Annotated in this window: 71 protein-coding genes, 1 tRNA gene and 2 riboswitches (2 of these 74 only partly in view); of the genes, 14 read left to right on the top strand and 58 right to left on the bottom strand. The window is 40.3% G+C overall.

All coding sequences use genetic code 11. From position 1 onward, the window contains the following. The 24 genes from LZD48_RS03385 to LZD48_RS03270 all read right to left on the bottom strand — a co-directional run. Positions 1–229: the 5' end (the start) of a hypothetical protein gene (locus LZD48_RS03385; RefSeq protein WP_235761326.1), read on the bottom strand. 341 nt of this gene lie to the left of the window's left edge; 229 of the gene's 570 nt are visible here — the first part of the coding sequence; its start codon is at positions 227–229; its stop codon lies beyond the left edge, outside the window. 3 nt (positions 230–232) lie between these two features. Next, positions 233–424, bottom strand: a complete 192-nt coding sequence (locus LZD48_RS03380; RefSeq protein ID WP_235761325.1) for a hypothetical protein — start codon at positions 422–424, stop codon at positions 233–235. A 12-nt stretch (positions 425–436) separates the two neighbouring features. Then, a complete protein-coding gene (locus LZD48_RS03375) occupies positions 437–673 on the bottom strand; it encodes a hypothetical protein (RefSeq protein ID WP_235761324.1) in 237 nt (78 codons plus the stop codon). A gap of 114 nt (positions 674–787) precedes the next feature. Then, the gene (locus LZD48_RS03370) at positions 788–1,189 is read right to left on the bottom strand and encodes a YopX family protein (protein WP_235761323.1); all 402 of its coding nucleotides are present in this window, start codon (positions 1,187–1,189) and stop codon (positions 788–790) included. Beyond that, positions 1,186–1,494 carry a hypothetical protein gene (locus LZD48_RS03365; RefSeq protein ID WP_235761322.1) on the bottom strand — a complete coding sequence of 103 codons (309 nt, stop codon included), beginning with the start codon at positions 1,492–1,494 and terminating at the stop codon, positions 1,186–1,188. Before LZD48_RS03365 ends, LZD48_RS03370 begins: the two co-directional genes overlap by 4 nt. Beyond that, positions 1,491–1,667: a hypothetical protein gene (locus LZD48_RS03360; protein WP_235761321.1), complete on the bottom strand. Its 177-nt coding sequence runs from the start codon at positions 1,665–1,667 to the stop codon at positions 1,491–1,493. Before LZD48_RS03360 ends, LZD48_RS03365 begins: the two co-directional genes overlap by 4 nt. Next, complete coding sequence (locus tag LZD48_RS03355; RefSeq protein ID WP_235761320.1) at positions 1,664–2,014, bottom strand: hypothetical protein; 351 nt, start codon at positions 2,012–2,014, stop codon at positions 1,664–1,666. The genes LZD48_RS03360 and LZD48_RS03355 overlap by 4 nt, the downstream gene beginning before the upstream one ends. Continuing rightward, positions 2,014–2,280: a hypothetical protein gene (locus tag LZD48_RS03350; RefSeq protein WP_235761319.1), complete on the bottom strand. Its 267-nt coding sequence runs from the start codon at positions 2,278–2,280 to the stop codon at positions 2,014–2,016. Before LZD48_RS03350 ends, LZD48_RS03355 begins: the two co-directional genes overlap by 1 nt. Further along, the gene (locus LZD48_RS03345) at positions 2,277–2,429 is read right to left on the bottom strand and encodes a DUF6011 domain-containing protein (RefSeq protein ID WP_235761318.1); all 153 of its coding nucleotides are present in this window, start codon (positions 2,427–2,429) and stop codon (positions 2,277–2,279) included. Before LZD48_RS03345 ends, LZD48_RS03350 begins: the two co-directional genes overlap by 4 nt. A 15-nt stretch (positions 2,430–2,444) precedes the next feature. Beyond that, the gene (locus LZD48_RS03340; RefSeq protein ID WP_235761317.1) at positions 2,445–2,996 is read right to left on the bottom strand and encodes a phage integrase N-terminal SAM-like domain-containing protein; all 552 of its coding nucleotides are present in this window, start codon (positions 2,994–2,996) and stop codon (positions 2,445–2,447) included. Further along, complete coding sequence (locus LZD48_RS03335) at positions 2,997–3,182, bottom strand: hypothetical protein (protein WP_235761316.1); 186 nt, start codon at positions 3,180–3,182, stop codon at positions 2,997–2,999. 2 nt (positions 3,183–3,184) lie between these two features. Continuing rightward, positions 3,185–3,958 (bottom strand): ATP-binding protein, encoded by a 774-nt coding sequence (locus tag LZD48_RS03330; RefSeq protein WP_235761315.1) that lies wholly within the window; start codon positions 3,956–3,958, stop codon positions 3,185–3,187. A gap of 9 nt (positions 3,959–3,967) precedes the next feature. After that, positions 3,968–4,750: a phage replication protein O gene (locus LZD48_RS03325; RefSeq protein ID WP_235761314.1), complete on the bottom strand. Its 783-nt coding sequence runs from the start codon at positions 4,748–4,750 to the stop codon at positions 3,968–3,970. Positions 4,751–4,771: 21 nt separating this feature from the next. Continuing rightward, positions 4,772–4,933 carry a hypothetical protein gene (locus tag LZD48_RS03320; protein WP_235761313.1) on the bottom strand — a complete coding sequence of 54 codons (162 nt, stop codon included), beginning with the start codon at positions 4,931–4,933 and terminating at the stop codon, positions 4,772–4,774. A 5-nt stretch (positions 4,934–4,938) separates the two neighbouring features. Then, positions 4,939–5,787 (bottom strand): recombination protein RecT, encoded by an 849-nt coding sequence (gene recT / locus LZD48_RS03315; RefSeq protein WP_235761312.1) that lies wholly within the window; start codon positions 5,785–5,787, stop codon positions 4,939–4,941. Continuing rightward, entirely contained in the window at positions 5,788–6,729 is a 942-nt protein-coding gene (locus LZD48_RS03310; protein WP_235761311.1) for a YqaJ viral recombinase family nuclease, read from the bottom strand. Between the two features lie 102 nt (positions 6,730–6,831). Beyond that, positions 6,832–7,044 (bottom strand): YqaI family protein, encoded by a 213-nt coding sequence (locus tag LZD48_RS03305; protein ID WP_235761310.1) that lies wholly within the window; start codon positions 7,042–7,044, stop codon positions 6,832–6,834. Between the two features lies 1 nt (position 7,045). Further along, a complete protein-coding gene (locus LZD48_RS03300; RefSeq protein ID WP_188858905.1) occupies positions 7,046–7,219 on the bottom strand; it encodes a hypothetical protein in 174 nt (57 codons plus the stop codon). 189 nt (positions 7,220–7,408) lie between these two features. Then, on the bottom strand, positions 7,409–7,642 hold the full coding sequence (locus tag LZD48_RS03295) for a hypothetical protein (RefSeq protein WP_235761309.1): 234 nt from the start codon (positions 7,640–7,642) through the stop codon (positions 7,409–7,411). Between the two features lie 215 nt (positions 7,643–7,857). Next, a complete protein-coding gene (locus LZD48_RS03290) occupies positions 7,858–8,109 on the bottom strand; it encodes a hypothetical protein (RefSeq protein WP_235761308.1) in 252 nt (83 codons plus the stop codon). Next, on the bottom strand, positions 8,106–8,378 hold the full coding sequence (locus LZD48_RS03285; RefSeq protein WP_235761307.1) for a helix-turn-helix domain-containing protein: 273 nt from the start codon (positions 8,376–8,378) through the stop codon (positions 8,106–8,108). The genes LZD48_RS03290 and LZD48_RS03285 overlap by 4 nt, the downstream gene beginning before the upstream one ends. Before the next feature lie 109 nt (positions 8,379–8,487). Beyond that, entirely contained in the window at positions 8,488–8,772 is a 285-nt protein-coding gene (locus LZD48_RS03280) for a helix-turn-helix domain-containing protein (RefSeq protein WP_235761306.1), read from the bottom strand. Continuing rightward, positions 8,773–9,489 carry an ORF6C domain-containing protein gene (locus LZD48_RS03275; protein ID WP_235761305.1) on the bottom strand — a complete coding sequence of 239 codons (717 nt, stop codon included), beginning with the start codon at positions 9,487–9,489 and terminating at the stop codon, positions 8,773–8,775. Next, positions 9,489–9,722 (bottom strand): helix-turn-helix transcriptional regulator, encoded by a 234-nt coding sequence (locus LZD48_RS03270; protein ID WP_235761304.1) that lies wholly within the window; start codon positions 9,720–9,722, stop codon positions 9,489–9,491. The genes LZD48_RS03275 and LZD48_RS03270 overlap by 1 nt, the downstream gene beginning before the upstream one ends. A 154-nt stretch (positions 9,723–9,876) precedes the next feature. Here LZD48_RS03270 and LZD48_RS03265 point away from each other — a divergent pair, with 154 nt between their 5' ends. The 6 genes from LZD48_RS03265 to LZD48_RS03240 all read left to right on the top strand — a co-directional run bounded on the left by LZD48_RS03265 (position 9,877) and on the right by LZD48_RS03240 (position 13,380). Beyond that, a complete protein-coding gene (locus LZD48_RS03265; protein ID WP_235761303.1) occupies positions 9,877–10,329 on the top strand; it encodes a helix-turn-helix domain-containing protein in 453 nt (150 codons plus the stop codon). Between the two features lies 1 nt (position 10,330). Next, positions 10,331–10,807: a hypothetical protein gene (locus LZD48_RS03260; RefSeq protein ID WP_235761302.1), complete on the top strand. Its 477-nt coding sequence runs from the start codon at positions 10,331–10,333 to the stop codon at positions 10,805–10,807. A gap of 82 nt (positions 10,808–10,889) precedes the next feature. Further along, positions 10,890–11,303: a hypothetical protein gene (locus tag LZD48_RS03255; protein WP_235761301.1), complete on the top strand. Its 414-nt coding sequence runs from the start codon at positions 10,890–10,892 to the stop codon at positions 11,301–11,303. After that, positions 11,296–11,706, top strand: coding sequence for a hypothetical protein (locus LZD48_RS03250; protein ID WP_235761300.1), 411 nt, complete (start codon positions 11,296–11,298; stop codon positions 11,704–11,706). Before LZD48_RS03255 ends, LZD48_RS03250 begins: the two co-directional genes overlap by 8 nt. Before the next feature lie 86 nt (positions 11,707–11,792). Next, complete coding sequence (locus tag LZD48_RS03245) at positions 11,793–12,236, top strand: ImmA/IrrE family metallo-endopeptidase (RefSeq protein WP_235761299.1); 444 nt, start codon at positions 11,793–11,795, stop codon at positions 12,234–12,236. Then, positions 12,217–13,380: a site-specific integrase gene (locus LZD48_RS03240; RefSeq protein ID WP_235761298.1), complete on the top strand. Its 1,164-nt coding sequence runs from the start codon at positions 12,217–12,219 to the stop codon at positions 13,378–13,380. Before LZD48_RS03245 ends, LZD48_RS03240 begins: the two co-directional genes overlap by 20 nt. Before the next feature lie 102 nt (positions 13,381–13,482). Here the strand turns inward: LZD48_RS03240 and LZD48_RS03235 are convergent. Continuing rightward, positions 13,483–13,558: transfer RNA gene (locus tag LZD48_RS03235), tRNA-Arg, on the bottom strand. Between the two features lie 245 nt (positions 13,559–13,803). Here LZD48_RS03235 and clpP point away from each other — a divergent pair. Continuing rightward, entirely contained in the window at positions 13,804–14,397 is a 594-nt protein-coding gene (gene clpP / locus LZD48_RS03230) for an ATP-dependent Clp endopeptidase proteolytic subunit ClpP (RefSeq protein WP_235761297.1), read from the top strand. 255 nt (positions 14,398–14,652) lie between these two features. Here the strand turns inward: clpP and LZD48_RS03225 are convergent, their stop codons facing one another. The 16 genes from LZD48_RS03225 to uvrB form a co-directional block, all read right to left on the bottom strand. Further along, on the bottom strand, positions 14,653–14,910 hold the full coding sequence (locus LZD48_RS03225) for an HPr family phosphocarrier protein (RefSeq protein WP_235761296.1): 258 nt from the start codon (positions 14,908–14,910) through the stop codon (positions 14,653–14,655). A gap of 212 nt (positions 14,911–15,122) precedes the next feature. Further along, entirely contained in the window at positions 15,123–16,073 is a 951-nt protein-coding gene (gene whiA / locus LZD48_RS03220) for a DNA-binding protein WhiA (protein ID WP_235761295.1), read from the bottom strand. Positions 16,074–16,114: 41 nt separating this feature from the next. After that, the gene (mgfK, locus tag LZD48_RS03215) at positions 16,115–17,068 is read right to left on the bottom strand and encodes a gluconeogenesis morphogenetic factor MgfK (protein WP_235761294.1); all 954 of its coding nucleotides are present in this window, start codon (positions 17,066–17,068) and stop codon (positions 16,115–16,117) included. A gap of 3 nt (positions 17,069–17,071) precedes the next feature. Next, the gene (rapZ, locus tag LZD48_RS03210; protein ID WP_438822740.1) at positions 17,072–17,968 is read right to left on the bottom strand and encodes an RNase adapter RapZ; all 897 of its coding nucleotides are present in this window, start codon (positions 17,966–17,968) and stop codon (positions 17,072–17,074) included. A gap of 771 nt (positions 17,969–18,739) precedes the next feature. Beyond that, positions 18,740–19,693 carry a thioredoxin-disulfide reductase gene (gene trxB / locus LZD48_RS03205; RefSeq protein WP_235761293.1) on the bottom strand — a complete coding sequence of 318 codons (954 nt, stop codon included), beginning with the start codon at positions 19,691–19,693 and terminating at the stop codon, positions 18,740–18,742. A gap of 66 nt (positions 19,694–19,759) precedes the next feature. Next, entirely contained in the window at positions 19,760–20,764 is a 1,005-nt protein-coding gene (locus LZD48_RS03200; protein WP_235761292.1) for a tetratricopeptide repeat protein, read from the bottom strand. A 348-nt stretch (positions 20,765–21,112) separates the two neighbouring features. Then, the gene (locus LZD48_RS03195; protein ID WP_235761291.1) at positions 21,113–21,640 is read right to left on the bottom strand and encodes an acyltransferase; all 528 of its coding nucleotides are present in this window, start codon (positions 21,638–21,640) and stop codon (positions 21,113–21,115) included. Between the two features lie 3 nt (positions 21,641–21,643). Beyond that, positions 21,644–22,279, bottom strand: coding sequence for a pyrophosphatase PpaX (gene ppaX / locus LZD48_RS03190; protein WP_235761290.1), 636 nt, complete (start codon positions 22,277–22,279; stop codon positions 21,644–21,646). 42 nt (positions 22,280–22,321) lie between these two features. Continuing rightward, positions 22,322–23,179, bottom strand: coding sequence for a prolipoprotein diacylglyceryl transferase (lgt, locus tag LZD48_RS03185; RefSeq protein ID WP_235761289.1), 858 nt, complete (start codon positions 23,177–23,179; stop codon positions 22,322–22,324). 12 nt (positions 23,180–23,191) lie between these two features. Continuing rightward, on the bottom strand, positions 23,192–24,127 hold the full coding sequence (gene hprK / locus LZD48_RS03180; protein ID WP_235761288.1) for an HPr(Ser) kinase/phosphatase: 936 nt from the start codon (positions 24,125–24,127) through the stop codon (positions 23,192–23,194). Positions 24,128–24,255: 128 nt separating this feature from the next. Then, complete coding sequence (locus tag LZD48_RS03175) at positions 24,256–24,597, bottom strand: phage holin family protein (protein WP_235761433.1); 342 nt, start codon at positions 24,595–24,597, stop codon at positions 24,256–24,258. 2 nt (positions 24,598–24,599) lie between these two features. After that, positions 24,600–24,794, bottom strand: a complete 195-nt coding sequence (locus LZD48_RS03170) for a PspC domain-containing protein (protein WP_235761287.1) — start codon at positions 24,792–24,794, stop codon at positions 24,600–24,602. A 75-nt stretch (positions 24,795–24,869) separates the two neighbouring features. Further along, positions 24,870–25,541: a bacillithiol biosynthesis deacetylase BshB2 gene (gene bshB2, locus LZD48_RS03165; RefSeq protein ID WP_235761286.1), complete on the bottom strand. Its 672-nt coding sequence runs from the start codon at positions 25,539–25,541 to the stop codon at positions 24,870–24,872. Between the two features lie 48 nt (positions 25,542–25,589). Continuing rightward, on the bottom strand, positions 25,590–25,943 hold the full coding sequence (locus LZD48_RS03160; protein WP_235761285.1) for a YojF family protein: 354 nt from the start codon (positions 25,941–25,943) through the stop codon (positions 25,590–25,592). Between the two features lie 671 nt (positions 25,944–26,614). Beyond that, positions 26,615–29,497 carry an excinuclease ABC subunit UvrA gene (uvrA, locus tag LZD48_RS03155; RefSeq protein WP_235761284.1) on the bottom strand — a complete coding sequence of 961 codons (2,883 nt, stop codon included), beginning with the start codon at positions 29,495–29,497 and terminating at the stop codon, positions 26,615–26,617. Between the two features lie 8 nt (positions 29,498–29,505). Then, positions 29,506–31,488: an excinuclease ABC subunit UvrB gene (uvrB, locus tag LZD48_RS03150; RefSeq protein ID WP_235761283.1), complete on the bottom strand. Its 1,983-nt coding sequence runs from the start codon at positions 31,486–31,488 to the stop codon at positions 29,506–29,508. Positions 31,489–32,094: 606 nt separating this feature from the next. On the opposite strand from uvrB, the gene moaC reads away from it, so the two are divergent. Further along, positions 32,095–32,583, top strand: a complete 489-nt coding sequence (gene moaC / locus LZD48_RS03140; RefSeq protein WP_235761282.1) for a cyclic pyranopterin monophosphate synthase MoaC — start codon at positions 32,095–32,097, stop codon at positions 32,581–32,583. Here moaC and LZD48_RS03135 read toward each other — a convergent pair. The 6 genes from LZD48_RS03135 to LZD48_RS03110 form a co-directional block, all read right to left on the bottom strand. Then, complete coding sequence (locus LZD48_RS03135; RefSeq protein ID WP_235761281.1) at positions 32,580–33,113, bottom strand: MogA/MoaB family molybdenum cofactor biosynthesis protein; 534 nt, start codon at positions 33,111–33,113, stop codon at positions 32,580–32,582. The two genes, moaC and LZD48_RS03135, sit on opposite strands and share 4 nt — an antisense overlap. A gap of 9 nt (positions 33,114–33,122) precedes the next feature. Next, positions 33,123–33,710 (bottom strand): molybdenum cofactor guanylyltransferase, encoded by a 588-nt coding sequence (gene mobA / locus LZD48_RS03130; RefSeq protein WP_235761280.1) that lies wholly within the window; start codon positions 33,708–33,710, stop codon positions 33,123–33,125. 5 nt (positions 33,711–33,715) lie between these two features. Beyond that, the gene (gene moaD, locus LZD48_RS03125; RefSeq protein WP_235761279.1) at positions 33,716–33,949 is read right to left on the bottom strand and encodes a molybdopterin converting factor subunit 1; all 234 of its coding nucleotides are present in this window, start codon (positions 33,947–33,949) and stop codon (positions 33,716–33,718) included. Positions 33,950–33,995: 46 nt separating this feature from the next. After that, the gene (gene fdhD / locus LZD48_RS03120) at positions 33,996–34,811 is read right to left on the bottom strand and encodes a formate dehydrogenase accessory sulfurtransferase FdhD (protein WP_235761278.1); all 816 of its coding nucleotides are present in this window, start codon (positions 34,809–34,811) and stop codon (positions 33,996–33,998) included. A gap of 14 nt (positions 34,812–34,825) precedes the next feature. Continuing rightward, complete coding sequence (locus LZD48_RS03115; RefSeq protein WP_235761277.1) at positions 34,826–37,177, bottom strand: FdhF/YdeP family oxidoreductase; 2,352 nt, start codon at positions 37,175–37,177, stop codon at positions 34,826–34,828. Positions 37,178–37,879: 702 nt separating this feature from the next. After that, positions 37,880–38,353 carry a hypothetical protein gene (locus LZD48_RS03110; RefSeq protein ID WP_235761276.1) on the bottom strand — a complete coding sequence of 158 codons (474 nt, stop codon included), beginning with the start codon at positions 38,351–38,353 and terminating at the stop codon, positions 37,880–37,882. 107 nt (positions 38,354–38,460) lie between these two features. Here LZD48_RS03110 and LZD48_RS03105 point away from each other — a divergent pair, with 107 nt between their 5' ends. Beyond that, complete coding sequence (locus LZD48_RS03105) at positions 38,461–38,808, top strand: HesB/YadR/YfhF family protein (protein ID WP_235761275.1); 348 nt, start codon at positions 38,461–38,463, stop codon at positions 38,806–38,808. Positions 38,809–38,839: 31 nt separating this feature from the next. Here LZD48_RS03105 and LZD48_RS03100 read toward each other — a convergent pair whose 3' ends face one another. The 5 genes from LZD48_RS03100 to LZD48_RS03080 all read right to left on the bottom strand — a co-directional run bounded on the left by LZD48_RS03100 (position 38,840) and on the right by LZD48_RS03080 (position 42,570). Continuing rightward, on the bottom strand, positions 38,840–40,012 hold the full coding sequence (locus tag LZD48_RS03100; RefSeq protein ID WP_235761274.1) for a hydroxymethylglutaryl-CoA synthase: 1,173 nt from the start codon (positions 40,010–40,012) through the stop codon (positions 38,840–38,842). Between the two features lie 168 nt (positions 40,013–40,180). Beyond that, positions 40,181–40,747 (bottom strand): NADPH-dependent FMN reductase, encoded by a 567-nt coding sequence (locus tag LZD48_RS03095; protein WP_235761273.1) that lies wholly within the window; start codon positions 40,745–40,747, stop codon positions 40,181–40,183. 160 nt (positions 40,748–40,907) lie between these two features. Beyond that, entirely contained in the window at positions 40,908–41,351 is a 444-nt protein-coding gene (locus LZD48_RS03090) for a hypothetical protein (protein ID WP_235761272.1), read from the bottom strand. After that, positions 41,344–42,126 carry a hypothetical protein gene (locus LZD48_RS03085; RefSeq protein ID WP_235761271.1) on the bottom strand — a complete coding sequence of 261 codons (783 nt, stop codon included), beginning with the start codon at positions 42,124–42,126 and terminating at the stop codon, positions 41,344–41,346. Before LZD48_RS03085 ends, LZD48_RS03090 begins: the two co-directional genes overlap by 8 nt. Positions 42,127–42,147: 21 nt before the next feature. Continuing rightward, entirely contained in the window at positions 42,148–42,570 is a 423-nt protein-coding gene (locus LZD48_RS03080) for a hypothetical protein (protein ID WP_235761270.1), read from the bottom strand. A 454-nt stretch (positions 42,571–43,024) separates the two neighbouring features. On the opposite strand from LZD48_RS03080, the gene LZD48_RS03075 reads away from it, so the two are divergent. Both LZD48_RS03075 and LZD48_RS03070 read left to right on the top strand, forming a co-directional pair. After that, positions 43,025–43,420, top strand: a complete 396-nt coding sequence (locus LZD48_RS03075) for an RDD family protein (RefSeq protein ID WP_235761269.1) — start codon at positions 43,025–43,027, stop codon at positions 43,418–43,420. A gap of 171 nt (positions 43,421–43,591) precedes the next feature. Continuing rightward, positions 43,592–44,629, top strand: coding sequence for a PTS sugar transporter subunit IIC (locus tag LZD48_RS03070; RefSeq protein ID WP_235761268.1), 1,038 nt, complete (start codon positions 43,592–43,594; stop codon positions 44,627–44,629). A 54-nt stretch (positions 44,630–44,683) separates the two neighbouring features. On the opposite strand, the gene LZD48_RS03065 is transcribed toward LZD48_RS03070, so the two are convergent. From LZD48_RS03065 to LZD48_RS03055, 3 genes are read right to left on the bottom strand one after another with little or no spacing between them, the layout of a single operon-like run. After that, positions 44,684–45,238: a hypothetical protein gene (locus LZD48_RS03065; RefSeq protein ID WP_235761267.1), complete on the bottom strand. Its 555-nt coding sequence runs from the start codon at positions 45,236–45,238 to the stop codon at positions 44,684–44,686. Between the two features lie 60 nt (positions 45,239–45,298). Beyond that, positions 45,299–45,988, bottom strand: a complete 690-nt coding sequence (locus LZD48_RS03060; RefSeq protein ID WP_235761266.1) for a deoxynucleoside kinase — start codon at positions 45,986–45,988, stop codon at positions 45,299–45,301. Beyond that, positions 45,985–46,626, bottom strand: a complete 642-nt coding sequence (locus tag LZD48_RS03055) for a deoxynucleoside kinase (RefSeq protein ID WP_235761265.1) — start codon at positions 46,624–46,626, stop codon at positions 45,985–45,987. The genes LZD48_RS03060 and LZD48_RS03055 overlap by 4 nt, the downstream gene beginning before the upstream one ends. Before the next feature lie 482 nt (positions 46,627–47,108). On the opposite strand from LZD48_RS03055, the gene LZD48_RS03050 reads away from it, so the two are divergent. Next, positions 47,109–48,650, top strand: coding sequence for a multicopper oxidase family protein (locus LZD48_RS03050; RefSeq protein WP_235761264.1), 1,542 nt, complete (start codon positions 47,109–47,111; stop codon positions 48,648–48,650). 99 nt (positions 48,651–48,749) lie between these two features. Here LZD48_RS03050 and LZD48_RS03045 read toward each other — a convergent pair whose 3' ends face one another. Both LZD48_RS03045 and LZD48_RS03040 read right to left on the bottom strand, forming a co-directional pair. Continuing rightward, positions 48,750–49,949, bottom strand: a complete 1,200-nt coding sequence (locus LZD48_RS03045) for a phosphoglycerate dehydrogenase (RefSeq protein WP_235761263.1) — start codon at positions 49,947–49,949, stop codon at positions 48,750–48,752. Between the two features lie 128 nt (positions 49,950–50,077). Then, positions 50,078–50,153: riboswitch (glycine riboswitch) on the bottom strand. Positions 50,154–50,249: 96 nt separating this feature from the next. After that, positions 50,250–50,333: riboswitch (ZMP/ZTP riboswitch) on the bottom strand. 67 nt (positions 50,334–50,400) lie between these two features. Further along, positions 50,401–51,498: a CdaR family transcriptional regulator gene (locus tag LZD48_RS03040; RefSeq protein ID WP_235761262.1), complete on the bottom strand. Its 1,098-nt coding sequence runs from the start codon at positions 51,496–51,498 to the stop codon at positions 50,401–50,403. Between the two features lie 145 nt (positions 51,499–51,643). Here LZD48_RS03040 and LZD48_RS03035 point away from each other — a divergent pair, with 145 nt between their 5' ends. Both LZD48_RS03035 and larA read left to right on the top strand, forming a co-directional pair. After that, a complete protein-coding gene (locus LZD48_RS03035; RefSeq protein ID WP_235761261.1) occupies positions 51,644–52,774 on the top strand; it encodes a glycerate kinase family protein in 1,131 nt (376 codons plus the stop codon). Positions 52,775–52,788: 14 nt separating this feature from the next. Continuing rightward, positions 52,789–54,066: a nickel-dependent lactate racemase gene (gene larA, locus LZD48_RS03030; protein ID WP_235761260.1), complete on the top strand. Its 1,278-nt coding sequence runs from the start codon at positions 52,789–52,791 to the stop codon at positions 54,064–54,066. Between the two features lie 61 nt (positions 54,067–54,127). Here the strand turns inward: larA and LZD48_RS03025 are convergent, their stop codons facing one another. Continuing rightward, positions 54,128–55,281, bottom strand: partial view of a protein adenylyltransferase SelO gene (locus LZD48_RS03025; protein ID WP_235761259.1) — the 3' portion only. Its footprint extends 307 nt past the window's final position; the window shows 1,154 of its 1,461 coding nt (coding positions 308–1,461); its start codon lies off the right edge, out of view; its stop codon occupies positions 54,128–54,130.

Genomic DNA, 55,281 nt, shown 5'->3' with positions numbered 1-55,281 from the left:
TTGACGTATCTTTTATCCAATCGCCAACCTCAAATGTTTCTTCTATTTCGTATCCGATGTATAAAGCTTTCGCCATTTCATCTGGAGTCAGTTTATTTAAACTTTCATATTTTCCTATCCATTTTTCTTCAGAGCTACTATGATTGTTCATTAATATCGATTTTCCTATTTCTGCAACTCTATCCTCAATCGCATCTGCCTGTTCTTTCGTCAAAATTACCTTTTTCATTCCTTATCCCTCCACATTCTTTAATCTCTCAATCCGTCTCCTAAGCTTTTGGTTCTGCCGTCTAAGGTCTTTGTTGCTTTGTGTTAATTTGTCAAAATCCAGTGCATCAAGTATTTTATTTAGTCTAGGAATACTAATCGTTTGCTGTTTCTTGAGTGCATACCGTAGCTGGCGTTGGGCTTCTTCGTGGTTCATTGTTAATCACCCCTAAAACAAATTCATTTGACCTTGATTATTACACCATTCCTTGTCCACTGGATAGAGATAAAAATTTGTTATCCCTCTTTCATTTGGCGGTACTTCGTAGTGCTCTATCCAACCAAATTTGTCACTGTCTTTAAAAGTAACTTCCATTCCGTCCAACACATCTAAATGACTTTGGGGGATACTTCTCTTAATGTTGGATGGTGCGTTTTTCTTAAATTGTTGCTTATCAAATATCATTTTTACCACCGCCTAAACATGCTGTAATACTGCTGTTTCCAATACCCAGACAACCTGCCATCAAAATTACTAATGGTGTTTTTTCTGTATGGATTAAGTGTAAATTTAATTGTTTTAATCATGGCGTTGCTCCAATAAATGACTGTGTTCAAAAATGTTTCCGATTACTTCAGCTTCACTGTCGTTAGCAATTGCATCCGCGAGTAAGTAATCACCTACCCAAAATGCTCCGTTGTCATAAGTAACTATTTTTGTGTGGTTTTCTTCCCTTGGAAATCCATCGACATAATCTTGGATGTTATGCTCGAATACATCCCCCTCATAAATCTCCTTGCCGTCCTTGTCTTTTAGGCCTGTGTATTGTAACGGAATCAAGAAGTCTGCCTTTTCAGCGAACACATCTTCCCAGCTTACCGCCCTATCCTGTTCACAAGTTCCGAAACTATATTTATTTTCCAACAGGAAATACATTGCTTTCCTGTTTTTGTCCCATATCCGGAATTTAATCTCCCTCATTCAGATTCACTCTCCCCTTGATTGCATTGAGTGCATACATCTAAACCATTAAATCCTTTTCCGTTACAGTGAATACATGTACTCTCCAATGCTTGACGTGCCCTAAGTCCACCATCAATCATTACACTTGATGTTACTGGGGACTTACCGTCTTTCCACGTATAGTTAAGTCCGTTCCGATAAAACTCCAACGCTTCACGATAACGCTTGTTTCGTTCTCTTTCCCTATCCCAAGCTTCTATAATTTCAACATTCGTTATTTTTCCATCAAGATAATCTATCATCATTTGTTGTTTTGGTGTCATTCAGATTCACTCTCCTTGTATATAACTAAATACTGTGAATAAAATGCCCCTGTCTGTGCCACCAGTATGTCTTGCTTAATATCTACGACGTCTTTATCTTTAATAAATTCGTTCATTTCATCTATTGGGTTTTGGCTGTATTCATCAAATCTTTTTACTTGTAATCCTTTCATTCAGATTCACCCTCCATATCCCTGTATAACTTCTGCCATTCGCCAGTTCGAAAATTTTCATCCAATTCATGGTCTGATTTCAATAGGTGAAACATATATTTCCAATCACGCAATTCATCTTCTAGTTCCTCAATCAGCTCATACAACCCCACCACATAAACCTGTCCGTCTCTCAACTCCTGCAAAGCATGTATCGCTAATTCTTTTCCAGTCCAATTGCTAGGAGTAAATGGTTCGGGGTATTTTTCAGCGCCTTTTTGTAATTGCATGAGCCTGACATCATCAACGAGCTTGTCTACTTTTTTATAAAATGGATGGTAGATGTGTTTGATTAGGTTTTCGTCCACTAAATCATTCCTTTCTTCCGATAAGCAAATGCCCTAGTAACTTTGTTCTCCATCGCTTGATGGAATAGGGCCAAGAATATTTCTTCCGGAGCACGCTTGTACTTCTCGGCGATATTCTCAAGCTCCATTCCGTTATTCCAAGCGATTGTGATTGATTCTAATTGGTCTTTAGGGAATGCTAATTCCAGATCTTCCAGGACGAATACATAGTCTCGGCGTCTTGTTTGCTTTAGTAATGGAGCGCGATAAGCATGCATGGTGTTCATTGCGCCACATCCTCAATCGTCATCTGATTCTCTGTCAGGCCAACTTCTTCACGTTCTTTTTGCCATTTTTTGAAGCACTTCGGGCCAAACTTGCGCTCGATACTGCGTTTATCCTTGAGCTTCCGGCCGCATCGGATGCATGTTTGCATTTAAATATCTCCTTTCTAACGTTCTAAGTGATTAGTAGCCAATTCTTTTTTATGAGCATCCAGTGAATTTTTAATCATCGTTGGTGTTGCAGTAGGGTGATATCTATAAAGCATGTTGTTTATTTCCGGCCTTAAAATTTTCATTTCATGAGCAATATCAGAAACCTTTCTCTGATCGAAATACAATGCCTTTAAAACCCTATGATCATCGTTACTCGCTTTTTGTATTTTTTTATATAACTTCTTGAAATCATCTAATTCCATATAAGTTTTTTCTTTGGTTTGTCTTTCTACCCTTGCAAGCAGTGGAGTGAAATCCATTTTTGAAATTCCTGTTTCTTTACAAAACAACAAATACGATCTCAACGCCTCGACCTTTGTGTGCTTAGAATTAGCGTTATCATGCTCGATTTCTTCGAGATAATTAAAAATATCCTTTTCCGAAAGTTCCTCAACGCTTTGTTTTTTTGCAATAGAAAAGAATTGATCCACACACCTTTTGTATGTTTGTTTGGTATTAGTCTCATAGCGATTTAACCATCCAGCTAATACGACATTAGGATTCAATCAAACCGCCCCTTCCTGAAATTGTCTAGCGTATATTTCAGACCTGAATCGCTTGATTGCTTCCTTTTCTTCTCGAATAGCCTGTTCTCTGTCGTAATCACAGTCAGAACTTGGGCAGGGGAGGAATTGTGCTCCCCAGCTGTGTTCGATCGTTAGGCCGCCTGTGCCGTTGCATGTTGTGCACATCTTTAAAACTCCTTCCTGCGGTAATCCCTACCGTTCATCGTGATAATGTCCGTGTTTTCCATCATTCTGGAGAAGTTACGCTCATTGATTTGCGCCCGTAACTCGTTACTGTTCAGATTTGTTGTGTAAATCGTTGACTTGCCGGACCGGTCATCCAACACCTCGAACAGTTTCGTATTCGCCCATTCGGTATGATGTTCAGCGCCAATATCATCCAGAACTAACAAGTCCACCCGTTGAATGACTTCCAGTAGCTCATCCTCCGTCACACCTTTGTTGTTATAAGTTTCTTTGATTTTCGTCAGTAGCTTGGGAAGTGATAGGAATAGACACTCATGCCCTCGCTCCATGAGCTCCTTCGTGACCGATACGGACAAATGGCTTTTACCTGTTCCGTAATTACCGTGCAGCAACAAGTTTTTTGTTCCGTCGAATTGTTGTATGTATGTCATGATGTTTTGTTTTGCGATTGCCAACTCGTTGCTAGTAGGTTCATAGTTTTCAAGCGTTGCATCTTTTAATGCATCGTTGATCAAAGAGTAATAATCAAATAGCTGTTTCATCTTTTTGTTTTTAAATGCAACACCGCGTTTTTTTGCTTCTTCTACGAGTTTCATATCCTCGCATATGCAACCGTAATCAGCGACAATCCATTCGCCTTTTCTGGGACCACGCGGTATTTCCAATTCCTTTTGAGTAACGGTTCTATTGCAGTCAGGACAAACATATTCTTTAATGAATCGTTCTTTAGGTTTTGTTACTTTAATTGGTTCCATGAGTACCTCCTAAAAACCGTAATTGTAGCCATCATCTGGCGCTTCGGCTTTTCCGCCAGCAATAACCTTCAGCGGTTTTCTTTGGTCATCTTTCATTTCCAAGAGCAATCGATCATACTGCTTTCTTAACTTGTCAGCAGAAAGAATGTTTTTGTACCAGAAATGATGTCCTTGTGACCACAGGATCAAATCTTGTATTTCTTTACCTGCCCTTTCATCACGTTCCATCATCAACCTGAATGTATTAGCCCACGTTTCTAAATTAGGTTCTTTAGCCGCCGGATTGTTTTCTTTAACTTTCTTAAATAACAACTCTGCCAATTTAAGGTGATGCGTCTCAAATTTTAATTTGGGACGAGAAGTCTTTTTATTATTCTTTTCATTCTTGTCATTCTTTACATTCTTGTTTGTGTCATTCTGCTGTCCTTCTGTTGTCGGTTTGCTGTCACTTTGTTGTCGGTCATCAGTTTCTCTGGACTGATAAATCTCCCAGTTAACAATGCTTACAACACTAAATTTGTTGGTGGGGGAAATAGCGATTACGTTGTCGTCTTTTAGAACCTTCATGTAGTCCCTAACAGTTGATTCTTTCATGTCTAATTCCAACGCTGCTTTTCTTCTCCCGAACACAAATTGACCTGGTTCTAAAGCTACTTTTTGCTTACCAACCATTTGTTGGTGATCTGTGTGTGTTGCTTTTAGCAAGCAATAAGTAAATACTTTTAGGAGTTTCTCATTTTGGAAAATATTGCTTGTCAGTAACTTCCTATGCAATTTAATCCATCCACTCATCACTACACCCCCCACCTTTAATCATCTTCCAATATCACAAATCGCAATTCTGCCTTCTACTCTTAAAACGGTATATCCTGGATAATGGCGCATATAATGTAGGATGCGCTGCTTTAATTCTTGTTCGTTTTTTGATAGCTCCCAGATTGATTCCGGGAGCCTGACTTTTGATTGGTTATGCATAACTATCACTCAATCGGAAAGTCATCTTGTCCACCCTCCGTTACTTCTGCGTTAATGAAATCATTCTCTGGAGCTTCCAAGAAAATATCATCATTTGGAGTGATGTCTTTAATGTCTCTTGCTGTTCCTTCGTCATGAGCAACTTGCTGTTGGACCTCTACACTGATAGGCAGATACTTCCACATGTGCCTAATAACTGTTTTATTTGCCATTTCCTCATAATAGTTATTCCATGGGCTAAATTTCGAATTAGCTCCCCGACTTGCTGATTTACGCTTTTCGATCTCTGCTCTAGGCATAAACTCCATTTGATAACCACCATCTTTGAAGTGAGCCACTGCGTAAGAACCAAGGTATGCACCCTTGTCTTGGCTCATCGTAGGAACGTGCTTCAATGTCGGGTTAAGACCTAGTTCATATTCAAACTCATCATTCTCATAAACGGCATGAGCATAGATTGATTCGATGTGCCCTGAACGTCTTGCAAGGTCAATCATGCCTTTGTATCCAATAATAAACTGAACCTCTGTAGTGCCCTTTTTATTGTTTTTAAATGGAAGTAAGTAGCACTGACCTAATAGTCCTGGTTCTAATCCGAGTTGGGCTGCTTGCATTACCCCTCCCAGTAAACTCCCTACATCAGCCTGCCTTAAATCCGGAGTTGTTCGAATGGTTGTCATGGTTAATCTCATTAAGCGATCAACATCCATGTGTTTAGGTAAAGCTTCCTGCATTTGTGGTGCCATTTGTTTTAGATAATCTTCAATCGTTTTTGGCTTGTCCTTTGCTGGAGAACCGCCGTTATTTTTCTTTGCCGCCATTTGATTTTTCATTTCATTTACTTGATTTGTCATTTAAATAGCCCCCTGTTCAATTTGCTTGATATTTAATCGTCTGTATGAAGAAGTCTTAGTGTATTTTTCAGCGATGTCTGGAAGCTCTTTTCTAAGCATTTTGCTGTCCAGTCTGTTTTGTTCGACTTTTTTCAGATTCACTTCAAATCGTGGTGTAACACCAGTTGTCGCATCACCGACCATTAGCTTTAATTTGTTCTCATACTCCTTTTGGAGTGATTGCTTTTCCTTAACCTCGGACTTAATGGAATCAATTGCTTTGATAAGTGTTTCCGCGTCATCTGACTTAAGCATGATTGTTTCTCCGCTATCTTCCGGATACATTTTGTTTAACAACTCACTTGCTGATGGGGAGCCGTCTATTTCAGGCGGAATCCCTTTTAATACATGTTCATTCCAAAAGCGACTTAACTGTTCGATCATTAGTTCAATGAACTCGTCATCCCGTTCAATTTCTTTCCATACAAACTTCTGGCCTCCAATAAGAACTGCGATATATGCTTTCTCGTAACCCAAGACAGCCATATAATGCTGTACTTGACACATGTATGCCGGGGGTATCCGTTCACCCTCCCAGGCATCAGCGTTGAATGCGTTGGTTGTTTTACATTCAAGCAAAGCCTTTTCTCCGACAACATCCCGGTCAATATTAGCAATCATGAATGAGTATTCTGGATGATTAAATGTCTGATTCCTACGGCGAACCTTTTTGCCAGTACGTCTTGTGAATTCTTCTGCAACTACATCCTCCAGGACGTTCCCCCAGTGGATCGCTTCATTGTCGATTTCTTCAACGTAGTCGCTTGTTTTGTCGATATAAAGCTCAAACGCTGATTTCCAAGGATTGAAACCTAAGATTGCACTTGCGTCCGAGCCACCTAAGCCTTTTTTTCTGTTCCAGAGCCATTCTTGTCGGGTCATTTCGAGAGTGTTTTTGACCATTCAATTTCCTCCTATGCGCCTTTATCATTTTTGTGATATAATAAAAGCACGTGATAAATTTTGAAAAAGATATTTCCAAACGTCCGCTGCTACGGGCGTTTTTTATTTGACTATTTTATGGATGCCACCATGTCTCTCCAAAATCTCAATTGCATCCAACGACAACTCTTCAACAAGATAAATTTCTTCATCAAATTCAATGATTTCGTCACCACTGTAAACATCGTTGTTCAAACCGTCGGTTCCCCAGTCTTCGCGTTTAGCGCTGTATGGGGAGCCTGTGCGCTCAATTTGTGTGATCATTGGATGGTTCATGTTAGTCCTCCTCAATTCTCTTTTCTATTTCTAGATAAGTGTTTGAACCACATTTACATCTGAAAGGTGTTTCTTCTAAGAAGTCGATAATAACTTTGTTTTCAACACCAGCCTGTTGCATATATGCGCTCCCCCCACAGTTTTCGCATTCTGTTTCCATGGTAATTACGTACATATCAGCACCTCCTTCCTATGTATTAGGGTTAATCATCCCTATATCGGCTACAAACGTATAGATGCATTAGGAGGGAGGAATGCACGTTCATAACCGATATAGGAAGGACTAGCCTTCCTATATCCAATTTGGTATAATAGATATAGATTTTGAAATTGGTTATGAGTGGCTCGCGTCTGCAAACGTGAGCTATTTTTCTTGGATAAAATTAGCGATTGTAAATTTCTTGTTATGACCCTTAATAACTTCAAACTCTCTCGGTTTTCCCTCGTTAATTTTATAAGACTTACTTTTCAATCCTCCTAACTTTCCGATAACCTCATAAGCTTCCCTTTTTGTCTTGGTATTGTGGTTTTGAACATCAATTATGAAACCCATATCCAGCAACTCACCGACTGTGTAATCTCTATAAGTCTTTTGCATACGATCCCTCCTAACTAGCTTCCTTTTGATTTTTAATTTGTGTCCTTACATAAGCTCGATGTATCTCTAAGTAACGTTCAGCTGGTCTCATTGCTAACCATTCGCTCGCTTTAATTTTCAACCTAATCCCTCCTAAAATGTGATTAATGCATAATACAAAAATGCTAGTGTCCCAATCCATCCAACCCATATTTTTATGGCGTGAAATCTTTCATTCAAACCGGGTACCACCTTTGCGGTTGATTTAATAGATGATGTAAGTACAATTGCTCTGAATCCCCTTTTCTGACAGCTAGATCGTTTATGTCTGATAGTGCATTTAAGAGATTGTCAGAAATTCGTTTTACGTTAGCTATGTCATTCTTCTTTTCATAAGAATCAATTAGTTTTAAGCTTGTAATGATGTTGTAGAATGCTAACTTTGCAGCTGGTACATCTTTTTGCAAGAAGTGCTCCTCGAAGTTCACAAAATCCCTCCTAGTGTGATTAATCCTGTTATTAATGAAGCGACTGGCTGTAACTGATTGATTACTTCAACTCCTGCATATAAAGCCATCAAGACATCTGGGTTGTTGGTGATGCGGCACCACTTGATTAGGTCTGCCGCTTTAAGTTCAACCCTGTCTGTTTCTAGTTTGGCTACGTTACTTCTGGACATGTTAAGCTTTAACGCTATCGCCTCTTGGCTAAGCCCAGCAGTTATACGCATTTTTCGTAAGACTTCTCCAAAGTCCACATTTGCACCTCCTTCCTTGTTCGCCATACGAACAGTTCTTGAAGGGAACAGATTGTTCTTGCTGACTGACTTATAATGTAAGTACCAACCCCCTCAGTTGGTTGTTTTGCTAGATTGCTTGATTTGTTTGCTGATCTATCCAGTTCATCAGAGCATTGTACGGTATTCTGATTTTGTGACCATCACGTACACAAGGGAATCCGTTGTGCTCTGATTGCTGGCATAGTTCATAAGTTGCTGTTTTACCTATCCTTAGAATTTCGGCTGCCTCTGGTACTTTTAAGAATCTAGGTGTTTTGCGGTACCCGTGAGATTCTAGTAATTTTTCAATGTCCTGTAAGTGTCTTTCGTTTTCTTCGCGAATGATTTGACGGATGGATTCTTCCATGGACATTTAGATCACCTCCTGGATAGTTTGCTGGCGGTTAGCATTGTCGATTTCAATCTTTAGACTCGTTGAAGGTTGCCACATACCGATGAAACGCAAGCCTTCTTCATATTTCTTTTTAGGCAGATCGCCGTATCTTGGGATTTCGAAATGATTTTTAAAATCTCGCCAAAAAGCCGAAAAGACTTTGAATGCCATGTTTTTATATGCAGGTGAAGATTTGCCGCCTAGAGATTCGACAACAACTTGTCTACCTTTTTTGTTTAATGTGTGTTCTTGTGCGCCATCGATGCGCATCGTTTCTTCTAGGTTGGTAATTCGTTCATCGTGCTGTTCTAGTGTTTCGGATGCTTCTAACGATAGTCTCATGGAAGCTTTTAATTGCTCTTTGTCTGTTAGGACTCTTGGTTGTTGTTCCATTTCGTTAAACTTAGTCACATATGCAGCTGTGAATAATACGCCTTTTTCACCTGTGAGTTTGTTTGCTACCATTTCGCAACCTTTTTTAGTTATCTGAAAGCAAGGTCTCTTTTTGTTTTGAACATCCAAATATTCGGATTCGATGAAGAAATCAGCGTGGGGAAAATTCCCCTCACCTAAATATTCAATATAAGTTCTAATGGATTTCATTAATTCGTTGTGCGGTCTACCTATCATTTTTGCGACCTCACGACTGTCAGTAACTAATTTTCCGTTTAAAGAAACTACTTTTAATTGATTCATTAGACAACCTCCTTCGTGTCATTAATTGACACAGACTTGTTAAAAAAAATATCACCTATCGACAAATCGAAGAACTCACAAACTTTAAGAATGGTTTTAGCGCTTGGGTTATATTCCATGTTCTCAATCTTAGATAACGAGGTTCTCTCAATACCTAGGTAATCGGCGAGTTTCTGCTGGTTGACATCTCTTTCTTTTCTTAGCTGCTTAATCCTGTTGTGAAGTACTGTCATATCGTGACCTCCTTTTACATAATCTTTAATGTGTTGTGTTGTGTCTTAACACTAATATAAATCACTTTGTGTCACTTGTCAACACTTGTTTTGAAATTATTTATTTTTGTGTCGTATTGCGCTACAATGGAGGTGAATGGGTGTGGTGATAACGATGAGTGAAAAGAAAAATGATAATAAATTCGGTGAATTTTTAAAAGCATATAGAACTGAAGAGAAAAATATGAACCTTAGGGAATTCTCTAATTTGACGGGGGTTAGTTTTTCTCACTTGAGCAAAATTGAGCGTGGGGAGCATTCACCTTCAAAATCTACCGTTTCAATGATAGCCAATGCGCTAAGTTTAGATAAAAATAAACTTTACCTACTTGCTGGTTATGTAGCTGAGGATCATTCATATGGCTTAGACTCCTTTTTTCCTTATATAGAAGAAAGTGATGATGATGAAGATGAAAAAAGGAAGGCAAATATTATTAATAAAATCATAAAAGAATTCCCTGATGCCGATCTAATGTTTAAAGACCTAGCCAGTTTTACAGCAGACGATATGCAAGATGTGTATGATTATATTAAGTTTAAGAAGAGTCAAAAAGACAAGGGGGAGTAAAGTGAAAAAACTAATATTCGTTCTTTTGATTCCTATATTTTTGATTGGTTGTGGGGTGAATGCAAAAGAACTAGATAGTTTTGCAGAAGATTATAATCAAAGCGCAAGAAAATATGATGCAACAGAATTAGTTCCAGATGAATTTGGCGAAATAGAAGAAGAAGACGGCGAAAAGTGGAGAGAATTATTCAACTCCAAGGAGCACACAATAGAAGCCCTATATGATGGTAATAACGTTAAAGGATACTATATTAACGTTAAATCTGATACAAATTCTATTGATAAGACCGGAAAAGGATATAACGCTGTTTTAACCTTAGCCGACACATTAGGGTTAGATATCGACAAATTAGAGGACGGCATGCAAACTGCCTTTAATGAGAGTTTCCATGATTACGAAGACGGAGAACACAGCATAAGAATATCAGTTATTAACGTTACATCTGCTTCTATGTCTATAACAGTAGAGAAAAAATAATACCGTTCATTTTAATAAGGTGTGCAAATAAATGTACACCTTTTAGTGAATTAGAGAGTAACCTTATAAAGGAGTTGAAAACATGCCTAAAATAGGTAATTTAGTCCTTTCAAAATCGGTTATGAAAAGTAAAGATGATAAAGAAACCGTTTTAGTAGAGCCATTCTCAAATATAGAGGTAGATAAGTTCCCCTATCAAGATTCCTTTACCGTTACTGTAGGCCTATTTAACCTAAAACCTGGAGTTTCATATGATTTTGCTTATTTTTTCTACAATCCAACAGGTGAAAAAATTGATGGCCAAATCTTCGAAATCACAGCTGATCCGAAAGGAAAAGATAAATCAATTCATTTTAGTATACATATAAACGTTGATGACATCGTCTTCCGTGAAGAAGGTGTTCACCACGTAAGATTTCAAATTACCAATTTACACGAAGAAAAATCCACATTTTTTTATGTAAACAAAGTCGCAAGTGGTGATACAGATGAATAATATGGAATACGAAATAACAGGTGGATTTATATCGAAGTTGAGTTCTGATGAGATCGATTTACATAAGAATGGGTATTACGTAGAGAACAATGATAAAATACAAGATGAAACTACCCATAAAACTAGCGAGGTGAATGTTATGGATGTTCACACAAAGGAATATATTGATAACAAAATCGATTATCTCGGTAAATCTTTAGACCAAAAAATGGAATTCCAACAAAAGGTTTTGACAGAGAAAATGGATCATATGCAAACTAAAACAGAAAAAGTAATTGGTGAAAAAATTGTTGGATTAAAAGAGGAAATTGAAAAAAATCGAAAAGAAGATAAAAGATTCTATATAACCACTGTTATCGCTATGTCTGCGGTAATTGTGGGATTACTCGGCTTTGTGTTTTAAATAATGCTAGATAGTAGGTGTGCAAATAAATGTACACCTAATCTTTTATACCTGGATAGAACATACATTCTTATAGGGGGGTTAATATGTACACGCACCTAGAGGATTATATCAGAGAACTTTTAAGCACCATTAAAGTCCACAGTCCTCCTGACCTTACAATTGAAAATGTGGCTTCAAAACTCAAATTAGAAGTCGTGTATAGGAGAAAGTCTTATCGTTTTGGTAATGAAATTATTCTGCAACCGGGGACTGAACAGCAGGAATGGCAATTGTTTGGCCATGAGTTGTGTCACTATCTCAGACATGCAGGAACGCAATTATTGATGCATCCCCTATTCATCGACTTACAGGAGTATCAAGCAAATTATTTTGCTTATCATTTCTGTGTACCAACATTCATGCTTGAACAATTTAAGGAGGTGAATCACTATGAAATAATGGAAAATTTTAATGTAGAAGAAGGATTTGCACTACGAAGAATAGAAATGTATGAGAGGAAGATGTTACTTGCGTGGTCACGTTGCTAAAAAAGGTGACAGGTATTATGTAGTTGTGGATTTAGGGAGGGATCACCGGAATAAACGTAAACAAAAATGGTTTTCTGGTTACTCCAGAAAGAAAGATGCAGAAAAAGATTTACCTCGAATTTTAAATGAATTAGAAAAAGGCTACAAAGAACCGGAGAATATGACTTTAGAGGAATACTTCAACCAATGGCTCTCTCGTAAGAAAAGAAACGTCCAGCCGGGCACCTATGAACATTATGAATCGTATATGCGTACTCACATCATTCCGGGCTTAGGACACCTTAAAATAAGCAAATTAGAGCCGTATCATGTTGAATCCTTTATGGATGAAGTGCATGATAAAGATTTATCTCAGCGTAGCAAAAAACATGTATACCGCATCTTATCTTCTGCTTTAAAAAGTGGTAAACGCTACGGCATCAAAGAAGTGATTATGGAGGATATCGAAGCCCCTAAAGTAAACAAAAAACAAATTGAATATTGGACCCATGAAGAAGTTAATAAATTTATGGGCAGCTTGAAAAGTAAGAATCATGCCATGCCAATTATTTTAGCTTTAGCTACTGGAATGCGACGTGGGGAAATTCTAGGGTTGAAGTGGTCTCATGTTGATCTTGAGAACAAAAAAATATCCGTCTTTAATCAGTTGAAAAAAGATGATGAGGGTAAATGGACCATATCCCCTCAATTAAAGACGAGTACAAGCTACAGGACAATTGATATTGATGATGATACCATTGAGCTTCTACGGGCTCATCAGCGACAACAGACGAAAGATAAAATGAAAATCGGTTCAGATTACATTGATTTAGATTTAGTATGTGCAACGTCGACTGGGGACAGTATTAAACCAACCTATCTACGAACCGTCTTTAATCGGACAATCGAAAAAAGTGGAGTGAAGAAAATCAGCTTCCATGGATTAAGACATACTCATGCCACTCTATTATTACAAAATGGCGTGCACCCGAAAGTCGTTCAAGAAAGATTAGGTCACCGATCTATTCAAACAACATTAGATACGTATTCACATATCATTCCTGGCATCCAAGAAATAGCTGCAACAAGTATTCAACAATCACTATACGGAAAGAAAAATACGGAGCCGGAAAATCTTGTTCCGATTGCCCGAAATAATGACTAAAAAATTATTTCGGAACCCGAAGGTTAGAAGATTGTTAGAAGAAAAGAAAAAAGACAAGGGATGAAAGTAGCTTCAACCCCTTGTCAATACTGACTTTATAAGCGCGCCCAGGAGGATTCGAACCCCCGACAAACCTGGTACCGGAAACCAGTGCTCTATCCGGCTGAGCTATGGGCGCATTACTTATTTTCGAACACAAAGATTATTATAACGTTTTTTTAGTAGACTTTCAAGCTTTTTTACATGTATACTTATTTTACCGTTTGTTTATAAAGATAAATAAACGGGTAAGCTAACATTTAGTCTGCTTTTTATTTAGACACAGCCTTTTGTTTGACCTTTTTTGACCAATGGTATATGATGAAAAAAGAAAGCCAACAAGATAAACTAATAGTTAACAATGAAAATAAGGAGGATATGTAAATGAATTTAGTACCTACAGTTATTGAACAAACGAACCGTGGAGAACGTGCTTATGATATTTACTCACGGTTATTAAAAGACCGTATCATTCTGCTAGGAAGTGGTATTGATGATAATGTAGCAAACTCTATCGTCGCACAGCTGCTTTTCCTTGAGGCGGAGGATCCTGGTAAAGATATCTCTCTTTATATCAACTCTCCGGGAGGCTCCATTACAGCCGGAATGGCAATCTATGATACAATGAACTTCATTAAATCAGATGTATCAACGATTTGTATCGGGATGGCAGCTTCCATGGGAGCATTTCTCCTCGCTGCAGGCGAAAAAGGTAAACGTTATGCCCTGCCGAACAGTGAAATTATGATTCACCAACCACTTGGTGGTGCACAAGGTCAAGCAACGGATATTGAAATCCATGCAAAACGAATCATTGAAATTAAGAGACGAATGAACGAGATCCTTGCTGAGAAAACAGGCCAGCCACTAGAAGTAATTGAACGCGATACAGAACGAGACAACTTCATGAATGCAAACCGTTCTGTAGAATATGGTCTAATCGACCAAATCTTGGAGCGTAAACCAGAAGATATCTAATTAACGCTAAAAAAACTCCCTTTCAACGATGGATTGAAAGGGAGTTTTTTCATAGCAAACTTATAGTATAAAAAGCAGTGTATAACTATAGCTGCTAGCAATAGCCATGTCCGGCTCCAGCGCCCAGCAACTATCAAACTTCACACTCCTCCAATCGATAAGTCAACATCGGCTCTCTACGTTCGCCGTGTTTCCTTTATCTCATTCCAGAGTGCTCCAGTTTGTACGTTGCTAAACGGGCGCTTCCGCCTTCGTTTATTCTTTATCTGTGACAAAAGAAATTAGGTGGTTTAGGGCGACTTCTTCATCTGGACCATCCGCAATAATTTTTACTTCTTCTCCGCTTGCAATGGCCAGGCTCATAAGCCCCATAATACTTTTTGCGTTCACCTTTTTTCCGTCTTTTTCTAAAAATAAATGCGAAGAGTAACGATTCGCTTCTTGCACAAATAGTGCAGCAGGTCTAGCCTGCAGACCTGAATCCAAACCAATCTTCACTAAATTCTCTACCAACTCAACTCATCCTCCTTGAAGTTTAGAAAACGCTACCATTTCGTTTTACATCATAATTATCTTTACTATAGGAGTAAAAATATTATGCAATTTTCATCGATTCGTAGCATTTTATTCCTTCATATCCTAATCGGGAATGCTGCAACATCCCCGATCCAAATTTTTTAATTATCAGTATTATATCATGAAATACGGGGAAAGAGAACATTCTTTTATTTCTTCACAAAAACTTCACCTTGACGAATTTTTTCTGCAAACTCGTCTATCTTCTTCAGCCGGTGGTTAACACCTGATTTGGATATCTTTCCGCTCCCCACTAATTCACCAAGTTCTTTTAGTGAAACATCTTCATGTTCCCTTCGTAGAACAGCAATTTCTTGAAGCTTCTCCGGCAGTTGATCTAAGCCGACCGTCTGTTCAATAAGCTTAATATTCTCAATCTGCCGGAATGCAGCACCGATTGTTTTGTTCAAATTAGCCGTTTCACAATTAACGAGACGATTGACAGAATTACGCATATCGCGAACGATTCGCACGTCCTCAAATTTAAATAATGCATTATGCGCACCGATGATACTCAGGAATTCTGTAATCTTTTCCGCCTCTTTAATATAAACGATGTAACCATGCCTTCTTTCAAGTGTCTTGGATTTTAAATCAAATGTATTTAATAATTTACTTAGAGAATCGTTATGCTCTTCGTGGAAGTTGTAAATTTCCAAATGATAAGAAGAGGTCTCCGGATTGTTCACCGATCCGCCTGCAAGAAATGCACCGCGTAAATAAGCCCGCTTGTTGGCATCATCATTAAATACTTCCGAAGAAATTGTCCGGATTATCTGGTGTGGTGGCTGCATAATTTCTAAATCTTGTAAAACGTTTCGTACTTGTTCCTTCAGTCTAACAATATAAATATTATTCTTTTTCAATTTCATTTTTTTTCGAACAAGAACTTCAATCGACACATCGTAATTACTTTTTATCAATGTATAAATTCTACGGGCAATTGCTGCATTTTCTGTTTGTATATCAAGGGAATAACGCTGCCTTGATACGGAAATAACCCCGTTCATACGGATTAATGCTGCAAGTTCAGCTTTCTTTTCTGCCTCATCTGATTCTATTGTCGTTAATTCTTTCTTTATTTCTGAAGCAAAGGACATCGTGTTCTCCTCCTTTACCTTCGATTCCTTCCCTCATGTAATTATAATAAGGAATATAACAGCTTTGCAATCTTATCCGTATCATGACGAAGGGCTGGATGTTCTTTGTTAATAATATCCCCTTCAATAATTTCAAGACCTAATGCAAGCAATTTATCAATATCATAAATAACGGGTTCAGCATTCTCTTCCGCATATTTCTCTCTGATTGTCCCTTTAATCGGTTCATTATGTACAACGATTGACTGAACAATCCCTTGCCCGATATGACGGTTAATTGCTTCCACATGATCGGATGCCATATATCCTGTCGTTTCGCCTGCTTGGGTCATCAAATTACAGATGTAAACAATTTTAGCTTCTGTCTGTTCCAATGCATCCTGTACACTTGGTACAATCAAATTAGGCATAATACTCGTGTAGAGACTGCCAGGACCAATGATGACAAGATCTGCCTCAATAATTGCCTGAACCGCATGACTGAACGGTTTCACAGGTTCCGGACTTAAGAAGACATGGTCAATTCCTTTATCCGATAACGGAATATTGGATTCCCCGGAAATAATTGTCCCATCTTTCATTTTAGCATGAAGTGACAGATTTTCTGTGGAAATGGGATAGATGGTTCCTTTTACGTTTAAGACACGGGAAATTTCTTTTATTCCATCGTAAAAATCCCCTGTTACAGAAGTCATCGCAGCGAGCAGCAGATTACCTAACGAATGACCGGACAACCCATTCCCTACCTCAAACCGGTGCTGAAACAGTTCGACAAGCATCGGCTCTGCATCAGAAAGCGCAGCAATTACATTCCGTATATCTCCAGGCGCCGGAATTGCCATCTCATTCCGTAATCTTCCAGTGCTTCCACCATCATCCGCTACCGTAACAATTGCAATCAGGTCAATCGGTAAATTCTTTAAACCACGAAGAAGAACAGGCATCCCCGTTCCCCCTCCGACAACAACGACTCTTGGTTGTTTCTCTTCATTCATGCCTTAACTTCCCTTTCTCTTATCAATATCGCGATGGCTGATATGAGTAATATAGTCTTTTGATAATTCCTTAGCGAAGTGTTCAGCAAGTGCAACAGATCGGTGTTGTCCCCCCGTGCATCCAATAGCGATGACAAGCTGGGATTTTCCTTCTTTCTTATACTGCGGAAGCATGAACTCTAATAAGTCAAGTACTTTATCAATAAATTTCTGCGTATCCGACCATTTAAAGACATAAGAAGACACTTCTTGATTCAGACCTGTTAGGGGTTGAAGATGACCTACGTAATGAGGGTTCGGCAGAAAGCGGACATCAAAGACTAAATCTGCATCAATTGGAATTCCGTACTTAAAGCCGAATGAAACCATGTTGATGGAGAAAATTTCCTGATGCTCTTCGGAATATATTTTTAAAATTTTATCGCGAAGCTCGCGCGGTTTCAAATCAGTCGTATCGATTATGCGCTGCGCCCGGCCCCTTAATTCATCCAATATTTCTCTTTCCTGCTTAATGCCTGTAAGCGGCAGACCGTGGGCAGCTAATGGATGGGAGCGTCTTGTTTCTTTATAGCGGCTCACCAGTGCTGTGTCTTTTGCATCTAAGAAGAGAATATGTTCCTTTATCCAGTTTTCTTCGCTGAGTGAGTCCAATGCTTCGAATAAAGAATCGAAAAATTCCCTGCCGCGCAAGTCCATGACAAGAGCCACTTTTGTAATGTTGTTCGTAGAGTCCTTCATCAACTCCAAGAATTTAGGCAGTAGGGTTGGTGGTAAGTTATCTACACAATAATATCCTAAATCTTCAAAGCTTTGTACGGCTACCGTTTTTCCTGCTCCTGACATTCCTGTAATAATTACTAATCGCGTTCCTTTATCGAATCCTTTTTCCATCTCTGCCATTTCCTATCGCACTCCTTTAGAGGAACTATTATCGCTTCTTGTTCTTATATCTATCATATGCTATTCATCGACGGATTTAAACTATATTTCATTATTATTTAACTTTCGCAACCCGAAACAGTTGATTACTTTCATACAGCGTGAGTGTCCGAAACTCACTTCTGGAGGTCCGCAGTCCAGACACCTCTCGCACCTGCTGAGCGGCTGGCAAGCCTCCTCGCGCTATCGCGCTGCGGGGTCTCGCCAGGCCTATCCTCCCGCAGGAGTCTCGAGGTGTCTGGACTGCTACCAGGAAAGGCCAAATTGGAATCACTGTTTAATGTTCTAAAAAAGTATACTCCTTATCGTGGCCGAATAATTTCTATTTAAAAGAGCCATCTAACCAGTTCAGTTGCCCGGGGGGACGGTGACTCCTACGGGAAAAGCACGTGTCCAGACCTGAGCAGGAAGCGGTTTTCTTCCGAGGAGGCTGAGGCCGTGCCCGTGGAAAGCATCCGTCCCCCGGGCAACTGAACGGCGATTGAAGCACTGAATGAGTGAAAGAGCCAAATCACTCACGCTGTATGAAAGGGAGAGCGGGTCATTTATGATTCGACAGGTGACAACAATTTAGGTGGGAGTTCGCAAAAAAGTGCACAGGTGTAGCAACCTGTGCACAGAAACTAATTTATCTATTAAAAGGGGGTCAATTAGTTATTTATAGTGTACCCAATTATTGTTGCATACGGGTTACAGGAGCGTTAAGAAGTAATGACGTTTCATTAACTTTCTTTACGATTGGGTCGTATCGATAACTTCAGGCAAGTTTTCCACATAGCTGATTGCCTCTTCAGCAGCGATACTGCCGTCTCCTGTTGCTGTCACAATTTGTCGTAATTTCTTGTCGCGAATATCCCCTGCTGCAAATACTCCTGGAATCTTCGTCGCCATATTTTGATCCGTTGGAATATACCCTTCGTCATCGGTGATTCCAAGAGATTGGAATGGCTCACTTAAAGGTTCGGTTCCAATATAGATAAATACACCATCTGCCTGGAAGTCGGACTTCTCACCTGTATTCCTATTTTCTAATGTTACGCTTGCTACCTTACCATTTTCTCCATTAATTTCATTAACGGCCGTATCCCAGATAAATTCAATTTTTTCATTATTGAATGCCCGTTCTTGAAGTATCTTCTGTGCTCGTAGCTCATCACGACGGTGAATAATGGTTACTTTGCTCGCAAATCGTGTGAGGTATATGCCTTCCTCAACTGCCGAGTCTCCCCCACCTACAACGACGAGATGCCTTTCTTTAAAGAAAGCACCGTCACATACCGCACAGTATGAAACGCCGCGTCCAGCTAATTCCTCTTCGCCTGGAATGCCTAATTTCTTATGTTCTGCACCTGTTGTGATGATTAATGATTTGGTATTATATTCTTTATTACCTGCAATAACGGTTTTATAGTTGCCGTGGTCAACAACGTCTTTAATATCACCGTATGCATATTCGGCTCCGAATTTCTTTGCATGTTCAAACATTTTATTGGATAGGTCTGGTCCAAGGATATGGTCATATCCTGGGTAGTTTTCCACATCTTCCGTGTTCGCTACTTGACCTCCGGGAATTCCACGTTCCATCATCAATGTTTTTAAATTTGCTCGTGATGCATAGACAGCTGCTGTCATACCAGCAGGACCTGCTCCTGCAATGATCACATCATATAAAATTTCTTCAGCCATGTTTATCGCCTCTTTTTATCATTGTTCTTATGTTGAGTTTATAACAATCTGCGGTTTTCCGTCTATCTATCTGCTCAGAGACTCTTGCCAAGGTGCTACATGATCACGTAGGGCCCGGTGTTTCATACAGCCATCCTCCCATAATTCAAAAGCAATCTCTTTTTTCCCTAGATGGTAGCAAGTAATGCTGAACCATTTATAAAAGGATAAATGTCCACGTGCCATGCTTCGTCTTATCTTATTGAATCGTTGGTAAGCTGTTTCGTATTTCCCTGTTTTTGCCATTATCACTGCCAGCTTAATCTGCTGATCCCCGTGGAGTGGATAGACATGGATCAATTCACTCATGATTGTATCATAAGCGTCGTACTCCTCTGTCTCGTAATAGAAGAGGGCAAGGTTCATCATGCTATGCAAAGAGTGATCCATTTCTTTTAAATACTTTTGCTCCAGTTCAATCGCCTTCTTCTCGTTTCCTGTATAAAACAAGGCTTGGGCATAATCATGCCTGACACTGAGGTGATCTGGAAATAGAAGGAGCATCTCATGGATGAGCGGAATTGCTTTCTTCCATTCCTCATTTTCCAGCATATAGAAGACCGTTTCCTGATACTTCAGTAAATCATCTTCCTCTTCCAATAACCAGTCATCCATTTCTTCATCCTCAAGTTCGAATTCGATAAGTTCCATCAACATCTTCGCTTCTTCACCGAACTCGCCGTCGGGTTCTTTCTCCAAATAGGTTTGCGCATATTTCATGGAATCATTGAGAAGCCCCAGATGTGCATAGTTATTCGCAAGTAAATAATAACAATCTACATAATCATCATGCTGCAGTACGCTATTTAATAATTGGTTTGCTCGATGATACTTTCCGATTTCGGTATACACGACGGAAAGCTGGCAATTATATAAAGGATTTGTTGAATCCAAATCGATTGCTTTTGTTAACCATTTTATCGATTGATCAAATTTCTGCTTCTGGAATGCTTTAACTCCTTTAGAGAAATAAAATTCTGCATCCGGAATAAACGGAAGAAGCTTATTTGCTTTTTTACGCTGTTTATTCATTAACCTGCTCCTAAAATTGACATATGGTCTTAGTATAACATATTTTCACCCATTGACGAACCTAGAAACAAAGCAGATTACAGGAAGACAATTGCAGCATCCAATCATGCGCTGCTTCACATTCCATATATAAGTTCTGCTAAAATCCCGGCATTTATTCTTCGCTTCTCTGTGTCCTGTATATTTTCAGCAACGGATTCATTGGAACGCTCCCTATGCTAACTCATTAAAAAAACGGAACACGTTACATGTTCCGCTTAAATAGTTAATCCGGTGTAACCATCCGTCAAATTCCCACTTAAAACTTCATAAGACGGATGGTGACTTACTTCCTCCATTATGAACACCTTATTCAGATGGAAAGGTTTCTTGCCTTTGCCGTTCATCCATTTCTTCTTTTGTATAAATGATTCGCATCGGGTTCCCGCCGACGAATGCGCCTGCTGGAACATTTTTATGTACGAGTGTTCCAGCTGATACAGTAGCGCCATCACCGATTGTAATGCCAGGAAGAATGGTTGTATTGGCGCCAATCAGCACTTCATCTCCTATGACTACTTCCCCAAGTCGATATTCATTAATCAAATATTCATGAGCAAGAATTGTAGTATTATAGCCGATAATACTATTCCTGCCTACTTGAATTTTTTCCGGGTACATAATATCTGGCATTACCATTAGGGCAAATGCAGTTTCTTCTCCAACTTTCATCCGTAAAAAAGTGCGATAGAGCCAATTTTTCATTGCAAGAAATGGAGTATAACGGGCAAGCTGAATAACGATAAAATTCTTGGCGACTTTAAGAAACGGGACTGTCTTATAAATCTGCCAAAGGGAATTGGAATCTTTCACAGGAAAACGCTTCGTATTACGCATTGTCTATACTCCTACTATTTGAAGAAGGTCTGTCATTTTATCAAGCATATAGGTCGGTTTATAGGCAAGCAGGCGGTCTCTTCCCTTTTGTGACCAACTGACCGCAGCAGTTCTTACGCCCGCATTATGGCCTGACTCAATATCATGGGAATTGTCCCCGACCATGATTGTGGACCTACTCTCCCCGCCTAAATCTTCCATCGCTTTCAGAACAGGTTCTGGATGTGGCTTCGCATGGGTTACATCATCCAACGTAACGACGGAATCAAAAAAATCAGTCAATCCTGTTCTTTTCAGTCCCATCTCAACGCCGCGCGTAAGTTTTGTTGTTACGATTCCCATTTTAATATTGTTTTCCTTCAGTCCTTGGAGTGCTTCCAGCACATTTGGAAAGGCTGTTACAAATTGGTCATGATACAGGTGGTTATGGGCTCTGTATGTTGCTACCATTTCATCTGCTCGGACTGGGTCAATTTTTTTAAACGTTTCTACTAACGGCGGGCCATTAAATTCAATAATTTCCTCATCAGTAAAATCTAGTTTAAAATGGTCAAAAGTATGTTTAAAAGATTCAACAATTAACTGATTTGTATCAATTAATGTTCCATCCAAATCAAAGAGTATTGTACGAGTGTTCATATTTCCGTCCCTTTCTTTGTTTCACATATTTCCTTTTCAAACTTAACGTTTTTTCTTCTTGTTCTTTCGGCCTTTCTTTGGCTCAGGTAAATCTAAATATCTTGCCGATTCCGTTTTACGTCGATAAATGATCAAGATAATCCCCAGCACAATTAACATCGCCGAGACAACTTGTGCAGTTCGTAAACCTTCTATAATATATAGACTATCTGTCCGCATTCCTTCAATAAAGAAGCGCCCAACAGAATAGAAAATGAGGTAGTTTAAAAATATAACGCCACGCGTTGGGTTGTATTTCCGCAGAAGCAGCAAGAATACAAACACAAGTATATTCCAGATGGACTCATAAAGAAACGTTGGGTGATACATTACACCTTCAATTGTCATTTGGTTCATAATAAAGTCTGGCAAGTATTGAAGAAAATTATTATAAGCCGCTTCTGAAACTGCTTCTCCATGAGCTTCCTGATTCATGAAATTTCCCCAGCGGCCGATGGCTTGTCCAAGAATCAAGCTTGGTGCCATAATATCGGCAAGCTTCCAAAAAGATAGCTTTTTCATTCTCGAATAAACGATTGCTGTTAGAACTCCACCGAGAACCGCTCCATGAATCGCAATTCCGCCTTCCCATATTGCAAACACTTTCCAAAATGGTCCGCCAGCATAACGCTCCCATTCAAAAGTAACGTAAAAAATGCGTGCAGTTATAATTGCGATAGGGATAGCATAGACGACGAAATCAATGATTGTATCTTTATTCCATCCGAGCCTTTCCGCTTCTTTCATCGCTAAATAAATACCTAATAATGCACCAAAGGCAATAATGACGCCGTACCAATAAATCGTAAAAGGTCCCAGTTCCAGCATTACCCGGTCTAATGGCTCTACCGTATAAATCAAAAGAACACCCCTCTACTCCATCATATTTCTTTCACTTTGAATAATATCGGTTAGCCGCTCGGAAAATAGTTCGGCTGTGTTAATTCCCATAAGCTTCAGCCGGAAGTTCATTGCGGCCACTTCAATAATTACAGCAAGGTTTCTTCCTGGGCGTACTGGAATCGTTGCTTTCGGCAGCTTGACATCCATAATTTGCAATGTATCTTCATCCAAACCAAGGCGATCATACTGCTTCGTTTCATCCCAGTTTTCCAGATGAATGGCAACTGAGATACGTTTTTTCGTCCTTACTGCTCCAGCACCGAATAATGTCATCACATCAATAATCCCTAATCCACGAATTTCCAGCATATGCTCAAGAATTTCCGGTGAGCTGCCAATAAGGCTGTCGTAATCTTCTTGATAAATTTCAACACTGTCATCCGCAACGAGACGATGACCACGTTTAACCAGCTCCAGTGCTGTTTCACTCTTTCCGACACCACTTTGTCCGGTAATCAGCACGCCTACACCATAAATATCAACAAGTACACCATGCATGGAAGTCGTTGGCGCGAATTTTCCTTCTAAGTAGTTGGTTAATCGACTTAGTACCCGAGTTGTTTTCCGGGGGGAGCGGAGAATCGGTACTCCCGCTTCATCTGCAACTTGAATTAATATTTCTGGAATATCCATCCCTCGTGAAACAACAATCCCCGGGGTAATGTCTTCGCAAAGTCTAACAGCTCGGTCGTGCTTTTCTTCTTCGGATAATTCTAGAAAATAGGCCATTTCAGTACGCCCGATTAGTTGCAGTCTTTCTTTTGGATAAAAATCAAAAAATCCCGTCATTTCTATTCCTGGCCGAGAAATATCACTCGTAATGATTTCTCGGTTGATTCCTTGGGCTCCGGCTACTAATGTTAAAGTAAAGTTATCGAGCAGATCTTTTGTACGTACCCTCACCATTATCATCCCTCCATTGAATGAATCGAAGTCACTGTATTTTCCAACATTATGTATATAGAAGTTTCACTTTATTGTAGCATAAAGCCTCAAAAAATCGTAGGCGGGTGGCCTACGATTTCGATTGGTAGTTAATTTTTCATTAATCCGCCGAGCACGAGGGTGATAAGCGAAATAATGATGGATGCGATAAAAGCTGTGCCGAAGCCGTCAATGACAAAGGATGTTCCCATCAATGCTTGAGTTGCCATTAACGTAATGGCATTAATGACAAGCAGGAACAACCCGAATGTTAAGATTGTAATTGGTAAAGTCAAGATAATCAAAATCGGCTTCAAAATCACATTTAATATAGCTAGAATGATACTTGCCAATATCGCTGTTCCGATCCCTGCAATATGAAAGGAGGTGAAGATTTCATTCACAATTAACAACGCGACTGTATTTAGTGCTAGGGACAGTAAAAATCGCATCATTAATAGATCTCCACATCTTTAGGAATGATTAACGCTGCAACTAGGTAAACCAATGCAACGGTACTAAAACTCATAATAAGTAAGATAATAAAAATCACGCGTAAAACAGTAGCATCAACATTCAAGTAATCGGATAAGCCACCAAACACTCCAGCTACGTACCGATTATCAGATGAACGATAAAGTTTTTTCATAAAATCCCTCCTAAGTATAACAACACTTACCTGTTATACGAATAAGCACGAAAAAATGTTTCATAGTAAGTGCATTTAATCGTTATATTTCCATATATAAAATTGCTCCGTCGAGAAATTATTCGCTACCTTTTTTTTAAATTCTTCTTGACTAAAACCAGGTTGCATAAATTGCGATAGAACCCCTGCAGCTTGAGTCTTATGGGCATAAATCGCATCGAGCTTCGTATCAATTTCTGCACGGACATCATTTATAACATCAGGTTTTCCGAGGACCTCCGTATAGTTCCTGCTGATTGCCTGCGCCCAAACGACTGGACGCTCGCTCTTATCCATCATACGAACCGCTTCAATCGCCGCTGCCCCAAGCGCATGGTGATCAGGATGAACGGCATGATCCGGATAATGAGTAATAACTAGAGATGGCTTTATTCTATCCAGATATTCCTTGAGATTAGTCGCAACCTTCGTCCGGTCTTCAAATTCAAGGGTTTTATCCCTAAACCCTAGCATCTCGACTTCCATATCCAGAACCCGGGCTGCTTCCAGCAATTCTTCTTTTCTTATTTCCGATAATGATTCTCTGTTCGCAATTGGGGGATTCCCCATATTCCTGCCCATTTCACCTAATGTTCCACATAAATATGTCACAGGAACACCTTGTTTTCGGTATTGGATTATTGTACCTGCTGCACCAAATGATTCATCATCTGGGTGCGGATATATAACCACAACATGTTTTTCCATATCTATCACCTATTTTCTATTCTTTCCATTTTAAATATTCGTTTCTGCTTAATTGGAAAATGGCTGTTCACTAATTTGCAGTGCCACCATCAATCTACCTTCTCGATCATGACCAGCAAGTAATAATTGATTTTCTTCCGTTACCGTCCAATCCGTTAAGCCTTCCGCGTAAATCCAACCGATTTCCAGCTTCAAGCCGACTCGGTATACATGATTATTTTCAATGATTTTAGCATTTGTAAATTTCACTTCAGCATTCCGAATGAAAGCTCCAACCGTATACGCTTTTTCATTTATATGACTCGCGTAAGCACCGTTTGTTGTTTCAAGGTGGATATAAACTGACTTATTGATCCGATCATCCAAATATGCTTGAATTTTTGATACATTAATAGGTTCCATTCCATTTTCCTCCTACATTACTCTAGTTTAAATGTACATAAACTAAAGGTTGCCGTCAAAAATTACGGCCTGATAAATGACATTTAACATTGCTTTCATACAGCGTAAGTGTGCCAAACTCGGAAACTTTCTACTGGAGGCCCGCAGTCCAGACACCTCTCGCACCTGCTGAGCGGTCGGCAAGCCTCCTCACGCTAAGCACTAAGGGGTCTCGCCAGGCTTACCTCCGAACAGGTAGTTCTAATGCCGGTGTTGGTCACAGGACGTGACCGTTTTTAGCTGGCCTCCCGCAGGAGTCTCGAGGTGTCTGAACTGCTACCAGGAAAGAACAAATTTAGATCACTGTTTATTATTCCAAAAATATAATTTTATCGTGACATGGCACTGGAATAATTTCTATTTAAAATAACCATCTTACCAGTTCAGTTGCCCGGTGGACGGTGACTCCTGCGGGAACAGCACGAGCCTGGAGACCCCACAGGGCGCGAGCCCGAGGAGCTCTAGCAGTGCCTAAGGATGCGCATCCGTCCACCGGGCAACTGAACGGCGATTAGAGAGCGAACCATAAGAACGTGCAAAATACTTACGCTGAATGAAAGTGTGAAACGTTTTTGGATATAAAAACACCCCAGATTTGCTGATAGCTAAGTGTCTGGGGTGTTTGTAACGGATTAATTGCTTAATGTTTCTTTTTCCTTCATTCGTTCATCCATCCGCTTCCGGTCACGTTCAAGAATTGGTTTCAAATATTTTCCTGTATATGATTTATCCGATTTCTTAGCAATATCTTCCGGTGTTCCGGTCGCAATAATCTTCCCGCCACCTGAGCCACCTTCAGGCCCTAAGTCGATAATATGGTCGGCAGTCTTAATGACATCGAGATTGTGCTCGATGATCAGTACGGTATCACCATTTTCAACAAGACGGTGAAGTACCGTCAATAACCGTTTAATATCATCGGTGTGAAGGCCTGTTGTCGGTTCATCCAGAATGTACAAAGATTTTCCGTTTGAACGTTTATGAAGTTCACTTGCAAGCTTCACCCGCTGCGCTTCCCCGCCGGATAAAGTCGTTGCCGGTTGTCCCAGTTTAATGTAACCAAGACCAACATCATAAATTGTCTCGATTTTACGCTTAATCTTTGGGATTGCGCTGAAGAATTCGCGTGCTTCTTCCACACGCATATTCAATACATCCGCAATGCTTTTCCCTTTATATTTCACTTCAAGCGTTTCCCGGTTATATCGCTGTCCATGACAAACTTCACAAGGAACGTAAACGTCAGGAAGAAAATGCATTTCGATTTTAATGATCCCGTCACCTTTACACGCTTCACAACGTCCGCCTTTCACATTAAAACTGAAGCGGCCTTTTTTATAGCCGCGAATTTTCGCTTCATTCGTCTGAGCGAAAACATCACGGATATCATCGAACACGCCGGTATAAGTTGCCGGGTTGGAACGTGGTGTTCTGCCGATTGGTGACTGATCGATCTCGATGATTTTATCCAAGTGTTCGATTCCTTTTATTTCTTTATGTTTACCAGGTTTTCTTAAACGGGAACGGTAAAGCTTTGTGGATAAAGCTTTATAGATAATTTCGTTTACGAGCGTACTTTTCCCTGAACCCGAAACCCCTGTCACTACATTAAATAATCCAATCGGGATTTTTGCATTTACCTTTTTCAAGTTATTTTCTTCAGCACCGATTACTTCTATATAACGATCATCTGGTTCCCGTCTTGTTGCCGGTAATGGAATGAATTCTTTGCCAGCCAAATATCTGCCAGTTAAGGACTCATCATCTTTCATCACGTTTTCCGGGGTGTCACTCGCAATAATCTCACCGCCATGTTCACCAGCCCCTGGCCCAATATCAATAAGCCAGTCCGCTGCAAGCATCGTATCTTCATCATGCTCCACCACGATTAATGTATTATCGAGGTCACGCATTTTTTTCAATGACTCAATTAACTTATCATTATCCCGTTGATGCAGCCCAATGGAAGGCTCATCCAATACATAAAGAACACCTGTTAATGCGGATCCAATCTGGGTTGCAAGCCGGATTCGCTGCGCTTCCCCACCAGATAGTGTTCCTGCCGAACGAGCAAGTGTCAAATAATCGAGCCCAACGTTATTTAAAAAGCTGAGCCGGTCTTCGATTTCTTTAAGAACGAGTTTAGCAATCTGTTGTTCTTTTTCAGATAGCTTCAGATCTTTAATAAAATCAATTGCATCCACTACAGAATACTCGGTAATCTTACTAATATGCTTACCATCAATCAGAACAGAGAGAGCTTCTCTCTTCAACCGGTGACCTTTACAAGTCTTACAATTGTTCACCGCCATATATTTCTCGAGTGTCTCTCTTATAAAGTCGGACGATGTTTCATGATAACGGCGATTGATGTTCGTCATCACACCCTCGAAGATAATTTCCACGTCACGGACTTTTCCGAAATCATTTTTGAAATAGAAACGGATTTTCTCTTTTCCGCTTCCATATAAAATGATGTCCATCTGTTTTTTCGGTATATCTTTAACCGGAATATCCATCGGTATGCCGTAATGGTCACAGACACTCTTTAATAGTTGCGGATAATATTGAGAACTAATGGGCTTCCATGGTAAAATCGCATGCTCCTCAAGTGTCAAGTTCCAGTCGGGAATTACAAGATCTAAGTCAACTTCAAGCTTTGTCCCAAGGCCATCACAAGTTGGACAAGCCCCGAACGGACTGTTAAAGGAAAACAATCTTGGTTCGATTTCTCCGATGGAAAACCCGCATATCGGGCATGAATGGTGTTCGCTGAATATAAGTTCTTCTTCACCAATCACATCCACGATAATCCGACCCTCACCTAATCTAAGCCCCGTTTCAATCGAGTCTGCAAGACGGCCTTCAATATCCGGTTTAACAACAACGCGGTCGATGACTACTTCAATCGAATGTTTCTTATTCTTCTCAAGACTAATATCTTCATGAATTTCCCGCATCTCCCCGTCAATTCGCAGGCGAACATAACCTTCTTGGCGGAGCTTTTCCAAGACCTTGACATGCTCACCCTTTCTCCCGGAAACAACAGGAGCAAGAATCTGCATTCGAGTCCGTTCTGGATATTCCATCACGCGGTCCACCATCTGTTGCACCGTTTGTGATGTGATTTCTATACCGTGATTCGGACAAATTGGATGTCCTACTCGCGCATACAGCAATCGTAAATAATCATAAATTTCCGTTACAGTCGCAACGGTTGATCTCGGATTGTTACTCGTCGTTTTCTGGTCAATCGAAATTGCCGGTGATAAGCCTTCAATCACGTCTACATCTGGTTTATTCGTTTGACCAAGAAACATTCTGGCATAGGCGGACAATGACTCAACATAACGTCTTTGTCCTTCTGCATAGATCGTATCAAAGGCAAGAGAGGATTTCCCTGAGCCGGATAGACCGGTGACAACGACCAATTTATTCTTTGGTATCGTCACATCTATCCCTTTTAAGTTATGCTCTCTTGCTCCTTGGACGACGATTTGTTTTTTCTCTGGCATGTACATGCTCATCCTTCCGCTTTAAGTTCGAAAACAATATCACGAAGTTCCGCTGCTTTTTCAAAGTCAAGCGCTTTTGCTGCCTCCCGCATATCCTTTTCGAGTTGCTCGATAACTTGCGGGCGGTTTTTCTTCGTAACTTGGGCAAAACTTGTAATCTTTTTCTCTTTTACTCCTTCATCTTCTGCTTCTATTGTTGCTTTAATGACATCGCGTATATCTTTCTTGATTGTTTTTGGTGTAATTCCATGTTCTTCATTATAGGCAATTTGTATTTGTCGTCTACGATTGGTCTCGTCTAGTGCCTTCTGCATCGAGTCGGTTACCTTGTCAGCATACATAATAACTTCCCCTTTTTCATTACGGGCGGCACGGCCAATTGTTTGAATAAGGGAACGCTCGGAACGCAGGAAGCCTTCTTTATCTGCATCTAAAATAACGACAAGTGAAACTTCCGGTATATCTAATCCTTCCCGGAGCAGGTTGATTCCAATCAAAACATCATATTTTCCAACCCGTAAATCGCGAATAATTTCAATTCGCTCTAGGGTTTTAATCTCTGAATGCAAGTAAGCTACTTTGATGCCAAGTTCTTTCAGATAGTCGGTCAAATCCTCTGACATTTTCTTCGTTAAGGTCGTGACCAGGACTCGTTCATTACGCTCGGTCCGTTCATTGATTTCCTCAATCAAGTCATCAATTTGACCTTCAATTGGGCGTACTTCAATTTTTGGATCAAGTAATCCTGTCGGTCGGATGATTTGTTCCGTCATTTCCGGTGTATGCTCCAGTTCATATGGACCAGGTGTTGCCGATACATAAATGAGTTGATTCGTCTTCTCTTCGAATTCTTCAAAACGGAGCGGCCGATTATCGAGTGCGGATGGCAGCCGGAAACCATGGTCGACTAACACTTGTTTTCTCGCCTGGTCTCCATTATACATCCCCCGAATTTGCGGTAATGTAACATGGGACTCATCGATAACGACTAAAAAGTCTTCCGGGAAATAATCAACCAATGTATACGGAGTCGCTCCAGCCTCTCTTAGTGTAAGATGGCGGGAATAGTTCTCGATCCCTGAGCAAAAGCCCATCTCTCGCATCATCTCGAGATCATAATTCGTCCGCTGTTCAATCCGCTGTGCTTCCAGTAGTTTATTTTCCGAACGTAACACTTTCAAGCGTTCTTCCAGCTCTTTTTCAATGTTTTGAATTGCTTTTTTCATAATATCTTCCCTGGTAACGAAGTGGGATGCCGGGAAAATTGCCACGTGTTCCCTGTCACCGATAATTTCCCCAGTTAGGGCGTCTACTTCACGAATCCGGTCAATCTCATCACCAAAAAATTCAATTCGGATACAGTGTTCCTCACGAGAGGCTGGAATGATTTCTACTGAATCACCACGAACGCGGAACGTACCACGCTGGAATTCAATATCATTTCTTGCATATTGTATATCTACTAAATCCCGTAATAATTGGTCACGGTCCTTCTCCATCCCCATTCGTAAGGAAAGGACTTGGCTCCCGTATTCTTCCGGGCTACCGAGACCATAGATACAGGATACACTTGCGACAATAAGTACATCCTCGCGCTCAAATAAAGCCGAGGTTGCAGAGTGCCGTAATTTATCTATTTCATCGTTCACACTTGCATCTTTTTCAATGAAAGTGTCTGTTGATGGTACATACGCTTCTGGCTGGTAGTAGTCATAATAGCTGACAAAATATTCTACCGCGTTATTTGGGAAAAACTCTTTAAACTCACTATATAGTTGACCTGCTAAGGTTTTATTATGAGCAATAACGAGTGTCGGGCGGTTAATTTCCTTTACCACGTTCGAGACGGTAAATGTTTTCCCTGTCCCTGTTGCACCAAGTAATGTCTGGTGTCTTTGACCTGCCAAAACCTTTTGCACAAGTTCGTCGATTGCCTGTGGCTGATCACCAGCCGGTTCGTAATTCGATACGAGTTCAAACTTATTTTCCACGAGTTCAGCCTCCCTAAATATCTACTACCTATTTTACCACAAATGGATTAAATAATTAAAGAAAAACGAACATCTATTCGTTTGATATTTAAATAATCAGTGAAGAAAATATAAAAACACATGTTATATAGAGCTATATGAACTTCTATCGAGGGACTGCTCAAGTCATGTTTCTCATACCACGTTGCTGCTGGACGGACGATAACTGAGAATAATCCAGAACTTGTCATCCGAAAATCAACACAGACTAAAAGATCGACTTTTCCGCGTCGTGCCTCGCCTTGAGGATTTAAATATTTACTTTGTCCTAAATCCTATAGAAAAACGACAAAAAAGATGTGATAAACATCACGCCATTCTTACTATTTGTATAATAATTGCGTTATTCATTGTCAATATCAATCTAATTCATTAAACTCGTAATAAAGTGAAACTTCATTCAGTGGGGGGCTTTTCTCTCCACTGAATGTTAGTTGAACAGAATCAGGGATTTACGGGCTGTTCATCCCCCTCCTTCACACTTTGAGTTTCCCTCATGTTGGGGGGAAGGGGTATTACAGACCGTTAATGCGTGGTAAAGTGAAACTTCATTGTGGAGGGATGATTATGACAGAGTTTACACATTTTGATGAAGCAGGACGAGCAAGAATGGTCGATATAACGGAAAAAAAAGCTACTAACCGGACAGCTACAGCACGGTCTAGTGTGAAGATGTCTCAAGACATCTATAAAAATATCGTCGAACAGAAGAATAAAAAAGGGGATGTACTTGGAGTTGCGGAAGTTGCTGGTATTATGGGGACGAAGCAAACATCCAACTTGATTCCAATGTGTCACCCAATTGCCATTAGCGGTGTATCCATTCAATTTGAATGGGATGGACTGGAGACAGGGGACTATGAATTAATTATTATCGCGGAAGTAAAAACAATCGGCAGCACCGGCGTGGAAATGGAAGCATTAACTGCCGTTACGACAGCCGCCTTAACCGTCTATGATATGTGTAAGGCAATCGATAAAGGAATCGTCATCGGAGAAACCTATCTACTCCAAAAAAGTGGTGGAAAAAGCGGAGATTACAAGCGGGAGTATTAATATCCCCGTTTGTAATCTCTGTCTAAGTCCTTTTTAAGTTCGCGAACCCCATGGGCAATTTCTGGCAAAATTAATTTCTCCATTGCTAAGCGGACTGCTCCCGTTGAGCCAGGAACGATGAAAACGAGCCGATGATTGATAGAGCCGCAAGTCGCACGGGAGAGCATACTGGCACTTCCGATATCCTCTTCATAACTGATCATGCGGAATAATTCCCCGAACCCTGGCAGCTCCTTTGTAAATAGAGGTTGCACCGCTTCTATCGTCACATCCCTTGCAGCAATTCCCGTACCACCGTTTAAAATAATCGCATCCACATTTTGATTTTTCACTAGTAGTTTCATCGATGCTTTGATAATTTCGGCATCATCCGGGACGATTTCATAACAAGTAACTTCATAACTCGCTTCCGTCAGTAAATCAATAATAAGTTTACCGCTTTTATCATTTTGTTTATTTCGTGTATCACTTACTGTTAATACCGCACAATTTATTAATTTTGGTGCAAATGCTTTATGTTCTTCATGCATCCTAATCCCTCAATCCCTATACCGAATATGGCTGTCAAAGTCCTCTAGCCGGTTAATGTTAATAAAAGGTTTTTCCTCCGTAAACGGTACAAATTTTACATTTGCTTTATCTAGCAGTGCGCGCATATGCAACCGATCCGTTTCCAACAAGGTTTTGATTTCTTGTTTAAGTGTGTGATGATAAAGTCCAATCAATGGTTGCAGTCTTTCATTCACTACTGGAATCACTGCTTGCACTTTCTTTCTTTCTGCAAGTAGCCGTTTGAAAACTTCTGCTTTCATGAAGGGGACATCAGTTGGTATAATCACATACCAACAAGCTTTTTTCTCGAGCATTGCCGTATATATTCCAGCAAGAGGGCCTTTTCCGGCAAACGTTTCCATATCGGTAACAATTTCCACTTTCAAATCAGTTGGAAACTTACCTTTCAGATCTTGATTTGTAATCAGAATGATGTCATCAACAACTGGTGCGATTGCATCAAGCGACCACCGGAAAAATGATTTATTATCTTTCTCTGCAAACGATTTGGGGGTGCCAAATCTACGTGACCTCCCACCCGCGAGAATCACTCCAACAACGTTTTCTGGCATCATACTACTTAACCACCGCTGACCGGAGGAATAAATGCAACGGTATCACCTGACATAATCGCGTCTTCTTCTTTTGCATACTCTTCGTTAATTGCTGTCATAACGCCACTTAAATTCAACTGTGGATAATCTGTTTGAAGTCTTTCTTTCAACTGTTCGACATTGACATTTTCTAACGGAATATTCAGGCTCGTTTTCCCTGCCGTTTCCTGTAACTCAGCAAATAGTAATACTTTAATCAACCAGCACCCTCCTCGCCTTTACAGTTATCACAAAAATAGTAGCACATCATAAATCAGTCTGCAAATGGGGGTGTATTCCGTGCACACGGTCAGGACGAGTATAAATATTCATCCGGTCATCCCTCACAAATCCAATGACGGTTATTCCTAGTTCATCAGCAAGCTTCACCGCAAGATCCGTAACAGCAGATTTAGATAGGATGATTCCAATTCCCATCTTAGAAGTTTTCAATAACACTTCTGATGAGATTCTTCCGCTGAAGACGACAAGTTTTTCCTTTGCAGAAATTTTATCACGGAGCATCGCACCAAATATCTTATCGAGTGCATTATGTCTCCCGATATCACTCCTAGTGAGTAAAACTTCAGTCGATGTTGCAAGAGAAGCATTATGAACTCCTCCTGTACGTTTAAATTCAGGAGAACTATCCATCAATTTCTTCATCAACTGCATACATTGGTGAACCGTCACTTCCAGCCTGCTCGTTATTGTCTTCGCTACCCGAGCATCATTTTTAAAATAAAACTGACGGCTTTTCCCGCAACAAGATCCAATCAGACGGCTGGAATGATCAAATTGATCTGGTTGTACCGGCTTGTGGAGTGCAATGTGAGCAAAGCCAGTATACAGATCAACTTGGATATCTTTTATTTCTGCTACGGTGCGGATAACTCCTTCCGAAGCAAGAAATCCGACAACGAGATCTTCCAGCTCTCCCGGGGAGCAAACAATTGTTGCAAATTCATAACCATCGAGCATTAAAGTTAAGGGAAATTCTGTAGCTATCACTTCCGAAACACTTTCCTGATGGGTTCCCTTTATCTTAATCGTCTTCCAGCCGACCTCACCTGCTATGCTCATCAGGATCCCCCTCCTTAACTTGGTTCTAATTCCAATTCCTCGATACGCTTCTCTCTATATTTCATATCTTTATGCGCATAAAAACTGTCTGCTTTCTCAACAATGACCAGGGTCGTATATTCAGGTATACCGGCGAATTCTTCATATACGCCTTGCGGGATGACAACATTACCTTCTGGCCAGTGAAGTTCGATGTTTCCTGCTTTAATATTTACGAACTTTGCTTCCCCTTTATACATCCCATATTGATTATAAACAACAACTGGATCACCTTCCGCAATCCCAACTTCTTCCGCATCCATTTCATTCATTAAAACATCATCTCGGTCTGCAGCATTAAACGGATCCATATCGTCATAAATCATCGAATTAAATTGCTTTCCTCTTCTCGTCGTAACATGAAAATGTCCTTCCGGTTTCCGGTGTTCCGGAATCTCAACCGCAATTAAATTTCCCCTTCCGTCCGGAGTCGGGCATATCCCGTCTTCACAGAGCCAGGCCCCTCCCCACTGGAATAAATCACCTCGATTTTTAAGATGCTGAATGCCATCATAGTTCGGTGCTGCCTCAGCGATTTCTTTTCGTATTTCCGCAGCGGAAATAAAGTTGATTAAATCACTTTCTTCGGGCTTAACACGTTTCGCTAAATCCACATAAACCTCCCACTCACATCTTGCTTCTTCAATCCGCGGTCCCTTTATCTCTGGTGAAAAATAAACCATCCGCTCCGTCGACGTCGAAGTTCCTCCCCCTTCTTGCTCATATCTCGTCATGGCAGGAAGGACAATCACCGCTTCTTTCGCATCGACCAAAGTAGATGTGTTGAAGATGATGTCCTGATGCACCCGGAGATCGATATTTGCTAAACAGCGTTCCACAAACTCCGGATTCGGCATCGTTTCAAGGAAATTGCCGCCTGATAAATAATAGAGGGAAAGATGACGTTCATGGTTCTCCGGAAGTAAAGCATTTTCCAAGGAAACTCCAACAATATCTCCTTGCCACTTCGGAATCGAAAAGCCCCAAATTTCCTCTACGCGTTCTCGGTTGTCCCTATCCATTCCACCACCGGGCAAAACAAATGGATCTGCTCCCATTTCGCCGGATCCCTGTACACCAGAATGGCCGCGAATTGGCATTAATCCACAATATTCCCGTCCTAAAAAGCCACGCAATAAAGCAAGATTTGCAACTTGAGATACATTATCCGTTCCAAAGCGGTGCTGAGTCAGTCCCATCGACCAAACGAAAACAGCGGATTTGGATTTGGCAAGCAGTTGTGCTAATTCCAGCATTCTTTCCCTCGTAATACCAGAAGATGTTTCCAACGTCTCCCAATCATAGGCGATTACCTTTTCTTTAAGCACTTCCAACCCGTTAACATGTTCTGCAATAAATGCATGATCAAGCGCGGATCCAGGGTTCTTTTCTTCCATTTCAAACCAGTGTTTCATAATCCCATGCATAAACGCAATATCACCACCAATATTCACTTGATACACGTCATCCGCAATTTTCGTTCCGAATAAAGCAGATTCTGGAATCGACGGCACCCAATATTCATCCATTGCAGGTTCATAGTAAGGATTGATAATAATGATTTTTGTCCCTTTTCGCTTTGCAGCATACATATATTTCGTTGAGACCGGCTGGTTATTTGCTGCAACCGATCCCCAGAATAAGAGGACATCTGTGCCAATCCAATCCTTGTAATTACATGTAGATGCTCCGACACCAACTGATCTCGTAAGGGCTGTTTTGGAAGGCGAGTGGCAGATCCGAGATGCATTATCAATATTATTTGTACCGAGAAAACGGGAAACTTTCGCTAGCGTATAATACACTTCATTTGTAATTCCCCGTGAAGTCGTATAGAAACCATATCGCTTCGGATCAAGCGACCGCATTTTTTGCGCAATCCGTTCAAGCGCCTCATCCCAGGTTAATCTTCTGAAACGATTGTCTCCTGGTTCCCGAATGAGCGGGTACGGAATCCGACCCAACTTCCTCAGTTCGGTGCTTGAAAGCTTCTTTAATTCCTCTATATCGGAGTGCAATATTTCCTTTTTTATTGCGGGCATCGTGTTTAAACGAAGTACATTGAGACGGGTAGTGCATACATGCGGCCCTTTTAATGTCTGGTCCTGCAAGCCGGAAACACCGAGAGCACAGCCATCACAGACACCTTGTGTAAGAATCCGTGTAGCGTAAGGCAGATTATCTTTGTTTTCCCAAACCACTCTCATTGTATCGCGAATATGGTGCGGTTTTACTTTTCCAAGTCCAAAAGGCATCTTACTTACCCACAGACTCGGATCCGGTCGCTTCGATAACTTCACCGGACCAGTATGTTTCGTTTTTCCCAACTAAACCCCTCCTCACCAATGATAAATCGATTGTTACATAACTTTAACTTTGGCCGTCTCAAACAGCTAGATGTATCATTAAATCTTGATGTTATAGACCCCATACGAAAGAGTTATTACGTTTCAAATAACCCGTTAGCCGTTGTCACTTTCATACAGCGTAAGTAATTTGCTCATTCTCTTGAAATGCTCTTTAATCACCGTTCAGTTGCCCGGTGGACGGATGCGCATCCTTAGGCACGGCTAGAGCCTCCTTGGGCTGAGCACTAAGGGGTCTCCAGGCCCGTGCTGTTCCCGCAGGAGTTACCGTCCCCCGGGCAACTGAACTGGTTGGAATAGTACCGTGTCACGATAAAATTATATCTTTGGAATAATAAATAGCGTTCTAAATTAGGTTTTCCTGGCAGCAGTCCAGACACCTCGAGACTCCTGCGGAAGGATAGACCTGGCGAGACCCCTTAGTGCTCAGAGCGAGGAGGCTTGCCGGCCGCTCAGCAGGTGCAAGAGGTGTATGGACTGCGGATCTCCAGTACAAAGTTTCCGAGTTAGGCACACTGACGCTGTATGAAAGTGATCAGTGGTTTATTAACTGGTTTTTTCCAGCAGAAAGCTGGGCTATAATTTAATTTATGAGTTTTCTATATTTTACAACAATAAGACGTATATGTAAACGCATTCAACCACGTGAAATTCTGCTGCTTTTTAAAAAAGAACAGTGTGGAGCGCTACAAAGAAAAATAATAAAAAGCCAAAGATTATATGCATCCGGCGTTTCTTTACACTTGGGAAATACAATCGAAACCATCCGGAGAGAACCATGCAGATGAGAGTGATGATCGCTCCCACTCCGCTCCACATTTTCATATTCATCCATAAGAAACCAAACCGGTGAATAATGATGGCCGCATGAAGGATAATGAGAAGAAGGGCCGTCGTGCCTACCCAGCGATGGAATGGATAAATTCGCTTCGAGATTGTTGCAAGTTTAATTTTCTTCTTGCGATCAGGTGTATTCCGGATGGTCGAAAAAAATGCATGCCTTGTCCAATTGAATAAAATCAAAAATAAACCTGCAAGTCCAAACATGATATGAATGGGAAGATGCGCGTATTGATCAGCTAATGAAAACAGAACCGTGATAAATAGTAATATATTTATGTATAGCCAGATACTCATTCGAAACAACCTTCCTATCTGTTTTTTTCTATGTATTATCCTACCATCTTAACGAGCTTTCTGGTGAAGATTCGTTATCTTTTCTTAAGAATTAGGAATATGATAAAATGAAGAGAAGTCATACCTTTGAGAGGAGGATACAGAGATATCTCTGTACATACATCATGAAAATACAAGTATCAGATAAAGCGCATCAGTGGTACATCGAAGAAATGGGGTTAGAAAAAGGTGACGGGGTCCGTTTTTTCGGTAAAGTTTATGGAAAAACTGAAGTACATGATAATTTCTCCGTTGCAATTAATATTGATCAACCAAATGATCCATTAGTTACCGAATCAGTGGACGGGATTACGTATTTTATAGAAAAAAGTGACGAATGGTTCTTTAGAGGGTATAACTTCCATGTGGAATATAATGAACAACTTGATGAAGTAACCTACCATTTTGTTAAATAAAAAACTGGGACATGTTGTCCCAGTTTTTTATTTAATTATTACGGTTTACATAGATTCGTTTATGATCTTCCACTCCAGATAAGTAGACTGCAGCAGGGTCGTTTGCAGCATCGAGGCTGGTGGTTGAACCGTCTGCTGGTAAGGTGTCAGCAAATATTTCCTCATATTCCTCTACACTTACTTCCTGACGCGCTTTAAAGAGCTCCTCATGCTGATTCACGTATAGATGTTGTTGATAACCATGCTGCAGAATCCCTGTGAAGAATTCACCAACTGCACCTGAACCATAACTATATAACCCAATTCTGTCGCCACCCTTTAAACTGTCATTTTTCTCAAGAAGAGAAAGTAAGCTCAAGTACAAGGAACCAGTGTAAATATTACCGACTTTCCGGTTATATTGAATACTTGTCTCATAATGTGCTCTCAAGCGTTCTCCGCAAGCTTCCGTTCCTTCTTCCAGAATAGTGCGTAAAGCTTTCCAGCCCATCTTCGTATATGGAACATGGTAGCAGAGTGCAGCGAAGTCTTCTAAGCTGCGGCCGGTTTGTTCTTTATATTTTTCCCATACGGTGTTGAAAAAATGAATATACTGTTCATTTGAAAATTTACCGTCGACGCAAGCTGTATCGGAGTAAAGCGGGCGCCAGAAGTCCATAATGTCATTCGTAAAATATGTACTTTCATTTTCTATCGCAAGTAATTTTGGATCTTTGCTTATAACCATAGCTACTGCTCCTGCTCCTTGGGTTGATTCACCAGGAGTTGCCAAACCATACCTTGCAATATCTGAACCAATCACCAACACTTTACTTTTCGGATTTAAAGCAATATGACCTTTAGCCATTTGAATTCCTGCAGTGGCACTATAGCAAGCTTGCTTCAGTTCAATCGAACGAGCATAAGGATTCAAGCCTAATAAGTGATGAATATAAACTGCTGCAGATTTAGAATGATCAATTCCTGACTCCGTACCGAAAAGTACAAGGTCGATTTTTTCCTTGTCCACTTCATCTAATACTTGTAACGCGGCATTGGCAGCGAGTGTCACTGCATCTTGTGTAACTGGAGCAAGCGCCATTTCATCTTGGCCAATCCCAATTGTAAACTTATCCGGGTCAATTCCTCTTGCTTCTGCGAGCTTCACCATATCTACATAATAATGCGGTGCATAAAAACCAATCTTATCAATTCCAATTTCCACTAGCGATTCCTCTTTTCCCTATATATTCCACTTCAAAAGTGATGTTTTTCACATATTTATTTTTCAGCAATATTTAAATTTTAATATAAATAGTCGAAAGAAAGCAAATGATATAGGATAATTTAAAAAACGGCTAAAGAATAATTGCACCTCTTTAGCCGCTTTCAATTAGAAACCATATTCCGCTTCTTTTGCTGTTCGAATATCTCTTAAGGCATGTGTTAAAGATACGGTATCTTCGATTAAACGTTCGATTCGGAAATGAATATCATCATTCATGATTTCTTTCCGGTAGAAGTCTTTTTCTTCAATAAACACATACGACTGCGTAAGTTGGCCTTTCATGTATGAAATGATTGGTTTGATTTGTGTCTCTGGGATCAGATAGTGCTTAGAGGAACCCGCTGTAACGACAATACTTACAACCTTATCTTGGAATGCTTGCTCTGGAAGCAAATCAAAAATATTCTTCAGAGTAGCCGGCATCGAGGCCTGGAAAATCGGTGTTCCAACTACGATTGCATCAGACTCCATCAATGTTTTCGTTACAAAGCCTGCATCACCTGTATATTCCAAATAATTTCTCCCGTCACTGAATGGGATATTATAATTAGCTAAATCTAGCATCGTTACCTCGATATCCGGATATTTATCTTTAAACACCGTTTCTACATACTGGAGGGCTGTCCTCGTCTTGGATCCGACAATCGACCCTTGCAGTAATGCCACTTTCATCCTTGTCCACTCCTTAACTTCTCCATATATAATCAGATATAATAAGTTAGTTTCGCTTTATAAGTATTTTAATTAATAACTTCATGCAATACAATTGAAACGAACTGGAGATGGTAAAAATTAAGGAAATGACAAAAAAGAAGAGGAATGAAATGACTATTCACTCCACTTCCTCTCTTACAATTTCAAGCTTGATTTCTTCCATTTCCGTCGCTGCTTCCTGGAAGATGCGTTCTAGTTCATTTTCCATTACCTTTTTTCTTTCGGGATCTATTTCTCGGATTTCATTAAGTTCAGCAATTTGTGTATCCGTATGTTCCCGCAGAATGGTAAGCTGCCTTTGCTTCTCCACTTCAACAAATTCATCCCACTCTTGGTCAACTTCTGCAATCTGTTCAGCAAGAACCTCTTTCAGACGCTCTGTCTGTATTGCTTGCTCTTCTTTAATTGCATTATCGAGTTCTACAATCGAGCGCTCCGTCTTAACATCGAACCAGCTCGTTATTATTCCTGAAAGGGAAGAATCAGCAACCGTAGCAGTAATCCCTCCACCAAACAGAAAAATAATAAATATTGTAAGTGAAATAATCCATTTCTTATTCATTGATGCTCGATACGACATCGTCAAGCGCTGTTTTTGCTTCTTCACCAAGTTGCTGGGCGGTTACCGTAATTAACTCCTTTTGTTCGTCCGCAAGCCTTGTTACGACTTGTGTAACATCTTCGCGAAGATCACGAATGGTCCAATCCACTTGGTTCATTAAATTCCTAGTCGTAATCTCCTGATTCTCAGCTACTTCTGCTGCAAGCATTTCCTGTGCTTGACGAATTGCTTCTTCCAGCTCTTCAACTGCTTCATCCCTCGCTTGTCCGATATCCGCTGTTAATTGTTCAATTGCTACATTTCCTCTATCTGCTGTATATGCAGTAAGATCATCCGTTGCAAAGTTTAGAGCAGCATTCGCATTATTTCCGATTTCTAAATACCCATCAAGAAACACGTTGTAAAACTCTAAGCCAATTCCAGCTAGAATTTCCTGTTGCTCTATATCAATCTCACCGATATGCTCAAGTTTCGCTTGAATAATTTCTTCTAAGGTTTCTCCAGTTGCAAGTTCCCTGCTTAGGTCAATATCGATGCCAACCTGTTCTTTCAGCTGGTCATATTCAGCTTGCAGCTCCGGTAAGCGACTTTCCATATATGCTTCCGTATCAGTTTCAATCTCAGCAACCGTCTGATTGAACAAGTCATCGTACCAAGCACGAAGCTGTTCTCCAGCATTTGTCGACGCAAACACCGCTCCTGCGCTCCAGACGACAACAATAGCTAATCCAATCGAAATAACTTTCCCTTTGAATGTTTTAAGAAATGATTTCAACTAATAACTCCCCTTTTTTATTTATTTTTGTGCTAATAAATCGTTTAGATATGCTGCAATCTCTTTTTCTATTTCCACTTGTATCTGCACACCTTTTTCTATTTCATAAGCAGCATACACTTTTTTTGCCGATTGCTTCTCTAATAAATGATTTAATTGCGCCTCTAAGCCCTTCCCGTATCCCCTTACTTCCGATCTAACCTGCACCCTTTCTTTATCTAACAACACCTCCAAATCTTTCGAGTTTTCTTCCCTGATCCTCTCCCACTCCTTTTCTGATTTAATAGATTTATCATAAAAGTATGCTTGCATGCTCTGCACGACTTTCTGGGATGATTCTTTATGTAATTTCCATGGATTGTAATCACTTGCTGCTTGAATAGACACATTAAAAAAAGAAAGTAAAAGTAAAACGATTACTCCTGCTCGGATTATTTTTTGCATGTCCCTCCCCCTTTAACAGATGTTACGTCCAATCCTATCAGATGGAATAGTTAAAAGAATCGGATAATTAAACTATTTTTCTAATAGGAGGAAAGATAGTTTACTAGGAATCTTTCCGAAAGAGATAGACCTTAGACGCACTCAAATGCTAGGATCTATTTCCCGAAAGCATACTTTTCCTCGTATCTTTCTTTGCAGAGGACAAAAACATTAGAAAAACAGTCTAGCTTTAGAACTATAAACAAAAGGTATTTTTGCTAATCCATGACTTAATCATTAAAAAACTGCCATTCAGAATAAATTTCTGGAATAACACGCGTTTTTTCGACAATTTCTCTTTTCCTATCTAATGAAAAATGACAAAACTGAATCCAGTAGTTATTCATTTTATTGAAACCAATTCTATTAAAATTCGTATAGAGTAGGGAGATGATTAACGACAGGAGGAATTTCAATGGAAGCTTTGACAAAGAAACGATTAAAAGCCTCACTAATTGATGCTGGTATTAGCACTGTAGTTTCACTAGGCGTGGAATACTTCTTACGGAAAAAAATTAAAAATGAAGCCTTCCACACCATTGTATTGCCAATGTTGAGCCAGTACACATTAGAATACGTACAATTAAAAAATGGCGGGCAAACAATTGGTTACAGACTAATGGGAATTGAATTAAAAAGTGAGGATGGCAAAGGTTTGACTAGCGATCAAATTTTAAAAAGAATGCTGCACCGTGACACGACTAGCACTATCGCATACTTCAAAAATAGAGATAGCTTTGAAGCCCAAGCAGGCAGACTCTTCCCGCATGACCTCAAAACCGGCACAATTGTAAGAGAAGCAACAGAATAATGAAACGACAGCTCTTCTAATCAGATAGAGCTGTTTTTTTCTAGAAACAAACCATTTGATTTTTACTTTAATACATAAAAGCATTACTATATTAAAGAAAAATGATTGACTATTAACGAAACTCGTCATATAATTTACTCCAATTACGTTATACAGGGGAGACAAGGAGAGATGAAGGATTTTGTCAGCAAATTATTAAATGGGATGAGCATTGGGATTGTTGTTGCGTTAATTCCGAACGCTTTATTAGGGGAAATTTTAAAAATATTAATCCCATATTTTCCGTCTTTAGAACATTTATTTGATATTACGGTGATGGTTATGAGTCTACTACCTATCTTAATCGGGGTAATGGTTGGGGTTACATTTAAACTGACACCAATACAAACTGCTTCCGTCGGCATTGCAGCAATGATTGGCAGCGGGGCAGTCACAAAAACAGAAGAAGGATTATTTGCATTAAATGGAATTGGAATTGTTATTAATACTGGTATTACAGCGGCGCTTGCAGTCTTATTTGTCTTATGGATTGGTGACCGGTTGAAAGGCTATTCTATTTTATTAATACCGACATTAAGTATTATCGTGCCAGGGATGATTGGCTATGCGTTACTTCCTGTCATTCGTCATTCAACAGGACTGTTAGGGGAATTAGTTGCAGCAGTTACGACAATGCAGCCGGTACTGATGGGCGCATTGATTGCGGTAATCTTCTGTCTGATCATTCTATCGCCTATCTCTACTGTTGGTGTTGCAACAGTTATTATGCTTTCAGGGATTGGCTCTGGAGCAGCAAATCTTGGGATAGTTGCGGCTGGAGTTGGACTTGCAATTGCTAGTTATAAAGCGAATTCTCTTGGTACTGCTCTTGCCCATGTGCTCGGTTCGCCGAAGATTCAGATGCGGAATTTCTTAATGAAGCCGAAAATTGCTTTCCCGATGTTAGTTACAGCGGCATTGCTCGGTGGGCTTGCAGGAGTGCTGAATATTCAAGGGACACCATATAGTGCTGGATTCGGTCTATCCGGACTTGTTGGGCCGCTTAATTATATTAACCTGGCTGAAGGTGGCTGGACGTTGCATAATATCACAATTATGCTAGGGACATTCTTCATCTTACCAATTTTGTTAAATTTGGGGTTAATCTATGTGTTCTCAAGGAAGCTCAAAATGATTAAAGCAGAGGATTATAAATTAAACTTTGAATAGGGCCGAGGGTTGAACATCCCCCGTCCCTATTTCTTTTCCAATTCACATCGCTGTTCATTGTGTAATCTTTTCTTTATCTTTTGTTTTAGACGAGCTTGATTCACTTTTTAAAAATTGGAGAATAGTCGTTGTTGCTTCCCCTACCTTTTCTGCCAAATAATTTGTGCGTTCATATAATATACTGCGGAAATGATCGAGTTGGCGTACAACTTTTGCCGTTAAAGCCTCCTGCTCTTCCATCCGTTTCTTAAGGTCCTCCATCTTCGTTTGGTCAATGGCGAAACGTTTCGTGATTTCTTCCTGGCTCCTCAAATAAGCAGTGACTTGATTGGAAAGCTGTTCATTTTCCTTTGAGATAGCTGTCAATTTGGCTAATATATTTCCGTAGTCTGCCTCAAATTCTTCCCATTTCTGCCGGTTCCTTATATATTCCCTGTCAGCTGATGCTTTCATTCCAGCAAGATGCTCCCGAGTGGATACGTTAAAATCCTCCTGTTCTTTCAGCCTTTCAGAAGCACGGTCATGGACATAGATTACTTGATTGTTATCATTAACCGCTTCATCAGACTGATATATATCTTCGTAATCGCCATTGATATATAATCCCATGGTTTCACCCCTCGCTTGATTACTCCCATTATTTTATGCAGGAATCGACGAGTTAGCGACTTACCGGTGATCCCGAGTAAGCGGGATTGTGTAATTCGCTTTCCGTCGGCCAATCCTCCGTCCAATTTTTTCTAAGATTGGTTCAAGTGACGCTTCCTCGTTCAAGTCATAATCTGCAATATTAATCCGTAAAACAGGGCAAGCATTAAAGCTGTCAATCCACTTACTGTAACGCTCATGCATTTCTTCCCAGTAGCTAACCGGTGTTTTCTGCTCCATTTCCCGACCACGTTTGTTAATCCGCCCAATCACTTCATCTAAAGACCCTTCCAAATAAATCAATAAATCTGGATGTGGAAAATATGGTGTCATCACCATCGCTTCAAATAAATTTGTATATGTTTCATAGTCCGTCGGTGACATGGTACCTTTCTCATAATGCATTTTCGCAAATATTCCTGTATCTTCATAAATCGAGCGGTCCTGCACAAATCCTCCACCATATTCAAATATTTTCTTTTGTTCTTTGAAACGCTCTGCCAGGAAATAGACTTGTAAATGGAAACTCCACCGTTCAAAATCTTGATAAAAACTTTCCAAATAAGGGTTTTGCTCCACTTTTTCAAAAGATGTTTTAAAATGAAGTGCCTGTGCCAAGGAAGTAGTCATCGTTGACTTACCGACACCGACTGTCCCGGCAACTGTGATTACTGCGTCGTTCGGTATACCGTATTTCTCTCTCCAATTCATTTGTTTACTCCTTTAAGCCTCAACTGCTCGTGAATCATTTCTAATATTGTTTCCAGATGTTCTTGATTCTGCATGAAATCTGTTTTATCGCCGTCAATTCGGATAAGCGGGATATCCGGATGTCCTTTTTCAAATGCATCCATGAATTGTTTATAATCCTCTGTCAATTGCTGCAAGTACGTTGCTTCGATATTCTTCTCTATACCTCTTCCCCGTTTGCTAATCCGTTCCATAATCGTGTCAAGACTTCCGGTTATATAAATCATCAGATTAGGCAAGGGCATATCCTTCGTTAAAATTTCATATATTTGTCCATACTTATCAAGCTGGCTTTCATTTAATGTCCGTCTCGCAAAAATCATATTTTTTACAATATGATAGTCCGCGACGACTGGACGTGCGTTCTTCAGAAAATCATTTTCGATATCTTCTAGCTGCTTATATCGATTGCACAGGAAAAACATTTCCGTTTGAAAACTCCACTCATTTATATCTTCATAAAATTTGTCAAGAAAAGGATTCTCACTCACAATCTCTTTCAACAAATGAAATTCAAAATGACTGGCTATCTTTTTTGCAAGTGAAGTCTTGCCGATACCAATCGGACCTTCAATCGCAATAAAAGGTACTTCCGCCATCATTACTCCTCCTTCAAATTAGATCTTTCATATTTTATCATATTTCGCATGTTCAAACCATCGCGATTCGCTGCTTCTTTTTAACAATATAGTACATTCGCCTTTCCCAATTTTTAAATTAAAGCATTTATTATTATAAGCTCTATTTTCGCAACCTGAAAAAGCTACGTACACCTTTATACAAACTAAAAACTGCCAATTGCTTTCATACAGTGTAAGTGTGCCTAACTCGAAACTTTCTACTGGAGGTCCGCAGTCCAGACACCTCTCGCACCTGCTGAGCGGCCGGCAAGCCTCCTCGCGCTGAGCACTAGCAGTGCCTAAGGATGCGCATCCGTCCACCGGGCAATTGAACGGCGATTAGAACGCCAGTCTAGAGAATGAGCAAATCACTTACGCTGGATGAGAGTAATCGGCAATTCATTTAATGGCTAACCACAGATGCGAAAGTGGAGTTATTTGTAAGATATGAGGTGAAAAACATGCAGCGACTAGAAAAATTTGTAGATCCCCTTCCAATCTTGAACACACTCCAGCCAAACAAAAGGACAAAGCAAGGAGCGTATTACGATATTACAATGGAAGCATTCAAGACTAAATTACATCGTGACCTACCACGAACAACTTTATGGGGATATAACGGGCAATTTCCCGGTCCGCTAATTGAAGCCTTCCGCGATGAGCCTGTATCTGTAACATGGCATAACGAACTTCCAGACCGACATATTCTCCCAGTTGATACGTCGATTCACGGACTGGATAAACTCCCTACTGTACGTACAGTTGTTCATTTACATGGAATGGAAACAACTCAGGAAAGTGATGGCCATCCTGAAGCTTGGTATACAAGAAATTTCCAAATCACAGGACCGACGTTCAGCAAACGGACATTTCATTATCCAAATCACCAGCGAAGCACCTTGCTTTGGTATCATGACCATGCAATGGGACTGACAAGACTCAATGTATATGCCGGACTTGCCGGAATGTATCTGTTACGGGATAAACAGGAAGCATCCCTTAACCTTCCTAGTGGCGAGTATGAAATTCCGCTAATGATTACAGACCGAAGTTTCCATCCAGACGGTTCTTTATCCTATCCTGCACAACCGGCTGACGCAGGGCCGAATTTACCATATCCTTCGATTGTTCCGGCATTTTTAGGTGATACAGTTGTGGTGAATGGAAAAGTCTGGCCATATCTGGAAGTGGAACCGCGTAAATACCGTTTCCGCATTTTGAATGGATCCAATACGAGAGCTTATCAACTATTTCTTGATGATGGAAGTGTCCTTCATCAAATCGGGTCAGACGGCGGACTGCTTCGAAAACGGGTGGATATGGAGATAATCGGGCTTCAGCCTGCCGAACGAATTGATGTTATTGTTGATTTTTCACAACTAGCCGGGCAAACGATTACACTGAAAAACAATCTTGGTCCAGATGCGGATCCAGCTGACGAAATGGGAGATATTATACAATTCCGTGTCACGAATCATGTGAAAAATAAAGATACGAGCAATTTGCCCAGCAATCTTTCCTATGTGCCGTCTTTAAAACAAAACGATATCTCCACGGTCCGGTATTTAAAATTAGTCGGCTCAGCAGATGAATTCGATCGTCCGTTATTACTCCTAAACCATCTGAAATGGCATGACCCTGTAACAGAAAAGCCTAAGCTTGATTCAACAGAGATATGGGCATTTGTGAATACGACAGACTTTTCCCACCCTATCCATATCCATCTCGTCCAGTTTCAAGTGCTGGACCATCAAACCTTTGACCTTGAACGCTTCAATGAGGATGGGACGCTTATCTTTACAGGTTCACCTGAAGCGGCCAGCCCAAATAATCGCAGCTGGAAGGATACAATTGAAGTACCAGCTGGAACAGTGACTCGCGTGATTGCAAACTTTGGCCCTTATACTGGTGATTACGTATGGCATTGTCATATTCTTGAGCACGAAGATTACGATATGATGCGGCCGTTTCGGGTAATTACAGATGACGAGGACAAAAAATAAGGAAACCAGCTGGAAAAACTTACAATTTCCAGCTGGTTTTCTTATAATTGGGATGATTTATGGTGAAAAAAACGGGACAGAGCCTCTGTCCCGCTTCGATTAAATCGTGCGAATCCGGATAACGTCTTGAATTGTATTAATTTCCGCTTCCATACCTGGAATGACGTCTCCATTCACTTTCTCATCAATATCAATCATCGTATATGCTAAATCTCCACGGCTTTTGTTAATCATCGCCGCGATATTTAGGCCACGCTCAGAAATAATTGAATTGATTTGGCCCAGCATATTTGGTACATTATGGTGAAATACTGTAACCCGGCGTTTCCCTGTATAAGGAAGAAACGCATTCGGGAAGTTCACCGCATTTTTAATATTACCTGTTTCAAGAAAGTCTTTCACTTGGTGGGATGCCATGCGAGCACAATTTTCTTCCGATTCAATCGTTGATGCACCTAAATGTGGTAACGTTACCGCATTGTCCATATGAAGTAAGCGGTCATTCGGGAAATCAGTAATATATTTACCGACCCGGCCCATCTCGAGCGCTACTTCTAGCGCATCTTCATCAACGAGTCCGCCACGGGAAAAGTTAAGAATATGAACGCCAGGCTTCATCTGTTCGAACGCTTCTCTATTTAACATGCCATTTGTTTCATTTGTAAGCGGAACATGGATTGTTATATAATCCGCCTGTTCAAACACATCCTCTAATGACATCGCGCGCTCAATGTTCCGGGATAACTCCCAAGCGGTATCAACAGAAATGTACGGGTCAAACCCAATAACATCCATATCAAGGCTAAGTGCATCATTCGCTACCATTGCTCCAATCGCACCAAGGCCGATGACTCCCAATTTTTTTCCTTTCGCTTCACGCCCAACAAATTGCTTTTTCCCCTGTTCAACAAGCTCTGGTACTTCTTCGCCTTTTCCTTTTAATTCTTTCACCCAATCGATTCCGTTAAACAGATTACGAGAAGATGCCATGATGGAAGTAAGCACGAGCTCTTTTACCGCATTCGCATTTGCTCCCGGCGTGTTGAAAACGACAATCCCTTGATTTGAACAAGTATCAACTGGGATATTGTTTACACCAGCTCCCGCACGTGCAATTGCCTTTAAGTTGCTATCAAAAGCCATATCATGCATCGGATAGCTTCGGACGACAATCGCATCCGGATCCTTCGCTTCATTATCAATACGATAATCTTCCTTATTGAATACTGAGAGACCAACCTCAGCAATATGATTTAATGTTTTAATTCTTTTTGTTTTGTCTAATGTTATTGTTGTCATTTCTCTACTCTTTCTCCTTTTTATTTGAACTTTTCTTTCTAATCTCCAAAACGCAGCCTAGAAACATAAAAAGAGACTGGAAAAAAACTCCAATCTCAGAAAGATCTAGAAAACAACAAATAAACCTTTGTTGTTCTTCTGTCCTTTTGCCTGAGATTTTGAACCCTTCGGCGATGCATATGCATTCTCTCCAGAAGCCGCTCCCGTTATAGTGTCACCCATAACATTCGTCGCTTTTGAATATTCTATTCAATCACGTCGCCTCCTTAAACATAAAAAGGCAAGGAGTTAAAAATCCCTTACCTCTGCCCAGGCGATCGACATGATTTCATTATGTGCTCCCCCGCGGTGGTCTCCGCGTTTACGCCAGTTACACATAACGTTTCAATTGATGATGTTATCTTATCAGAATTAAATTACTTTTTCAATGGATAAACACATTTTTTTAAATTTATTCGTTTCGTTCCTGTTCCCTGTATTTAAATATCCATAATGCAAATTGCAAAACAAGGGCATCATGAAAGATGCGCGGATCGTAACCCGTCTCTTCTTGAATCTTATTCAGCCGATAAATCAATGTGTTCCGATGCAGAAATAATGCATCTGCTGCTTTTTGGATATTGAGATTATGATCAAGAAAGAATTGAAGATTCATTTGCTTAGTTTCGCTTATGTTTTGCAGTACCCTCTTCGCAAAACGTTTGGATAGTCTGTCATCTAATTCATGAATTAATCCTTCTACTTCTATGTTTGCAAAAGATACAATACTACGATCACTAACACGAAGCGCTAAATTACAATCTACATAAGCTTGATGAAATTCAAGCTGATGAATGAATGGCAAGCTATAAGAAATTCTTCCGGAGAGAGATAGCCTTTGCATTAATTCATGAATGTCTTTCATTTTCCTAGTCAAGAGTTTCTCATTGATTTGACACATCGCGATATGCAGCTTATGTATACTGATAAATCCAGCAATTGTTTTATCTACTCCGAGTAATGTTTCAACGCGGCGAATGATAGCTTGTCTTTGGAATATTTGCCTATCAAATTCTATAACTATTCCTAAAAATGGTGGCGTAAAATCCAACTCAAGCAAACTAATACCACGTTCTACCTTGCTAAAAGAAGGGTGTTCTTTTAAAAGTTGTTCAATCACCATTTCTTTCATACGCTGTTTCCATTCAAGTTGGGAAGCAATAAATTCTTGATTGATCATAAGCTCTGTAGTCATTTTTACTAATTCTCCAATATTCCCCATTTTATTTGGATCCCCAGTTATCCCTATGACACCAATCACTTTATCTTGGAATACGATAGGAAGATTAATTCCAGGTTGGGCCCCTTCCCAATCTTTGTCCTGCACAGAGTAAATATGAATACTTTCTCCTGTTTGAATTACTTCTTTCGCCCCTTTATGTACTGTATCAATTCGAGAATCATCCATGGATGCAATGATTTTTCCATCTGTGTCCATAATATTGACATTCCGCTTTATCCGTAGAGATGTTTCGTTCACAATAGAGTTAGCAATATCCCTTGTCAGCAAAAAATCACCTCCTAATAGTTATAATACACATAAATAACTTAATAATAGTCTTAATATTTGTATAGTATAACCATATACAAATGATGTCAATGCATCTATAATTTATTTAACAGAATGTAAACGCTTACCTAGGAGTGATGTTTTTTTGGATATTATTATAGCACCAGATTCATTTAAAGGCAGTCTATCAGCAACTGAAGCCGTTGAAGCAATGGATAGAGGTATTAAACGCTGCTTCCCTCATGCTCGCACCATACATGTTCCCATGGCGGACGGTGGAGAAGGAACGATGGAAACACTCGTAGCCGCTACAGCAGGTGTTATTAAAACCGTACATGCAATCGATCCGTTAGGTTTTGAAATCACGGCTGAATACGGAATTCTCGGAGATGAGAAAACATGTGTGATTGAGATGGCAAAGGCTTCTGGACTCGATCTCGTGCCAAAAGAAAAACTTGCTCCCCTTTCTGCCACGACGTACGGAACTGGTCAACTTATAAAACAAGCTTTGGATGACGGCTATACTTCTTTCATTCTAGCTATTGGAGGATCCGCAACAAATGATGGTGGCGCAGGAATGCTTCAGGCTTTGGGCTTGCAATTAATGGATGATAAAGGAAAAGAGATTGGATACGGGGGTGGTGAATTACATCGGATAAATCGTATCGACCTTGAAAAATTTGATGAACGAATTGCAAGCTGCAAATTCGTCATTGCGTCTGACGTCGAAAATCCATTAATCGGTACGAATGGTGCCTCCTATGTTTTCGGCCCGCAGAAAGGAGCTGATGCAGACGACATAAAAATACTTGATAATAATCTTACCCACTGGGCGGATATGGTTGCTGAAGTTACTGGAGTTCATCTGCATCATGCTCCCGGAGCGGGTGCAGCTGGTGGAATTGGTGGTGCCTTTCAGGCATTTTTTCCAAGTGAAATGCAACGAGGAATTGATGTTGTTTTAAAATACAGCAATTTTAATGCTTATCTTGAACAAGCGGATATTGTTTTAACTGGTGAAGGAAAAGTTGACCACCAGACTGCTTCTGGTAAAACACCAATGGGCGTTGCACAGGCTGCAAAAAAAGCAAACATACCGACAATTATTATTGCTGGTTCTGTTGGTCCTGGTATTGAAGCTTTATATAAATATGGCGTTGTCAGCGTTAACAGCATGATCAATGAACCGATGGAATTGGGGCATGCAATCCAACGTGCTTCCGAATTATTGACCAATGCAACGGAGCAAATAATGCGTACGTATTTTTCTCAATAAAATGAGGGATATAAATGAAAACAGATATTTTATATGGTAAAGAAGGATTAACTGTAGATTTACCGGATAACTCGTTCATCATCGAACCTACAAATTTACCGAAAGTGGAAGATGAACAGAAAGCGCTACTTGATGCCGCTAGAAACCCAATCGGAATGGGCGCCTTACGAGATCAGGTCAAAGCAACGGATACGGTAGCTATCGTTATAAGTGATATTACTCGTCCTACTCCCAATCATATTCTTGTTCCTTTTCTAATCAAGGAACTCGAACATATTCCGCATGAAAACTTTGTCATTATTAATGGTACAGGCACACATCGTGATCAAACAAGAGCAGAATTCATCGAAATGCTTGGCGAATGGGTAGTGGATAATATCCGTATTATCAATAATCAATGTCATAATAAAGAAACCCTTGTCAATCTAGGCAAGAGTAAATTTGGTTGTGATGTTTATTTAAACAAGGATTATGTGGAAGCAGACTTTCGGATTGTTACTGGCTTTATCGAACCCCACTTTTTCGCCGGCTTTTCAGGTGGTCCAAAAGGGATTATGCCCGGGATTGCGGGAATTGAAACGATTCTTACTTTCCATAATGCACGTATGATTGGAGATCCGCTTTCTACTTGGGGTAACATGGTTGATAATCCTCTTCAAGAAATGACAAGAGAGATCAATAGAATGTGTAAGCCTGATTTCATGCTGAACGTGACATTAAATCGAGAAAAAGAAATTACAAATGTATTTGCTGGAGAGCTGTATGAAGCGCATGACAAAGGTTGCGCCTTTGCAAAAGAACATGCGATGTTTCGTTGTGAAGAGCGTTTTGATGTAGTCGTCACATCGAATTCAGGTTATCCCCTCGATCAGAACCTTTACCAAGCAGTAAAAGGGATGAGTGCTGCCCATAAAATTGTAAAAGAAGGTGGTTCAATTATTATTGCAGCAGAATGTTCTGATGGATTACCTGACCATGGTAACTATGCAAAGATTTTTGATTTTGCTGATACACCCCAAGAGTTACTTGACTTGATTAACGATCCGGAATTTGAAATGTTCGATCAGTGGCAAGTTCAGAAGCAGGCAGTCATCCAAGTTTGGGCAAATGTTTATGTGTATTCCAAACTGACAGATGAGCAAGTTAAAGCATCCATGTTAAAACCAACAAGGGATATAGAACAAACGTTAAAAGACCTGAAGGCAAAGTATGGTCCCGACATGACAGTTGCTGTTTTACCCCTTGGACCACTAACAATACCTTACGTAGAGGAAGAAGCAATTGTAAAATAATATCAATCATGAAAAAAAGAGAAAGAAACGCAAGAAAGTGCTTCTTTCTCTTTTTTTATGTTTATGTCCCGCAAAATGTTTGAAAACTTGTGCCTGTATCATAATCTCTTTTCGCAAATTCTTTCTGTACATCTGTATGGGCATATGGACTTTTCAAGACATGGATTAATTTTTCTGCCACGTTGTAATCCTCCTCCTCTACAGCAGCTTCTATCGCTTCCTCTACCCACTGATTCCTCGGAATCAATGCGGGATTATGTTCATGCATAAGTTTGATGCTTGCATCCTTCGTTTCTTCTTGCGATTCAAGCCGCTCTTGCCATTTGATTTTCCAATTTATGAATTCATCCATCCGTCCAAGCGGAAAATCTTCTTCCTTATCATAAGTTAATGCTAGGAATGTATTCGTATAATCGGCATGATAATGCTGCATCAATGTGAGCAATTCTTCAATGAGAGCTTCGTCTCCTTCTCTTTCACCAAAGATCCCGAGTTTCTGCCGCATCCCTTGCAGCCAATATTTCTGATATAAGGGACCAAATTCCGAAATAGCATCTTGCGCATATTCCAAGGCTTCCTCTTTGCTCTTACCGAGTAAAGGCAGCAGTGTTTCCGCAAAACGCGCGAGGTTCCATGCAGCAATGCTCGGCTGATTCCGGTAAGCATAACGTCCATTCAAATCAATCGAACTAAATACAGCTTCTTGATGATATGCATCCATGAAAGCACACGGTCCATAATCGATCGTTTCACCGCTGATCGTCATGTTATCCGTATTCATCACGCCATGGATGAAACCGACAAGCTGCCATTTTGCAATTAACCCCGCCTGCCGTTCAACCACATTTCTTAGGAAAGCGAGGTAGGGATTATCCGCTTGTTTTACTTCTGGATCATGTCGCTCCATCGTATAATCAGCAAGTTGCACAAGTTCCTCAATCTCACCGAAGTGTGCTGCGAATTCAAATGTTCCTACCCGAATATGACTGGCGGCAACCCTCGTCAAAATCGCACCAGGTAATCTCGTTTCCCGTTGAATCCCCTCCCCTGTCGTCACCACTGCGAGACCCCTTGTCGTTGGGATTTTTAATTCGTGCATCGCTTCACTAACAATATACTCCCTAATCATTGGTCCGAGCGCCGCCCGACCATCGCCACCACGAGAATACGCTGTCCTCCCCGCTCCTTTCAGTTGAATATCGAAGCGTTTGAAAT

Origin of the sequence: Oceanobacillus alkalisoli, assembly GCF_021556485.1 — a bacterium.
In the GTDB taxonomy this organism is placed as follows: Bacteria; Bacillota; Bacilli; order Bacillales; family Amphibacillaceae; genus Oceanobacillus; species Oceanobacillus alkalisoli.
The sequence above is the reverse complement of the archived record's forward strand: the minus strand, read 5'-3'. Positions and strand labels throughout refer to the sequence as shown.

Coding starts and splice junctions, on each gene's coding strand:
- LZD48_RS03265 (WP_235761303.1), top strand. CDS start 9,877: ATGAGTGAAAAGAAAAATGATAATAAATTCGGTGAATTTTTAAAAGCA.
- fdhD (WP_235761278.1), bottom strand. CDS start 34,811: ATGAGCATAGCAGGTGAGGTCGGCTGGAAGACGATTAAGATAAAGGGA.
- LZD48_RS03095 (WP_235761273.1), bottom strand. CDS start 40,747: ATGAAAGTGGCATTACTGCAAGGGTCGATTGTCGGATCCAAGACGAGG.
- LZD48_RS03135 (WP_235761281.1), bottom strand. CDS start 33,113: ATGCATGAAGAACATAAAGCATTTGCACCAAAATTAATAAATTGTGCG.
- LZD48_RS03350 (WP_235761319.1), bottom strand. CDS start 2,280: ATGAACACCATGCATGCTTATCGCGCTCCATTACTAAAGCAAACAAGA.
- LZD48_RS03320 (WP_235761313.1), bottom strand. CDS start 4,933: ATGCATAACCAATCAAAAGTCAGGCTCCCGGAATCAATCTGGGAGCTA.
- LZD48_RS03370 (WP_235761323.1), bottom strand. CDS start 1,189: ATGAGGGAGATTAAATTCCGGATATGGGACAAAAACAGGAAAGCAATG.
- LZD48_RS03250 (WP_235761300.1), top strand. CDS start 11,296: ATGAATAATATGGAATACGAAATAACAGGTGGATTTATATCGAAGTTG.
- LZD48_RS03055 (WP_235761265.1), bottom strand. CDS start 46,626: ATGGCGGAAGTACCTTTTATTGCGATTGAAGGTCCGATTGGTATCGGC.
- LZD48_RS03060 (WP_235761266.1), bottom strand. CDS start 45,988: ATGAATTGGAGAGAGAAATACGGTATACCGAACGACGCAGTAATCACA.
- LZD48_RS03270 (WP_235761304.1), bottom strand. CDS start 9,722: ATGACAGTACTTCACAACAGGATTAAGCAGCTAAGAAAAGAAAGAGAT.
- mobA (WP_235761280.1), bottom strand. CDS start 33,710: ATGATGCCAGAAAACGTTGTTGGAGTGATTCTCGCGGGTGGGAGGTCA.
- moaC (WP_235761282.1), top strand. CDS start 32,095: ATGACAGAGTTTACACATTTTGATGAAGCAGGACGAGCAAGAATGGTC.
- LZD48_RS03300 (WP_188858905.1), bottom strand. CDS start 7,219: ATGTACGTAATTACCATGGAAACAGAATGCGAAAACTGTGGGGGGAGC.
- mgfK (WP_235761294.1), bottom strand. CDS start 17,068: ATGAATGAAGAGAAACAACCAAGAGTCGTTGTTGTCGGAGGGGGAACG.
- bshB2 (WP_235761286.1), bottom strand. CDS start 25,541: ATGGAAAAACATGTTGTGGTTATATATCCGCACCCAGATGATGAATCA.
- trxB (WP_235761293.1), bottom strand. CDS start 19,693: ATGGCTGAAGAAATTTTATATGATGTGATCATTGCAGGAGCAGGTCCT.
- hprK (WP_235761288.1), bottom strand. CDS start 24,127: ATGGTGAGGGTACGTACAAAAGATCTGCTCGATAACTTTACTTTAACA.
- whiA (WP_235761295.1), bottom strand. CDS start 16,073: ATGTCCTTTGCTTCAGAAATAAAGAAAGAATTAACGACAATAGAATCA.
- LZD48_RS03075 (WP_235761269.1), top strand. CDS start 43,025: ATGGAAGCTTTGACAAAGAAACGATTAAAAGCCTCACTAATTGATGCT.
- LZD48_RS03110 (WP_235761276.1), bottom strand. CDS start 38,353: ATGAGTATCTGGCTATACATAAATATATTACTATTTATCACGGTTCTG.
- LZD48_RS03170 (WP_235761287.1), bottom strand. CDS start 24,794: ATGAAAAAACTTTATCGTTCATCTGATAATCGGTACGTAGCTGGAGTG.
- rapZ (WP_438822740.1), bottom strand. CDS start 17,968: ATGGCAGAGATGGAAAAAGGATTCGATAAAGGAACGCGATTAGTAATT.
- LZD48_RS03365 (WP_235761322.1), bottom strand. CDS start 1,494: ATGACACCAAAACAACAAATGATGATAGATTATCTTGATGGAAAAATA.
- LZD48_RS03070 (WP_235761268.1), top strand. CDS start 43,592: ATGAAGGATTTTGTCAGCAAATTATTAAATGGGATGAGCATTGGGATT.
- LZD48_RS03090 (WP_235761272.1), bottom strand. CDS start 41,351: ATGAATAAGAAATGGATTATTTCACTTACAATATTTATTATTTTTCTG.
- LZD48_RS03310 (WP_235761311.1), bottom strand. CDS start 6,729: ATGGTCAAAAACACTCTCGAAATGACCCGACAAGAATGGCTCTGGAAC.
- LZD48_RS03325 (WP_235761314.1), bottom strand. CDS start 4,750: ATGAGTGGATGGATTAAATTGCATAGGAAGTTACTGACAAGCAATATT.
- LZD48_RS03345 (WP_235761318.1), bottom strand. CDS start 2,429: ATGCAAACATGCATCCGATGCGGCCGGAAGCTCAAGGATAAACGCAGT.
- LZD48_RS03200 (WP_235761292.1), bottom strand. CDS start 20,764: ATGAATAAACAGCGTAAAAAAGCAAATAAGCTTCTTCCGTTTATTCCG.
- LZD48_RS03255 (WP_235761301.1), top strand. CDS start 10,890: ATGCCTAAAATAGGTAATTTAGTCCTTTCAAAATCGGTTATGAAAAGT.
- LZD48_RS03045 (WP_235761263.1), bottom strand. CDS start 49,949: ATGACAACAATAACATTAGACAAAACAAAAAGAATTAAAACATTAAAT.
- LZD48_RS03305 (WP_235761310.1), bottom strand. CDS start 7,044: ATGAACCATCCAATGATCACACAAATTGAGCGCACAGGCTCCCCATAC.
- LZD48_RS03295 (WP_235761309.1), bottom strand. CDS start 7,642: ATGCAAAAGACTTATAGAGATTACACAGTCGGTGAGTTGCTGGATATG.
- LZD48_RS03330 (WP_235761315.1), bottom strand. CDS start 3,958: ATGGAACCAATTAAAGTAACAAAACCTAAAGAACGATTCATTAAAGAA.
- LZD48_RS03160 (WP_235761285.1), bottom strand. CDS start 25,943: ATGGAACCTATTAATGTATCAAAAATTCAAGCATATTTGGATGATCGG.
- clpP (WP_235761297.1), top strand. CDS start 13,804: ATGAATTTAGTACCTACAGTTATTGAACAAACGAACCGTGGAGAACGT.
- LZD48_RS03245 (WP_235761299.1), top strand. CDS start 11,793: ATGTACACGCACCTAGAGGATTATATCAGAGAACTTTTAAGCACCATT.
- LZD48_RS03360 (WP_235761321.1), bottom strand. CDS start 1,667: ATGAAAGGATTACAAGTAAAAAGATTTGATGAATACAGCCAAAACCCA.
- LZD48_RS03105 (WP_235761275.1), top strand. CDS start 38,461: ATGAAGAGAAGTCATACCTTTGAGAGGAGGATACAGAGATATCTCTGT.
- LZD48_RS03380 (WP_235761325.1), bottom strand. CDS start 424: ATGAACCACGAAGAAGCCCAACGCCAGCTACGGTATGCACTCAAGAAA.
- LZD48_RS03375 (WP_235761324.1), bottom strand. CDS start 673: ATGATATTTGATAAGCAACAATTTAAGAAAAACGCACCATCCAACATT.
- recT (WP_235761312.1), bottom strand. CDS start 5,787: ATGACAAATCAAGTAAATGAAATGAAAAATCAAATGGCGGCAAAGAAA.
- ppaX (WP_235761290.1), bottom strand. CDS start 22,279: ATGAACACTCGTACAATACTCTTTGATTTGGATGGAACATTAATTGAT.
- LZD48_RS03050 (WP_235761264.1), top strand. CDS start 47,109: ATGCAGCGACTAGAAAAATTTGTAGATCCCCTTCCAATCTTGAACACA.
- LZD48_RS03275 (WP_235761305.1), bottom strand. CDS start 9,489: ATGAATCAATTAAAAGTAGTTTCTTTAAACGGAAAATTAGTTACTGAC.
- LZD48_RS03195 (WP_235761291.1), bottom strand. CDS start 21,640: ATGCGTAATACGAAGCGTTTTCCTGTGAAAGATTCCAATTCCCTTTGG.
- uvrA (WP_235761284.1), bottom strand. CDS start 29,497: ATGCCAGAGAAAAAACAAATCGTCGTCCAAGGAGCAAGAGAGCATAAC.
- LZD48_RS03280 (WP_235761306.1), bottom strand. CDS start 8,772: ATGTCCATGGAAGAATCCATCCGTCAAATCATTCGCGAAGAAAACGAA.
- larA (WP_235761260.1), top strand. CDS start 52,789: ATGAAAACAGATATTTTATATGGTAAAGAAGGATTAACTGTAGATTTA.
- LZD48_RS03080 (WP_235761270.1), bottom strand. CDS start 42,570: ATGCAAAAAATAATCCGAGCAGGAGTAATCGTTTTACTTTTACTTTCT.
- LZD48_RS03335 (WP_235761316.1), bottom strand. CDS start 3,182: ATGTGCACAACATGCAACGGCACAGGCGGCCTAACGATCGAACACAGC.
- LZD48_RS03175 (WP_235761433.1), bottom strand. CDS start 24,597: ATGCGATTTTTACTGTCCCTAGCACTAAATACAGTCGCGTTGTTAATT.
- LZD48_RS03065 (WP_235761267.1), bottom strand. CDS start 45,238: ATGGGATTATATATCAATGGCGATTACGAAGATATATATCAGTCTGAT.